The sequence below is a fragment of the Brevibacillus brevis genome, from assembly GCF_022026395.1.
In the GTDB taxonomy this organism is placed as follows: domain Bacteria; phylum Bacillota; class Bacilli; order Brevibacillales; family Brevibacillaceae; genus Brevibacillus.
In genome coordinates, this window is the sequence record NZ_CP041767.1 from 1,470,973 (window position 1) to 1,528,643 (window position 57,671).

Consider the following 57,671-nt stretch of genomic DNA (forward strand, 5'->3'; position numbering starts at 1 on the left):
ATACTGCCGCTGTTTTTGCTATTGGATTTTTAATGAGACCGATTGGGAGCTTGCTCCTGGGCCGATACGCTGACCGTCACGGACGCCGTGCTGCGTTGACGCTGTCTGTTACTATCATGGCAGGTGGTTCTCTGGTGATTGCCGTAACACCAAACCATGAAACCATCGGCGTGTTTGCGCCTATTATTCTCGTTCTTGCCCGCCTGCTCCAAGGTCTTTCGCTTGGCGGGGAATACGGAACATCTGCCACGTACTTGTCCGAGATGGCTTCGAGTGGTCGCCGAGGGTTCTATTCTAGCTTCCAGTACGTCACGCTGATCAGTGGACAATTGCTGGCACTAGGTGTGCAAATTATCTTGCAGCAAATACTCCCGGAAGAAGCGATGATGGCATGGGGCTGGCGAATTCCGTTCATCATCGGAGCGTTTGGCGCAGTAGCCGTGTTGTGGTTGCGCCGCAGTATGGACGAATCAGAGCAGTATACCAAAATGGAGTCGAAAAACAAGGAAAAGGCGGGTACGCTTCGAGAGCTGATGAAGCATCCGAAGGCGGTATTGGCAGTCGTTGGTCTTACGCTCGGGGGAACCATTGCCTTTAACACCTACACGACCTATTTGCAAAAATTCATGGTGATTACGGTAGGACTGCCGAAAGATATCGTTAGCTGGATTAACTTTACCGCATTGCTCGTATTTGTCGTCTTGCAGCCGCTTGCTGGTATGCTGTCCGACCGAATTGGACGGCGCCCGCTGTTGATTGGTTTCGGTATTCTTGGAACATTGTGGACCGTACCGATGTTTATGCTCCTGGAACAAACGACTAGCCCATATGCCGCTTTCTTGCTGATGCTGTCTGGACTTATCATTGTTACCGGTTATACGTCCATCAATGCGATCGTGAAAGCCGAGATGTTTCCAACCGCTATTCGCGCTCTGGGTGTAGGCTTTCCATACGGGGTGACCGTTGCGATCTTTGGGGGAACAGCGGAGTTCATCGCGCTATGGTTCAAAAGCATCGGGAACGAATCTCTCTTCTATTACTATGTAGCGGCTTGTATTGCCATAAGCCTCCTCGTTTACTGGCGTATGGACGAGTCTTCGAAAAACTCCAAGATCGAAGCAGAGTTGAACGCTGCAAAGGACTAGATGGAAGAATAGAGGAGCATGGAAGAATAGAGGAGCAACGAAAAACGGCAGAGATGCCGTTTTTTGCATTACCGAACTGTAAAAGATTGCATTTCAAAACTCCAGGACATTGCGGATATGTCTGGCATCAGCATCGGGCTTTTGTATCGGCAATTCACAGCGACATGACGACAGGCAAAGAGTTTGCGAATTTGCTGATATTGATGGCTCAATCGTTTCTAGCGGGGGGAGGAACAAGCGAAAAACAAACCGAGGTAGCTCGCCTTAGCGACAAGTTGTTTCACGCCAGAGCCCAGCTTGTCAAAAAAGGTCAGGCGCTCGGCGAATTCCGATCAGGGGACCCAGATGAAATGGTCGTATTTTTCTATTCGACACTACACGGGTTAGCTATGATGAAAATGATGCGAAAAAACCACTTCACGATGCCTTCATCCTCTATCCTCACTTCTTTTCTATACAAGGAAGGAGAATAACCGTACATGTTTACAGTGATCGGGGCGGATCAAGTAGAATTCGATGCAAGAGAGCAAATGTCTCAGATTTTTGCGGAGGGATTCACGCAGTGGCAATGATGATTCTCCGTCATATGATGGAAAATACCCCGTATGAACAATTTCTCATCGAAGAAGTAGCAGATACGAATATTCCCGCTATGAAGCTATACCAGAAATTAAGGTTCCAAGTATACAGCCGGAAGCCCGTCCCTTTAAAGAGAGCTCAAAAAATTGGAATCAATCATTTTATATCGTTGAAATACGAAAAATCGCTCAAGGGATAGATGATCCTCTGAGCGATTTTTCGTATTTCCGCGCCGATCTCGTACGAACGCAAAAAAGAAAGCCACTCTTACGCGGACAGAAGGTTTTCCCTTCTCTTTTAGAGCCTCCTAAACGGCCTGCAGGGGCTTTCCAGTCACGGGAATCACTGCGCTTGTTACGGGATGACCCGAAACAGATGGGAATGCTGGATCCCATGAGAAGTTCAAGGACAACGGGAAGTTAGGGGAGGAATATACAATGCAGGCACTTCAAAACGTTTTTAACTATCAAGATAAACAGATTCGAGTAGTGGTAAAGGATGGCGAGGGGTGGAAAAACATCTGACAGAACCGGATGGAAGCATAACATCGACGTATTAAAAGCACCCAACAACAGGAAGCCTGATCAATGGAGTAAAGTACCTGATCGGATATTGACGGTAACGAGATAGATTGAAAAGGGTGCAAATAGAACAACAGCCAGCTCTGCAATTGATTGAACGATATAAAAATCCAAGCGTTTTGATTTATGCGGATCCACCGTATTTGTATCAACAAGGAGCAAACGTATGTACAGGAATGAGATGACGGATGCGGACCATATTGAATTGCTCGACGCATTAGACGAAAATCAGGGACCCGTGATACTAAGTGGTTACGATAATGATTTATACAACATTCGCCTAAAGCATTGGCGTAGGGAAGAAAAGAAAGTTTTGGCGGAAATGGGGCAAATCAGAACAGAAGTTATCTGGATCAATCCAGTGGCAGTGATCAAGTGGGGCTGCAGACCATCTTCTCGCTGCCCGGCATATAGCGGATGGATACTAAATGCTCATTATATAAAAAAGCCCATCCTATCTAAGGATGGACAAGGTTGAAGGAAAATTATTCAAACACCGGACGCAAGAAACTTCGCTCGTAACTGATGATGCACTTTGTTTGCTCTGCGAGTGAGAAGGCAAGTTGGCAATCTTCATCGACCAGTATTCTCTTTCGATAATCCTCATATTCTGCCAAACTAGGAAAACTAAATAAGGCATAAGCAATATTATTAGCACCTTCATGAGGAAGGAAATAGCCATGATGATGTCCGCCAAACTTGTTGACAAGAGGTATCCACATCTTTGCATATTCTTCAAAAACACTTACCTGATATGGATCAATAACATATTTCAAGTAACAAGTGACCATTTTTCCACTCCCTAATGGTTTTTCCTAAATCTTACTGTACATCAGTATTAGAAACAAGAAGGGATATGGTTTTACAAGCTGTGTATTTAAAAAGGACTTTTAATAAAAGTCTCGTGGATTTGAATCACATTCTATTTTTAAAGGCTTAAACCAATTTTTCAGGAATGTTCGTATATCTGAGACTGTGATAGCAACATCGCCTTTTTGAATATCGATGTATAGGCTATAGCCTCCATCAGATTTAGACTCAATTGGAATCAAGTCAATGAATTCGTTATAATCTTTTACTGCTTCGGTGGCTCTATCCATTTGTGGTTTTGTTACATCACTTACAATCATCAAAAACTGTCTCTTCAACAATACACCCCATTGTTTTTATTTTCATTATATCACAGTAATGAAAACCGGGTGGGAAACGACAAGTTGGCAACTTAGTGGGCTGCTGGTTGGCGACCTACCCGAAAGGAAATCAAAGACATTTTGTTAGCTGTAGAAAGTACGATGATGGCTAATGAAAGGGAGATCAAATTGCCGAAGTAATACGCAGTTCAAAACAAGGAGACTAAGTCGTTTCTGAAACATAACGGGAACTACAATCCGTGCGCCTATCCGTATGATGATGTGGAGAGTATCGAGGAAGCTACTCATTGGAGCGACTTCAGGCACGTTTCGTATGTATCTAGGTGTTACGCCGACAGCTTTTACAAGTGGCAGATTGTAGATGTGGACACAAGGGAAGTGTTGGAGCCGATGCGTGACAAGTGGTGGAGAAGATCAAAGAACAAACGCACTTCTTTGTCCTTAGTTACGCCGAGGACAATGAAAAGCACCTTGACAAGTAGACTTTGATGATGTGTCTGTCCAGAAGATCGGCACTGCGATGACGGTACAAGAAGCGATCTGTAACGCAGCACTGAAAGTGGTCACTTTAACAAAACGGTAATTGTAGAAAGTAGGAAATTCCCCAACCTGGTGAGAAAAATACCCCGGGATTAACCCGGGGGCCGTTGATGGTGGATTAGTTGATTTTCAACTGTTCCCAGGTAAACGAAACCGGATAAGAACCGTTTTCAAAGACTCCTACCTTTTGCCACATGTAGAACACCACTGTTTTATTTTGGTTATCGATCCCAATGTCGATTGTATACCTATAACCAGGAACTTCCCAGCGTTTGACTTCCTGATTGTTGGAATCAAATGCGACGACAACCAAAACAAGGTCATTCGATGAAGGGGTATACGACCAATACGTATACTCACCATACTTAACGATGACGTTTGCTTGGCTAATTGCAAGTCCAGCTGGTTGCAAAATTTGAGCAGGTCTGGCAATCAATTCATAGCTATTCCCGACTTATTCCCTACTAAATGTGAGGGTCTTCGTTCGAGCCTACACCGTGCAGGCGACTTTCATCGCACACGGCGTTCCATCAACGGATAAGAAAGAATGTTTTACAACGGGCAAATATAACGCTACGTCAATCAATCTAAATTGTCCGCTAACTAAAGTTATAACTTTCTGTGATTGTGTTATTAAAGAGCTGAGGTTAACAAAACACACGATTTGATAAATAGAGGGGCAGTTGCAGCGGGGGGGCGAGTCTTCAGTCTCGACGAAAAAATATCCCCCGGGTCCATCCCGAGGGCTGTTGATGGATAATTAATTGTTAGAAATATCCAATACCATTTCTTGCGTGTGTTTTGAATCAACAGAAATGAAAAATTTATACGTTCCTGCAGAAGGCATTGTGTAAGATCCTAAGTCAAAAATGATTAACTGTCCTTTATCAAGAGTAACATTAGGAATCGTAATTACGGAGCCATTAATTTTATCAGCACCAATTTCATTGCGACTAGAAGCAATGTAATACAAATCGGTTGCATCTGGAGTGAAAACATCATTCAAATCAAAAGTTAGAGTAGCGTTTCTTAATGGCTGGGTGGCGATAAATTTTGGCATAAGGTATTGGGAGGAGCCTGCAACGAAATGGTAGGGATATTGACCATTTAGATTGTCTTGCAAAATGAATATTGGATCAGTATAGCTATTCTCGACTTATTCCCTTCTCTTCGTGAGGGTTTTCGTTCGAGCCTACACCGTGCGGGCGACTTTCATCGCACACGGCGTTCCATCAACCGATAAGAAGGATTTTTACAACGGGCAAAATAAGCGTACTACAAATATGTCAATATTTACAGATTTTGATTTCAACATGATGGATCCAGGTGATGAGGGATTAACAAAATAATTGGTTTGTAAAGGAGAGGTTCGTGCATGACAGAAATCGTTTTAGAACTCGATGAAAACCAGCGCTTTTTGATTGAAGACCCTGACAGTGTCTCGGTGATTATGGTCGATCAGGTGACGATCCTTCCAGTAGCAAACCATATAATGTCGTACTGGACTTGCTAGAATTGTACTGGGATGATCCAGTTGCTCTCGTCGAGGTTATGTTGGGTATTGAACCAAGACGATTCCCGATCTTTTTATATTTGTAAAAAAGGAAGGATGGAGCTCTGCCCCATCCTTCCTTTTTTAACCTTGCCCCACAATCTTCTTCAAGCGTCCCACCAGCGGAATGACAATAACCGCTGCTACAACCACCTGCAAAACGTTCCCCGGAATGGAGCCAAACGGCTGGATCCAGTTCCCGTAAAGAATAACCTCAACAAAGTAGTAGCCCACGATTTTAATCACCAATGCAGCGGCAACTGCGAGTGCGTACACAAATACCCGGTTACCAGGCATCTTTTCGGCGATGAGGCCAGCTACATAGCCCATTGCACCCACGATTACGAAGGTAAACGGTGCCCATGCTGTCCATCCGGAGATAAGGTCAAAAAGGCCCATACCAAAAGCTCCAGCAATCGCTCCTGTTTTTCTGCCATACACAAAAGCTGCGATTAAAAGAGGCACGTTACCGAGATGAATGAGGCCACCGTTCCCCATGATCGGGAGTCGTAAATTGATAAACATGGTGGCTGCGAGAGTAAAAGCGATAAAAAGGGCGTTGATAACCAAGGTTTTCGTCTTTGATGCTTTTCTTGCTGAAAAAGTAGAATCCATATGATAGCCTCTTTCTTATTAATTTTACTATTATCATACTCACAATCAGCTACATAATAAATACACTTTGCACGATTTATTTGCCTAGGTAAATCATTCCAACGGGAGAGGTACGCTGGAGAAAGGCTAGGAAGCAGGTGCAGGACAGTAACAGATTTGGATATATTAGCTGATCCGCTGCTGGAAGGTGGTCCCACATATAGTCGAATCACGTTTTTGGAAAGTGTGCAAAAACATCTCATGGAATAGGAAAAACTCAAGCTGGAATTGGCTTGAGTTTTGTTTGTCGTGCTGGTTAGGCTTTTTTACCGTAAGCTTAGGCAAGTCTCTCCCCAAGCTGCTTCACTTTCTCCAGCCACTTCTTACGCTTTTCCTCCGCCGAGGCATTCACTCCACTAATCTCCGTAACCTTTACAGGCTTAATCCCGCAAAACTTCAAAATGTTGCGTTTCATCACGAGGTGTCCGGCTTGCCAGTAGATCAATCGGTTGTACCAAGATGGGGTATCCATGGTCACAATCAGATGCGCGGTTTTGCCCGTCAACAGCTTATCCCATAGTGGAGAGCCTTCCCGATATTTATAGGCGAATCCGGGTAATAAGACACGATCGAAAAATCCCTTCAAGATAGCGGGCATCGTGCCCCACCAGGTCGGATAGACAATGACCAGATGATCGGCCCAACGGATGAGCTCCTGCGCTTCTTTTAGGTCATCCTCCAGCTCCGTTCTTTTCCGATATCCGTACTTCAAGTTTGGGTCGAAAGCGATTTGGCTCAAGTCAATGGTGCGAATCTGTGCTGCTTTTCCTGTAGCTCCTTTCATATAGGCATGCGCCAACGCAGAGCAATAGCTCTCGGGATCTGGATGTCCGATGATAACGAGAATGTTCATTTTCATATCCCCCTGTAGAGTTGATTCCATAAGCGACAGATCGTGGTAAACTGAACTGTATTCAGCATATCGTGTGGAAGGAAACAGAGGAATGATCGAGAGCGCATAAATGTTGTGGATTTACGCAAAGGAGGTTCCGTACTTGGAAAATGCGCATGGGTTTGCGATTTCGATGGTTTATCCGATTATGAAGACAATTACTCACAAGAAGCTTGATTTTGAACGTTTTTGTGAGCATATTTCTTTCGATAGCAGCTTGCTAAAAGATGTAGAGGCGCGCATTGATGAAGCGGAGCTCGAGCGTTTGATGAAGGAAGCGGCCATTTACACGCAAGATGACCATCTCGGACTGCATCAAGGGCAGTTAACTGATATTGCCGATCTGGGCATTCTTGGCTATGTCATGATGCATTCGGAAAAAATCGTCGATGCATTGAAGGCTTATCAGCGGTATCACGTGATCCTTTGCAGCGGGTACGAGCTGGATTGGGAAGAGCGGGGGAACGATGTTTTCCTGCGGTTTCATAGACAAAGCCCTGGGAGCGTTTCTCGACATTGCATGGAGGACATGGTCAGCTCCTTGTACCATTTGATCGTCCGTATGAGCCATCGGTCTATTCCGTTACAGGCGATACAATTCACACATGACGCTACGACGGATATCGAACCTTATGTGAATGTGTTCGGGATGAAGCCTTACTTTGGTGAAGAAGAAAATGGGCTCTTGGTAGGCAAAGAAGTTTTGCAATACCCGATTCTGTATTCAGATGTCCGGCTGCGCAAAGCTTTTGAACCAATCGCGGAAGAAAGTAGAGAGAGGCTGATCAGGGGGCGGGAATTTTCGGACCGTGTGTTTCAATGGATGATGGGATGTATGCCTGCGGCTTTCCCGACCTTACAGCAGACTGCCGCTGCTTTTCATATGAGTACGAGATCCCTGCAAGTGAAACTAAAGGCAGAGGACACTTCCTATCATGAATTGTCCACGAATGTCCGCAAAGAAATGGCAATGGGGTATTTACAGCAAGCGGAGCATTCCATTGGAGAGATTGCCTACCTGCTGCATTTTTCAGATCCAAGCGCCTTTCAAAATGCTTTCAAGAAATGGACGGGGCTGACACCGGGACAATATCGGATCAGTCGCCAAGCACTTGCCATGTAACCTCATGTGGAACACGCTGTGTAAGCGTGTTTTTTTGTTGTGGACCCTCTTTGTTTGACAAATTGGAAAATGATGGTGTACACTTTTTTATTCCGACCGTACAGTATAAATAAACGAGGTAAGATCATGCCCAAATTAGGAATGGAACCAAAGCGCCGAGCAGATGTCATCAATGCGACCCTTACTTGTACTAGCAATCACGGGATTGATGGCATGACGCTGGATAAGGTGGCGGAGTATGCGGACTGCTCAAAAGGTGTCGTCACGTATTATTTTAAGAATAAGGATAATTTGACGAGTGAAGCCTTTCAGGCATTCTTGGCCTATTATGGCTTGAAAATCGAAGCTGACATTGAGAACACCATGACCGCCCAGGAAATGATGGATGTTACGCTTGCTCATATCTTGCCGCCATACGTGAACGACAAGGAAAAACGGATCAATGTTTCGCAGCTGGATGGCATCGCTGAGATGTACATCCCGCATGAAGATCAAGCAAGACTCTTTGTCCAATTCTTCTCCAGAGCCGCATTAGACCCCAAGCTGCAAGAAGTAGTTGCGAATAGTTATATGAGAGATTTGCAGGGCATCACCAAGATTTTTGAATACGGCAAGCAAACCGGGCTTATGTCTGTAGAGGATTCACAAAACGCTGCCTACGGACTCATGGCGATGGTTGTGGGCTTGAGCTTCTTTCGAGTGGCGAGGGTTTCGCCAGCAAACGGTGAAGACAACCGATATATTTGTGAGGACTTTGTAAGGCAGATGACCAATAGAAGGTGAGGAGGGTACACATGAATATTACAAAGATAGAAGCTGGCGGGAAAAATATTGCCATTGTGAGTAGTAGCGAGGTAATTATAGAGGATGTGCAGTCCGCATTGGATCTGATTGCAACAGTACACTATCAAGCAGACAGTGAGCGTATCATTCTCAACAAATCATTGCTCAACGAAAGCTTTTTCGATTTGAAAACACGCCTTGCTGGCGAAATCCTTCAGAAGTTCATCAATTATCGGGTGAAAGTGGCAATTGTAGGAGATTTTTCGGTGTACACAAGTAAAAGTCTAAAAGACTTCATCTATGAATCCAACAAGGGAAACGACATCTTTTTCTTGCCGACCGAAGAGCAGGCGATCGAGAAGTTAAGCCAGGTGAAATAGAGATGGAGCGACCGTCCACCATGGTGAGCATCCCAGCAGGGCATATCGAATTACGGGACGATCGGATCAAGGCGATATGGACAACCGGGGTGAACGCTTTTTTACTCGCACCGGTTCCTGTTACGAATGCGTTATACTTCTCGCTTGTACAAAAAGCAGCTGGACCGAGTGACCACCCAGAGGCTCCTGTCGTGAATGTCTCGTGGAACGATGCGATTTCGTTTTGCAATCTGCTTTCTCAGCAAGCAGGTCTCACGGAATGCTACTCGATAAGTGAAGATGGTGAGCGTGTTAGTTGGAACGAGGAAGCGGATGGCTATCGTCTGCCGACAGAGGCGGAATGGCAGTACGCTTGCAAAGCAGGGACGGGCGGTTATCGGTACGGCGAACTGGATGAGATCGCATGGTACCAAGGGAATGCTGAGGGTACAGTACATGCGGTAGGACAAAAGCTGCCGAATGCGTGGGGGCTCTACGACATGTTGGGGAATGTTTGGGAGTGGTGCTGGGACCTTTACGATGTAAACGTCTACGGCTCCTACCGAATTTTTCGCGGTGGCAGTTGGGCGGAAGAGGCCAGAGGATGTGGGGCGACGTGCCGCAGACGCAGTCACCCCACGTTTCGAATAGATGATCTCGGTTTTCGTCTTGCCAGGGGGGTTGCAAAATCCAAATAAATCCGTTACATTGAATTTAGTTAGATAATCTAATTATAGTCAAGGTGGATTATGAGCAGAAAAAACAAGTGTGAGCAAACATCCGATCAATTGCCAAAGCTTGGTATTCAGCCATATTTGCATCTGATGGAAAAAACAGCTCTGCAAAATACGGATCGCAAATTGGCTCATTTGGGGCTACTGATGCTATGGCTGGGGGATAACGCCATAGACGTCATTGATTTGAATTTGGAGAAATTCGGCATAACGGAGTGTAAATGGGACGTATTGCTGTTGCTTACGTTACATGAAGACAGAGAACTTATCACTCCCTCTTCGCTTGCAGACAGGCTGGGTATTCGGCGTGCTTCTGTTACAGCTTTGCTGGACTGGCTGGAAAAAAGGCACTGGATCATCAGGGAGCAAAGCACGCTGGATGGTCGCAAGATTCATGTCAAAATCACGCAAGAAGGCAGAGAATTAGTAACCAGCGTACTGCCAGTTTTTTGGTCTGCTTGCTCCTCCATCATGAGCGAATTAGAAGAGGAAGAACGGATGCTGTTGGAAAAAATCTTGATGAAGTTAAATAACAGCATGGAAGAGAAACTGGGGGTGGGAAGATAAGATCATATTTTTTTGTGAATATAATTAGATAATCTAACTATAATCTGTGTAAAAATTTGAAAAAGAGGTGTGCGATGTTACAGCGAAACTACTCACTCATGACGGCAATCCTCTGCTGGTCTGGAATCGTCGTCATGTCGAGCTTATACGTTACGATTCCCCTTATGACCATATTTGCCGATCTTTTCAGTATTACGTTGACACAGGCTGCAGCAGTAGGCAGCGCATTTTCGGTTGGGTTTGCCATAGGGTGCCTGATTTATGGACCGCTGTCCGAAAAGTATGGCCGCAAGAACGTTATTGTGATCGGGATGATTGCCCTGGCTCTCTTTTCTTTGTTGCTTGGTAGTGCAAATGATTTCGTATGGATCATTGTACTCAGGGGCTTGCAAGGTGCTGCCGCTGCTACGTTCTCGCCTGTTGCACTCGCCTATGCGGTGGAAATGTTCCCTGTGGCAAAGCGGGTAACGGCAATCGGATTTATCAGCACAGGATTTTTGGCGGCAGGAATCATTGGTCAAGTGATCAGTACCGTAATGAGTCAACAATTCAGTTGGCACGCCGTATTCTATATGCTTGCCGCTATCTATTTCGTGACGCTGCTCGTGGTGATGAGGTGGCTGCCAAAAGAAGAGAGTCCCCTTGCTACCGTTAATATGTGGGAGCCGATTAAGCGAATTCCCTCCCTGTTCAAACAAAAAAATATCGTCTTGGGCTACATAATCGCTCTTGTATTGCTTATGTCATTTGTTAATATGTATACGGTCTTGGGCAGTTATTTGGCGGGATCTGATTTTGGGCTTAGCAACAAGGAGATTCTGCTTGTTCGAACGATTGGTATAGTGGGCATGCTTATTTCTCCGCTGGCGGGCGGGCTGGCAAAACGGTTTGGCTTACGTACCGTGCTACGCTTCGGATTAGGTCTGGCAGTGATCAGTATGGCTTCCCTCGGTCTAATATCTAACTTGTCTCTTTTGATCGGTACGAGTGTGCTTTTCGTTGCCGGAATTGCGCTATCTGTTCCTTCCGTGATCACGCTTATTGGACAGCTAGGGGGCAAATCGCGGGGAATTGCGGTTTCGGTTTATACGTTTATCCTGTTTTCGGGAACAAGTCTTGGGCCGATATTGTCCATCCGTTTTATGAATGTTGGCAGCTATGAACTTACTTTTGTCTTGCTTGCAATCGTACTAGGAATTGGCTTGTTGGCTGCATGCCTGATTCGCAGTGATTCCGCGGTTGAAAGCAGTAGCACAAAACCTCCTTCGCCACTAGCTTAGTGGTTGAGGAGGTTTTGTTGTATAAACGATGGCTGCTATCGATTATTTTGTTGATTCAGCAAGCGTTCTCGCTGCTTATGCATGGCAATGAAAACGGCAAACACGAGAAGCAGACATCCTGTGAACAGAAACCCTTCCTCGATGGAGAAGGGCAGCCAACCTAACAGGCCTGAGCCGACGACCACACCGAGAGAGAAAAAGGCGTATAAGTAACCGTGTGCTTTCCCCCGCAATTCTTGCGGCGTCGATTGAATGAGCATCGTATTGACAGAAGGAAACAAGAGAGCAAAGCCTATCCCATATAGTCCTAACATGCAATACAGGGCCAATGTCGTGTTGGATTGACCAATAAGCAACTGACTCACACCCATGAACCCAATTCCGATGGACATCGTTTTGGAAGGGGCCACGCGATCAAAAATCTGGTTGGTCGGAAGGACAAAAAGCAAGACAGCAATCATCCCAAAAGTGCTCATTAATGTACCGCTTAATTTCGAATCGTATCCAAGCGATTGCACATGCAAGGGCAAAAGGTAAGCGATCACACCTTGTGAAAACATGAGCAAAAAGGCACCGCCGTAAGCTTTGATAATCCCAGCATTGAAGATCAAGGCTGAGGTCGGAATGTCCTTCTTAAGCTTCTCTTTCTTGCAGGCCTTAGTGGATCGCAGAAAAATGACGGACAGGATGGCTAGGAAAAAGCCCATAACAGCGACACATGTAAAGACAAAAGGCACGGAGGTTTTGCTTGCCATAATCCCGCTGAATGCAGGTCCGATAATCGCCGCGAGTCCCACAAAGGTACCGGTGAAAGCAACCTTTCGTCCTTGCTGCTCATGTGAAGTGTTATTCGCAGAGAAAGTGAAAGCAGCAGGAACGATCAAACCGGCGACAAATCCGTGAATGATTCGCACGATAACTAACAGAAACGGCTGATCGACAATGTGATACAGCAGCAAGGCACAGCTCGATAAAACCAATCCGATCAACAGTGGCTTGGATGGCCCAACCTTATCTGTCAGCATGCCTGAGATAATATTGCCAAAGGTATTGGCTAACGAATACAGACCGATGACAAAGCCTATCACAAATGAGCTGGCGCCTACGGAAGCAGCAAATGTACTCATGACCGGCAGTTGCGAGAACAAATCAAAGAACGAGAAAAAAACGATGCCGTATACGAGCACGGCATTGTTAAACGGCTTCAGAGGATACATATCCTGTGCCGTTTTCAGTCTGCGATCCAGAAAGAAGTTCCCAAACGGTACAAAAGCGGCGAGTAACGCAGCAAGAGGCCAGAGCAGGCTCCATCTCACGCGAATGGCCGCATAGAGTATCGCCAGAGCATACAAGCAAAAAATCCCGCCGTGAATACTTCCTGTGATGGTTACAGCTTTGTCTAAGCCCCACACGTATTTCAAGGGCATCGCGATGCCCATCAATACTAATAAGGAAAGGCCATCGAGTAGGCCTGTAAGACGTAAAAAGTAAATTGGATGTACCCGCACTTGTGACTCTCCTCATTTTTTATGAAGTGATGCCTCTATCCTAACATTTTTTTTGATGAAGAAAGTGAACAAATTCGGGTCATTCCTGTGTCGATATCATGAGGGTGGTGTATTTCTTTTGACGTGTTCTTAACTGTAATCTTCAATCAGGGAGACTTTTCCTTCTTTCATCATAAAAATCGATTTCCCTTTTAATTGGAGTGTATCTCCAGCCTTAAGTCCGTTTGGCAAATCAATCGCGAGTATTCCTTCATAATCAATTTGAACTTCTGCTCTGTCATCCATCACGAGGCAGGCGAGAATGGTCTGACGCCGACTCGAGAAAATTTTCGCAGACTTTTCAGCTAGCTCTCTAAACACTTCTATTCCTTTTGTTTCTGTGTCCAGTTGTCCCTTGGAATAATTCCTGAAAACAATATCCGTATGCAAGTGTCTCACTATACCTTCGACATCAAATGAATTGTAGGCCTGCACATAATTTTCAACGATTCCTTTTACCTCTTCATTCGTCATGGTCATGCTCCTCCTCAGGGAATCAACGACTTGGTCTTCCGTTTATGAGTGACATTTTATTGGCGATTGTTTACAATTTACATAAGTTTTTAAAGGGATTTCAAGTCATTTATTTTCATTTGTTACGCGATTTTTGGTATTCGTGAAAGTTCTTGCTAACAAACTTGATTGGCGAGGTGTCCCGATGAAGAAGCAAAATACCGAATCACCCAAAATTGTTGGTCAAACGGCAGCGACAGGCTTCCAGGTAGGTGTACGCAGGACGATGCCCATTACCCCGGAACAGGCATGGGCGTTTTTAACCTCGTCCGAAGGGGTGAAGTTATGGCTTGGACATGTACCGAGCCTTACCTTTAGCGAGGGGGAGGCCTTTACTTCCAGCGATGGAATATCGGGTCAATTTCGTGTTGTGAAGCCATTTCGGCAGTTTCGGTTGAAGTGGTCGATAAAGGAATGGGAAAAGCCGTCCACATTGCAAATCCGGCTGATATCCGACAAGCCTGACCGAACGACCATTAGTTTTCATCAAGAGAATTTGGATGACATGAACACAAGGGAGCAAATGAAGCTTCATTGGGAAGAAGTTCTGAATGAAATCAGGCAAAATGTCTCCATGATGGAAAGTGAATAAGCTTATAAACTGCACCTCTCGTTTCTATGTTTCACAATGGGGTGCAGTTTTTTTGTGATCCCTCATGATGAAAATACAAACATATTTTCCTGTTGCTGGTATAATCGAGAGAAATATATAAAACAGGGTGAGATGATGAAATGTTCTCTTTTCATAAAATCAGCAACAATGCTAGCAATCATGGGCTGTTTTTTTTCCAGCGTACCAACGATGAATGAAAAAACTGGTATCGTGACAACTGCATTTGCAGCGGAACCTGCTTCTTATCTTACAAAGGAACAGGCTATCTCACTCATGAAAAAGATACCTATCGATACAAAGGGTTACGTTGTGGAAGATATCTATCTTAACGATACAGTCGCTTTTGGTCAAAACGGAGCGGTTTGGACGAGCTATTGGGTCAAAGATAAAGACGGGAATGAAAGTCTATTCATAGATATAGACGCAACAACAGGCAAATTGGTCCGGTTTGCAAAATCTACAGTTGATAAGCCAAAAGAAACGGCTGTGAACATCATTTCAGAAAAAGAGGCTTTGAAAAAGGCAGAAGCATTCGTAAATACAGTTGCCTCTGAAGTGCAAGGGCATATTTCCAAGGCAAATGAATATCAGGTTGACGATTCCCTTCCTCCGCAGGTAATGGATCATGTTTTTCATTTTGTTCGCGTAGAAAATGACATTCCATTCTTGGAGAACTATCTTCAGGTAATCGTCGATTCTCAAGGTGAAATCGGTTCTTACAGTCGCCAATGGTACAATGGAGAGTTGCCATCTCCTGTTCCAGCCATATCAGCGGAGGAGGCAAATAGACGGTGGGACGAGGCGGTAAAGCCAGCCCTTCATTATGTGTATACAGGGGAGCAGATCGGAAAATATGGATTGCCCCATAGAAAAATGATTTTGGCATATGCTTACGATGAAAAAGCATCGGTCTTCATCGATGCGATGACGGATCAACCCATGACGATTTTGGGGGAGAGTAGTCAGCAGTCGCGAATCCCACTAGGAACATCAACCAAAACGTTGGGCAAGGAACGAAAAAGGCTGATGGATGATGAAAAGAGAGAGAAAGCCGACGAGATTGCACGTACGATGTTCCAAGCTATACCTGATCGTCAAACAAAGGTTGGGGGCAGTACTGCGATATCATGGAATGGATTTGGGGAGGTTAGCTCCAATAGTGCAAAGTCTTTTTATTATGCTCGTCCAGCCCAAGGAAAAGAAAAGGAAATGAAGTTCCAGTTAGGGATGGATGATTACGGAGAGGTTACGATTTTTTCGGTGGAGGAAGAACATTCTGAAATAGAGAGTCGAATCTATCCCAATCCCATTCCTTACGAAAAAGCACAAGTAGATGCAACCGATTTTATGAAGAAACTCTATCCTGATCGACAAGGAGAGCTGTATGCGATCCATCTTCCGCCAACAGAAGAGAGCAAGAAATGGCTGTTTCAGCGAAATGGCGGCTACTACATTACTTTTGGTTGGTTAAAGCAAGGAATACCTGTCCAAGGCCTCGAAACGGGGGTAATCGTAGATCCTGTAAATGGAGAGGTAAAGGGGATGCACACTTTTCCAGCCTATCAACCATTCGAGATGATTCAGGTACAAAAACCTAGAATCGATGAACAAAAAGCAAAGCAGGTAGAAAAGGAAAACAAGGAGCTTCGACTCACCTATTTCATGCCATATCCAGAATGGCGACAGGGAACCTATCTGGTTAGTCGTGAGCCAAAGCTGGTTTACAGAATGGTAGGAGACGATGGTGTGGTTGATGCGGATTCTGGAGAATGGGTGAGCTATACGGCTTACAAGCAGTCAAAAATTCCAGAGGATATTGCTGCGCACCCTCACTATTTGGCGCTTTTGTACGCTGTGAAAGACGGTTATTTTCCTGTAACAAACAGCAATCTTGATCCTGATCAGCCTGTTACCCGTGGAGAGTTTCTACGCATTGTGCTCAAAGCCCAGGAGTCCTACGACTTCTTTCCAGACTATTATGGAGTAGCGGGGGAGGAGCAATTTTTTACGGATATCGATAAAGGTCATCCCCTCTATGAAATCGTGAAAGATTCGATAGAAAGAGGTTTGATACAAGCTACCACCAACAATAAGCAATTCGATCCAGATCGCAATGTCACAAATGCGGAAGCAAAAGAGATGATTTCCAGGCTGCTACAAAGGAGTGGAGAAAAGAATGGAGCTCTTTCAATTGCCGGGCAGCCTACTAAGATTTTGACAAAGGCTGATGTAGCTCGTTTATTAATGGAATTGAAATTCTATTCGAGAAGCACAGAGTAAAAGAGTAGGGATGCAGTTTGCTTCCCACTTTTTACGCCAATGCTCCGAACACAAGCGTTTTTGCTTTTTGTTCATTTCCACTCACTCTGGAAATTGAAGTAAAATAGACGAGTAATCCTATGAGTTGCTCAAACCAACAGAAAAAAGAGGTGTGACGATGGTAGAGGAGTTGTCGAATTACCTAAAAGAATGTGACATAAAAGTGGTTGCTGCGGAGGATTTCACGGTACCGGCTATAAAGGAAGATAAGCACAGCATTTTGGTCCTGCCTAGCTATAATATACTAGAGATGATAGAGGAAGCGGTGGACGAAGAGGGATCACTCGCTGATTATGTACATAACCAGCTAGAGGAGGTTCATGGCTTATCTGTGGAGGATGTCTTTCGGCGAATTGTGAAGTCTCGTCTTTTGTATACAGACATTGAAGCCGAGTTGAAAAGTTTGGAAGGAAAGAACTTTGAAGGCATCTATCAGGCATATTCCCTGATATGGGAAGGTGACGAGCTGCTCAATGAACAACTGAGTGAAACAGAGACGGAGTCCTTCCGCATAAGTGAAAAATGGGTGCAGGATCGGTTGGAAGATGATGCCCTGATTGTCCTGGAATTGCCGATAGCATCCGGTTATGAAGCACCACTGTGGGTCCCAATGGGCGGCTATAATGAATGCCCACTGCCCGTTTACCAGTCTGTTATCGTAAAGCACTGGCAGGAGGCGTATGGGATCAAGATTCTCGCTGTGACAGAGGATACGTGGATTTTTCAAGCTGGTTCAAGACCGAAGACCCATCAGGAAGCACTCAAGCTGGCACGAGAGCATTTCATCTTTTGTCAGTATGTTCTGGATGAGTTTCCTTCATTAGGGCATTACGCCAATTATTTAATGAAACAGGATGTTTGGCATTTTTGGTGGGATTAACCCGCCATATTCCTGAAATATCTCCCGTGTTCTGGCAATAAACATAACAAGATACCAAAGAACACTGGGGGAAGGAATGAGCAAATCATGCCTCAAGGAATACATGATGTGGAGCTGAACCTGCCCATCGGGGCGGTATGGCAGTTTGTAAGCATAGTGGAGAATTGGGTTCCACTGGTACCTGGCTACATTAACCACGAGGTAATCAATGAACGTTGTGTCGCTTGGACGTTTACAGGCGATATCGGCATCATGAAGAAGACCATCAGCCTGCAGGTGGATATCACCGAATGGACGCCTCCGACCGAGGTCAAGTTTACCTTGACGGGGATCAGTGGGAATTTCACTGGGCATGGCTATTTCAAAGCGAAGGCATTGGGGGAGGCACGTACGAAAATGACGGGGTGTCTCGACATCACCGCCCATGGTGTGAAGGGCCCCATGATCAATTCTATTCTGAAGTCCAATCTTCCCAAGACAACGAAAGAGCTCGTGGAGGCTATTGGAAAACGTATAACGAAATAGCATCCTTGCCACCAAAATGTAAGCACGCCAGCTCGGCGTGTTTTTTTGTTTCATGCACGATTGGGAGATAATAAAGGAGGCGGGGCCAATACCGAGTAAATCAAAAAGTCGGCGGAGTTGACGCTTAGAGACATCGATCCTTATATTTTTTTATGATGATTCCAATTGTAACCACCAAGCTGCATATGCCCCCGCCACGGTTGAAGACCGTTACCCGTCCTCGTCTGATCGAGCCGCTTAATGAGCGAGAACTTGAAATTTTGCAGCTCATCGAAAAAGGATTATCGAATCGTGACATTGCCCGGTACTTGTTCCTCGCACTTAGCACGGTGAAAGGGCATAACCGGAATATCTTTGACAAGCTGCAGGTACAGCGGCGTACAGAAGCAGTCGCACGGGCTCGCCAGTTAGGCTTGCTGTAAATTCCAAAACAATACTTAAGTACCTGTATTCCAATACCGTACTCCCGCTATACTGATGGCAAAGCGGATAGGGGGATGTCAATGAGAGCCGTGGTTTGCACGAAATACGGATCGCCCGATGTTTTGGAGCTAAGAGAAGTAGAGAAGCCTATTCCTAAGGAGAATGAAATCCTGATAAAAGTTCATGCAACAACGGTTACATCTGGAGACTGTAGAATCCGCGCCTTCAAAAGTCCGTTCTTGCTCTGGATTCCCATGCGCCTCGTGCTCGGACTCACAAAACCGAGAAATCCGATTCTCGGCGTGGAGCTATCTGGGGAAGTCGAAGCGATCGGCAAACATGTCAAACGATTTAAAGAAGGCGACCAAGTCTATGCATTAAGCGGGATGCGATGCGGTGCGCATGCGGAGTACATCTGTCTGCGTGAAAACGCAATCGTGGGGGTAAAGCCGACAAATGTAACACATGAAGAAGCCGCCGCGATTCCTTTTGGGGGTACCACCGCCTTGCATTTTTTTCGAAAAGGAAAGCTGCAAAAGGGACAAAAAATGCTGATCTACGGAGCTTCTGGAGCGGTAGGGACCTCAGCGGTACAGCTTGCCAAGTATTTTGGCGCTGAGGTGACAGCGGTATGTAGCTCTGCCAATTTCGATTTGGTGAAATCGTTGGGGGCCGATACCGTCATCGATTACACGAAAGAGGATTTTACGAAAAAAGAAGAGCGGTATGACGTTATATTTGATGCCGTTGGGAAAGCAACGAAGTCCCATTGCGTAAAAGCACTGGCGCCTGACGGGATATTCCTGACAGTCGATGGGCTAGGGATTGCAAAAGTGCGAACGGAGGATTTGGATTTTCTTAAAGAGTTGATGGAAGCAGGGCAGATAAAAGCGGTTATTGATAGACGTTATTCGCTGGAACAAGTACCGGAGGCACATCGATATGTAGAGACAGGGCGGAAGAAGGGGAATGTAGTGATTAAGGTTGGAACATGATGAAATTGTGCCAAAATAAAGTCAAAGGGGGGCAGCTCTTTGCCGAAAAAATTGGCATGTGAGACTGCCCCATTTCACTCTTATTCATTCCGCCAAGCCAACGCCAGCGTCCCCATCCCGGCATGTGCCCCAATCGTGGAACTGATCGGTCCAACCAATACCTCGACATCGGAGTACTTGCTCTGAATTTTCTCTTTCAGTTCCAGCGCTTTGTCCAAAACGTTGCCATGCAAAATCTGCACGTGCTTCACGGTGTAATTCTGCTTGGCGTTCTCCAACTGCTCCATCATGCGCTTGATCGCTTTCCCTTCGGTACGAACCTTTTCATATACTTCAAACAGTCCATCCTTAATTTGAAAAATAGGCTTGATCTGAAGCAGATTGCCGATGAAATATTGCAAGCCGGTCATTCGGCCGCCCTTGTAAAACTGGTCGAGACTGCCGACCAGGATGTAGTTCTCGAACTTTTTGTATTCCTTGCGCAAGGAAGCCGCAATCTCTTGGTAGCCTTTACCCTCTTTGGCTTGCTCGATTCCGTTTAAGATAATCGAGGTAATCGGGTACGACATCAGCTTGGAATCTACCGACTCGACAGGAAAGTCTACCATCTTGGCTGCTGTGGCGCTTGTATTGTAGGTCCCACTCAGATCAGAGGAGAGGTGTACAGCAATCGCGCATTCATACTCTTCCTTTAATCGTTCGTAGAGGGTCACAAATTTTCCTAAGCATGGCTGCGACGTTTTGGGAGCATAATTGGCCTGTACAATTTTTTGATAAAGCTGTTCAGGCGCTAAATCAATGCCGTCTTCATAAGTGCCATCTTCAAAGATAATCTCCAGTGGAACGACGTAGATGTCATGCTCTTCCAAGATGTGATCAGGTATGAGTGCGGTACTGTCTGTAACCCAGGCAATTTTTTTCTTCAAGGAAACATGTCCTCCCCCAATGTAGTAGAAACCTTGCTATCTCTTTACTGGTGAAAGCTGTATAAGCAAACTCGCATATATGTATCATAATACGGAAACTGTCGTTTTTTGTCGTAAATAGAAGAAGTTTTCTTGAACAAATGAAAAATCCCATGTTTCTTCGAGAGGAAGAGACATGGGATTTGTATTGTCTACTCAACCAACGGCTTGATTTTGGGAAACACCTTCAATGCTGTCTTGTAAAACACATCCTCGTGATACTCCGTTGGGATTAGGTCCTGTACAAACTGGATATACGACTTCACTGGCGCCAACGGCCAGTCTGTTCCGAACAAAAACTTGTCGTAATGATCACAATAGGTGATTGCGTGTCGCAGATGGGAGAAGAAGAGAGGGGATTCCGAAAGTCGCTTGCAATTGGCTGCGTCACCGACCATTAAGCCGGAGAGATCTGCAAACATGTTTCGGTTTTTATAAACGACCTCTGCCCCATCGAGTACCCACGGATCACCAAAATGGGCCATCATGAAATTGACGTCTCGATGTTTCACCGCCACCTCGTCCAGTGTGAGAGGGTGGGAGTATTTTAAGAGCCCGCGCTCCGAGTACGTATCGCCGGTGTGAAAGACGACAGGCACCTGGTATTTGGCTGCGAGCGCATAGACGGGATCATAGACGCTATCATAGGCGTAGAAGGGATAGTAGCCTAGATAGATTTTCAACCCGACCACATTGGGTGTTTGCAGGTCAGCTTCCAAGCGTGCCACTGCGGCTTCATCCAGCTTGAACGGGTTGATTCCCAGGCAATAGACGAATTGTGGCGGCAACTCGTCTGTCAGGTCTAGTCCCATGGGAGTGACCGCTTCCACATCGGGAAAGCCGTCTGGCTGAGTCTCTGTCAAGCCCATGCCTATCCCAAGAATCACGCCATTCTCGGCATATTCTTGCAAGAGGCCGGCAACGGAGTAATCGACAAACGACTTTTCTGCCGCTGTCCGCTTGAATTCCTCGATATGGGATAAATGCATGTGCGCATCTATGATTTTCATTGTGAAGCCCTCCCTTATTTGGCAAAGCGTATCGCCCGTAAGTCAGATAAGGCATTGGATGGAAGCGTGTTGTCGGCAAACAGGAAAAAGACAGGTGGAGTAAAGGTAGTGCTGTTGTTTGGCAGATTCAGCTCGCGTATGACAGAAGCTACCGCTACTTCTTTGTTTGCGTATACTTGGAGGTCCGCAGTATCGAGGTCAGTAACGATATGCATTTGATCCTTGCTGTTAGCGCGCCCGAGGACATAATCAGAAACTTCAAGGACATCCAATTCACCTTGTGCGAGCATGTAGTTGAGCTCCTCTCCATTCGTACCGACGGTTTTCAGCCATACCGCCTCGTCTTCGGTTCCTGGCTGCAAAAAGATGTCCGTGGACAATTCCTTTCCAGCAAAGTAGGTTCCAGTATTCTGCTCGATTTCTATGGTATGGCAGAGGACAGGTACCCCTGGCAGCAGCAAGTAATACTGATGGCAAGTCAAACCGCGATTCTTCTCCTGCTTTTTCACATGGTAGCTCACCTTGATTCCCTGCCACGCGTTTTGCCTGTTGTCAATTAGCTCGACAAAGGATGCAGTACGCTCTTCCTTAACCAGAGAAAACGCGCTTAACTCCTCAATATAATTGCCGATTCCACCTGTCCACGGATTCCACCAAGATTTCGGTTTCCGCTCAGGGAAGGAGCTATCCAGCCACTCCTGTCCATTGCTTGTGAGCGAGTAGAGTGTCGGAGCAAAATCAGGAGCGGCTTTGATCCGCAATCGTCCATTGTCGGCAATATAGACCTGCTGTCCCTCTTCCACTGTTTCTTCCTGGATGACCTTGCCTTGACCGATTGGGAAAATCGCGCTTTGCAAATGTGACACATGCGTCGCAAAACGTCCCTCTACTTGCACGAGGTCATATGGTTTTTTCGGCGTCTTGAAGGAGAAGCCAGATTCAGTCGCTTCTTCATCTTCAGTAAAGCTCTGCGTTTGTCCGGAAGCAGACTCACTCAAAAGAGATGCCATCAGTTCTCCATCCAAGTACTGCTGCTTGTATTCTTTCACCTGTACATCCAGGTCCTTACTTGTGACAAATGGATTTTGCCTATTGGCACTCAACTCCAGGTGAGAGGTCAAGATCAAGTCTGCTGGCAGTGCTTCCTTACGGGCAAAGGCACGAAACTCTTTCCAGTCAGCATAGGCCCCATGCGAAAAGTAGATCGGGCCAAACGATTTTTTTTCATGTGGAGCAAGCATGCCGAGATTGGTTTCAAGTGTCACGTACCAGCCTTGAATGTCAAAACGGTATTCAGGAGGCCAGCACATTCCCCATGGGGCCGACTCATCCTGTGTAAACAGCCAGTTTTCACTGACTAACTCAGCATCCCAATAATCCATATCGCTGCCGTAAGAGGATGGTGTTTCAACATAACGGCCTTGGTACGGCACAATGGGGCGATGAAAACTGTGATGAAAGCCTTGGTTTAGCCACAGCTCAGCAGCCAATTTGTCAGCAGAATGATTTTCTATCTCCACCCCGTGTTCCACAGTGCCATCTCCGAACAGGAGTGTTTTGCTAACCAACGCTATTTGCGCGTATGCACTGGAGTGATACGTCGCACGGATTCCGATCGCTCCTTTTTCTGCGATAAATTCAACTTTCTCGGCACGTTTCTTCGAGAACTCGCTGGAAAAAGGCTTGCCGAGCTTGGGATAGAGGAGATTGGTTGGCTCGCCACCTGTCCCGCCAACAACAGTCATTTCATTATCTTCTTTGTTCAAGTAGAGCATATGGCGGCCATGGTGCACTTGCCAAGCTTGTTCCGTTTCTCCAGACACCATCGCACCAAGCCCCGTGAAGGCAGCCCCAATTTTTTTGGCAAAAGAAACTGATCTGCCATCTGCGAGCTTTGCCTCCACCTGTACGTTGGCTTCGTAAAAGCCGTGTTCATACAGATCAGCGTTAAGCGGAAGCGACATGCGCTCTTTGCCAGACAGTTTCAAAGTGTGGCGTTGCTCTTGTAAGCCAAAAAATGAGCAAGCGGGCAGCTCGAATGCAAATTCGGCTTCTTCCGCAAAATTGTTTTCCACGTCCAAATAAAACAGCTTTGTCTGCCCCGGATAAGAGAGGCCTGGTACATGCAAGGAAAGGGTAGCAGGAAACTTGGGAAGGATTCCGACCTCAAACAGCGCTGCCTTGCCGTTGATCAGCAGGTGGGTGCAGACACGCGGGTGCGTGCGCCAGATGCTTTGCTCTTCTGTGATTGGATCGACAAAAAAGGTTGCGGACAGCGTGGTTTCCCCTGTCACAGCCAGCTCGTGCTGATAATCAAAGCGGATCGTGTCGCTCGGTTGCCCGTTTAACGAAATCTGTAACGGCTTGCCTGATTTGTTGACGATCCGATAGTGAATCTGATACTCCCGTCCAAAGACCAGCTCCAGCTTTTCCACTTCGGCAGACACGAGATAATCTTCCGTCTCAATGAGGCGCATGCCTCTGCCGCGCCGCTCAAACTCCACGCGCAAGCTCTTGTCTCCTTTTGCCCAGGAGTAGGTGAAGTAATCAAAGCCGTTTCCCTTGCGTCCGTCTGGCTCTACGACGATCTGTCGCGTGGAGTCCTGATACCAGTCAAGCTCCTCAAAATAATGGGAGATCGCCTCGGTACGGAGCACAGAAGGAATCATGTTCATTAGGTGAGTGGCGTCGTCACGGTCTTCCCAGAAAAAGCCGAACTTCTTATACAACGGAACAGCCTTCGTGTTTCCTGCCCACGTATAGAGATCAAGTCGCGACCAGCCGAGCTCAATCGTTTTCTCCAGTGCGCATGAAAGCAGCATCCGGCCGACCTTTTTTCCGTGATAGTCGGGACGTACATTGAGCAACGGGATGTAGAGGGCGCCGGTATCTTCCCGATATTCTGCCAGACTGCAATAACCAACGACCGTTTCACCTTCCATTGCGAGATAGACAGTGATAGCGTCAGAGGCTGCTTCTTCTTGTCTGATTTGTTCGGCTGTCGTAATCGAATTTCCGCCTCCCCAGCTATCTCGGCTTGCATTCCACATATCTGCGACCGCTGCGGCCAGCTCAGGGCGGTAGGTGACAATTGAGATTGATGCTTCCATGCTTGTTAACACCTCGATTACATTGTTAAATTCTGTATCTTATATGAGTTGTACGTTTGATTGAAAGAATTGTTGCTAGTTTTCGGAAAAAGAATCTGAATATGAGATAATAAGGGGGAGCAGGAAGGGGGTAGCTATGAAACGGAAACTGATTATTGGTGATATCCATGGATATTTTCATGTACTTCAGCAGCTACTGGAAAAAATAAATTATAAGCCTATACAGGACCAGGTTATTTTTATTGGAGATTATATCAATAGAGGACCTGAATCTCTAAAAGTTGTTTCAGAGATTAAAAGAATGGTGGAGGAAGAAGAGGCAATTGCGTTAATGGGGAATCATGAATATTCTTTGATTGAATTTTTGGACTCTCGGAACCCTTCCTTTGATTTATTTTTTCTACATAAAATGGGTGGTATGAACGCAATAGATAGTTTTCTTCAAGGTGTTGATGATTCAGTTTTTAACGACATAGAGCTTGTTAAAAGAACACTTAAAGTAGAGCGCAAAGAAGAAATTGATTTTATTAATCATTTGCCTTATTACTTTGAAGATGAAGGACATATTTTTGTACATGCAGGAGTTCGTCCAAGGAATTGGCGAGAAACAACACCTTCTGATTTTGTCTGGATTGGTGGGGATTTTATAGAAAGTCCAACAGGCATTGACAAAGTTGTCATATTTGGACATACCCCAACTTCAAGAATAAAATCGAATACAGCACCCAATCAAATTTGGTATTCAACAGAAGGTGATAAAATAGGAATAGATGGCGGGTGTGGCTATTCTGGTGGGCAACTAAATGCGCTGGAAATCAATACGGAAGGATACAAGAACCACTTTGTAAAATGCTAAAATACGCAGCCCCTACCCTAATTAAAAGGTGGGGGCTGTTTGACACTTGCCAACTAACCGGCTATTTCCCTACTTTACAAGCCCCTTCAAGTAGTCCAGGAGCAGCGGATAGAAATGCGGCTTGAAGTGAACACCATTGTCCGCGTACTGGATTTTGTTGGCGGTGAAGAGGGGGGCCAAGTCCACGTAATCGACTTTGACTTCATCGGCCAGCAGTTCAAGCGCTTGGTTGAAGTCTGTAATGTTCGCATACTGCGGCGTGCCGTCAAGCTGGATTCGTCACCATATCAGCATCAAGCACCAATACGGCAAAATGATTGGAGCCGAGCGCGGTGTCGGGATGGGGAAGGCATTGCAGATGTTGAATATCCCACTCGAAGGTACGCATCATCGTGGAATGGATGATGCCAGAAACATCGCCAAAATATTCGTCGCGATATTTGATCAGTTGAAGTTCTCCTAATCGTCCACCATACCCAAGTCGCGTTAAATGTAATAGTAAGGTAACGATAAGGTGCGATTTAGAAGCCATTAAGCTTAGCCCGTTACAATCAGGCTTGAGGTGATAGTCATGGAGCTAAGGCAGAACCGCGTTCGCATCATCGATGGCTTGCGGGGATTTAGTTTAGTAGGGATTTTGCTGGCGAATATGCTGATTTTCCAGTTTGGGATTTGGGGAAGCCAAGAAATGGATTTATACGCCCTCCCCGATTATGAAATGACTGCTTATCAGCTTGTGAAAATATTTGTGGAAGGCAGCTTTATGCCGATTTTTACCTTCATGTTTGGTTTTGGCATGATCAAGATGCAGCAAAGCTTGGCCGCAAAAGGCTTGAGACAAAAACGCTACCTTACCCGCAGGTTTTTGATGCTGATCGGATTTGGTTTCCTTCATTCGTATTTCCTGTGGGAAGGGGATATCTTGGGGTTTTATGGCTTGATGGGCTTCTTTTTGTTGCTGTTCATGAACCGTAAACCGAAGACTTTGCTCATTTGGGGGATTGTCTTGCTCTGCCTCATCAGCTTAATGGGGCTTGTGCCAGATGATCCGAATGATCCTGCGAGTATTACCGATCCTGCCCGTATGGAGGCATATGTGGTCAAAACCATGACTGTCTATGGCACGGGAACATACGAGGAGATCGTGCATCACAGAAACAGTGAAGATCCGCTTGGTTTGCCAGAATACATGATGTTTGTTTTACTGTTGATCGCGCCGCTTATGAGCGCACCCATGTTCCTTTTTGGGATGTTTGCTGCGAAGCGCAGGTGGTTCGAGAAGCCAGAGGAAGAACGAACCTCGTATCTCCGAAACATGCTGATTTTCTTGCCAGCGGGACTTTTGTTAAAAGCATTACATGTATATTTGCCGGGAACTTGGTGGAGTGGCGTCGGTGATATAACGGGGGAAACCATTCTTGCCATTGGTTACATTTTTGCCTTTGCTTGGTTCTTTTCCAGAAGTACGGAATCAACTTGGCTGCCAAGGTTTGAAGCCGTGGGAAAACTCTCTTTAACGAATTACCTTTTGCAAACGGTCATTTGTACGACGATTTTCTATGGATATGGACTCGGATGGTTCGGAAAGATCGGAGTATTGGCTGGTTGCGGATTGGCGATCGTGATTTATTTGGGACAGCTTTTTTTAAGCCCGCTGTATCTAAAACAATTCCGTTATGGTCCAGTGGAACGACTATTGCGTATGTGGACGAATTTTTCGTTCTCCGGCAAGACCAAGCAACGCCCGGAAAAACCTATTTCTGGCCTCTAAAAATATGAATCCTCTTATCGGTCTCCATCATACAATGTAAATGATTGGAAAAAGATGATCAGATGGGTCATCGTAAAGAACGGAGGATGGGAATTGGGACGTTTTCACAGAGCCGTAACGAGTCTTGTTTTCTTTAGCCTCTTTTGCTTGATCTTCCAAGCATCCATATTCGTGCCTGTAAGCCAAGCAGCAAGTGCAGAGGAAACACCTGCCGCGGTAGAAACCACTGTAGATCTTCGTCACTTACAAGGAAAAGTCAATGAAATTAACGCCGAGAATTTGATCCAGGAAAAATATACGCCCGACAGCTGGAGCAAGCTGGTGTATGCATTGGATGCTGCAAAAGCGGTACTGACGAAGCCAAATGTCACCCAAGCAGAAATCGATGGTGCCTTGTCCGTGTTAGTCATAGCAAGAGAAGGGCTGAAGAAGCAGGAAAGTGCAGTCGACAAGAGTAAACTGCAAGCGAAAGTAGAGGAAATTGCAGTGGAAAAGCTGCAAGAAAAAGACTACACGAGGGCCAGTTGGAAAGAACTGCAGAATAGACTGGCGCAGGCTTACTTTGTGCTGGATGATCCGCATACGAGCCAGATTGTCGTAGATGTTGCCCTTGAGAAACTAATCAAAGCGAGACAAGATTTGAAGAAACAAGATGACGCGGTCTATAAAAGAGAATTGAGAGCCAAAGTGGAAGAGATCGAGGACAAAGACTTGGATGAAGACGACTACACCAGATCAAGCTGGCGTGATTTGGAAGATGCACTCGAACATGCATGGGATGTCATTGACGATCCACATGCTACGCAGTCGGAGGTAGACGATGCTCTGTACGATTTGAAGAAAGCATGGAGAGATCTGGAAGATGACAAGCATCGGGACAGAGACCGGGATCGGGACAAAGACCGTAAAAAAGGTTCCTATACCACGCCGACAAACAGCTTTTTCACTGGAGGCAGCTCTACAGATAAGAAAGAGGAGCGCCCTGCAACCAATAAGAAGAGCAAGAGCCAACGTGGCTATATCAATGGCTATCCTGACGGAACGTTTCAACCGGATCGCACGGTGACACGTGCGGAGATGGCTGCCATTTTACTGAACGCTGAAATGGTGAGCCAGTCTTCTGCGAATAAGGGAAGGTTCTTCGATGTAGCAGACAACTACTGGGCAGCAAATCCAATTCATCAAGCAAGTGCGGCGGGTATGATGAGCGGCTACCCGGACGGCACATTCCGTCCATCGGCCAACATTACCCGAGCGGAAATAGCCGCGGTCATCTATAAATACAAGGCCTTGCAAGGTGCGGGAGGAGGCACTGCCTTTTTTGATGTGAGGGGAGATCACTGGTCATCTCCAATCATTGCAGCGGTTGTTGCAAAAGGTTACATGACAGGTTACCCCGATGGTACCTTCCAGCCAGAGAAAGCGCTGACGCGTGCCGAAGCCGTAACGATTCTCAATCGCGTGTTGAATCGTGTGCCACAGAACCAAGCTGGCCCGCAAAGATGGCCGGATGTCGTACCTGGTCATTGGGCATATAAAGAAATTGAAGAAGCATCCATGAAGTAACGTTTTCGAAAAAGGACTCACCCTCCTGTAAAATAGAGGGTGAGTTTTTTTAATCCTGACACACATGATGTCAGGATTCGTGCATTATGATGATGACAGTTGCCGAATAGGTGAGTGCATGAGGAGTGTAAATGGATGAAGCTGGATCGATTACTGGCTATCACGATAGAGTTGATGACGAAAAAACGGGTGACAGCAACAGAGCTTGCAGCCAGATTTGAGGTCTCTGTTCGAACGATTTATCGTGATGTTGAGTTAATGAATCAAGCTGGAATTCCCGTCGTTTCATTTACGGGAGCAGATGGTGGATTCGAGCTGATGGAGGGTTTCTTCCTCACGAAGCAGCACTTCTCTGTGAAAGACTTTTCGGTCATATACAATCTCTTAAAAAGCACGGAAGGAGCTATCGGAGGAAAATATACGACGCTTGTTCAGAAGCTGGGCAGCCTGCAGCCTGCTCTACTGAATGGGGGAAATAACGAATCGATCATTTTTAACCTGACGACGGTAGAAGAGGAGAAGGTCGCCATTCACCCGCTTTCAGAGGCGATCCAGCAAAATCGAGTCACGAATTTTTGTTATAAGAGTGCATCAGGTACGGTATCAGAAAGACGAGTGGAGCCGCTCCGTCTATTTTGGGAGCGTGGAGCGTGGTATCTTCAGGCGTATTGCTTGTTGCGTCAGGCGAATCGAATCTTTCGCCTTTCCAGGATTACCGCGCTTGAGGTGACCGAATTCATGTTTCACCCAAGAAAAGACCAGACAAGCCAGGAGGAAGAAGGAACGCAAGACTATGAAGGGACACTTGCGCATCTCCGTTTTGATCCATCCGTAGGGCTTCGTGTGTTGGAGCAATTCCCGGGAGAATGTACGCATCACGGTACGCATATCGATTTGCACAAAGTTTTTTATAAACGAGACTACGCGATTTCAGTCGTATTAAGTTATGGATCAAAGGTAGAGATCATCTCCCCTGACGACTTAAAGGAAGACGTATTGAAAGAAATCAAAGAGATTCAACGACACTACCAATAATTTGAGGAGGATGTACAGCATGACGATTTTAGTAACGGGTGCAACAGGTACGGTAGGGAGACATGTGGTGGATCAGCTTTTGAAAAAGGGTGTAGAGGTACGTGCCATTTCGCGAAATCCGGAAAAAGCCGACCTGCCAGCGGGAGTAGAGGTTGTGGCAGGGGACCTTGCTATACCGGCGAGCCTGGAAGAGGCGTTGCAAGGCGTAACGGCTCTACACTTAATTGCTTCCAGCTACACCTTTCAAACCGATCCGAAGGTAGTCGAAATGGCGGAAAGAGCCGGAGTGAAGCGCGTGTCCGTATTGGTGAGTGACACGGAAGGTCCTGTAGAAGAAGCAGTGGCAAACAGTGCGATGGAATGGACTCTCCTGAAGCCCGTGGAATTCATGTCTAATGCGATTGTCGATTGGCAGGAATCGATTCGTTTGGAGGGAGTCGTGCGGGAACCTTTTGGCAATGCCTTAAGCGCCAAGGTACACGAAGCAGATATCGCGAGTGTTTCTGTGGTGGCATTGCTTGAATCGGGACACCATGGGCAAAGTTATGTTCTAACGGGACCAGAGGCGATTACACGCATTGAATCAGTTCAGATAATTTCGAAAATTTTAGAGAAAGAAATTCGATTTGAAGAGCTTACGGAGGAGCAGGCGCGACAAAATTGGAGAGATCAGGGCTACGAAGAGGGAGATATTGAATTTTTCGTAGCCATGGGCAAGAATCCACCTGAAGTGGGCTACACGGTCTTGTCCACGATAGAGCAAGTGACGGGAAAGCCTGCAAAAACGTTTGCCGAATGGGCAATCGAACATAAAAGCTATTTTGGATAAGGAGTGGCCGCCATGTCATATGCCATTGAAGTCAAGAAGCTCAGGAAATCGTTCGGGGATCATGAGGTGGTCAAAGGAATTGACCTGCGTGTCAAAAAAGGGGAGTTATTCGCTTTGCTCGGCCCGAACGGCTCTGGAAAAACCACAACCATCCATATGCTTTCCACGCTCCTTGCGCCAGACGGAGGAACAGCATTGATATCCGGTTGCGATATCGTGAAAAACGCGCAGGCTGTGCGCAAAAAAATAAGCCTGACGGGACAGTTCGCTGCCCTGGATGAAGCATTAACCGGATTGCAAAACTTGATCCTGATTGGCAGATTGTTTGGCTACTCTACGAGGGAAGCCCGTACAAAAGCAAGAGAGCTGCTTGATACATTTGGGCTTGCAGATGCCATGGATCGGATGGTAGAAAACTATTCTGGGGGGATGCGGAGACGATTAGATATCGCCGCCAGCGTCCTCACGCAGCCGGAGCTAATTTTTCTGGATGAGCCAACCACGGGTCTCGACCCGCAAAGTAGGCAGCAAGTATGGGAAGTCGTCCGTACGCTTTTAAAATCAGGCACCACTGTGCTATTAACGACCCAATATCTCGAAGAAGCCGATCAATTAGCTGACCGGATCGCGGTAATTGATAAAGGAACGATGATTGCAGAAGGGACACCGGAGCAGTTAAAAGCCTTGGTGGGGGGAAAGACATTGACGGTTCGTATGACCGAACCTCTGAACAAGGAACGGATAAGCCGTCTTTTGGAAGAACATCTTCGGTTGCCGATTTATTCCGATCAAGATGACCCACATTTTCTTAGCATCTCAGTAAAAGAAGCGAGTCTGGCAAACCAAGCAATTGGGATGCTTCTGGCTAATGAGGTTTCCATTGAGCATTTTTCCCTGAGTGACCCGAGTCTGGAAGAAGTGTTTTTAGCCCTGACTTATAGTGAAAAGAAGGAGACCATCTCATGAACGCGAGTCATACACTCAGTATCTTTGCGGCAATCCGTATCTTTATGTGGCGCACATGGCAAAACACACAAAATAACCTTTTCACATTTTGTATGGACGCTATCCTTTCCCCTGTGATGATGTTGCTTATTTTTACATATTTGTTCGGTGGAGCCATCGCTGGTTCTACGGCAGCGTATCTCCAGTTTTTTCTGCCAGGAGTTCTTGTGTTGACGATCATTCCAATGACGGTTTATAGCGGGACGACCATTTGCCAGGATATTGCGAAGGGCGTGTATAACCGTTTTCGTACCATGCCTTTTTGGCAGCCAGCGTCTGTCATAGGCCCATTATTAACAGACGGCCTACGTTATACGATTGCCATACTCGTCGCCATTGGGACAGGGATGCTGCTGGGGTTTCGCCCGGAAGGCGGTATAGTCGGTGCGACACTCGCTGTTTTGTATATCATTTTCTTTGCCTTTAGTGTGAGCTGGATTTTTTCCATGATCGGTATCTTGGCAAAGCGACCGGAAACAGTATCGGGTTCGAGCATGTTCTTTGTGTACCCGTTGCTTTTTGCTAGCACGATTTTCGTAGATTCTTCCACCATGCCTAAATGGATGGGAACAATCGTCAATCTAAACCCGATCAGTATCGCAGTAGGGACGGTACGAGGCTTGATGGGGGGAACAGCAAATCTGTCTGATGTGTTGATCGGAATCGGATTATGCCTACTGCTGGTTGTCATATTTGCTCCGTTAACAATACGTCTGTATTTGACCAAACCAAATCGATAACTTGCGGATTCACAGCGAAAGCGTCGACGATCAATGTCGATGCTTTTTATGTATAGTGAAAATGGTCGTATTTTCTATTCTTTTCTATCATTCGGTTATCTCTTCCAGAAAGTTGTGGTATAATCTACCACTAAGACAGAATGGCATAAAATCATTCAGCTTAGAATCGAGAGGGGAAAGTTTCATGAAATTAAACAAACGCTGGAGTAAACTGAGTCGATGGGCGGGTACAGGTGCACTCAGCTTGGCGCTTTTGCTAGGGTATGTGCTTCCAGTTCACGGGCAAACTTCCGTAGCTCCCGTAATCAGCCCTTGGTCGGTGACCACGTTGAACGAAGGGGAGAAATACGGAATTTTTCCACTGGCTTGGTATGAAGATGCTTCATTTCAGCAATCGATTCCTGCTGACAAGTTTCTTACCTTAATGGAAGGAACGGCGAAAAAGCTGGATCTTCTGGGATTGAAGAAAAAGAACGCTTCCTTGTCCACTCCGACGGATAAGGTGATTACGAGAGAAGTGGTCATTACTTCTTTGTACAAACTCCTGGCAAACTACGAACTGCCAGCAGCATTCGAAATGACCGGGGATAACCCGATTGACTACATGAAGAAAAAAGGCCTGGTCAAAGGGACGAGCACAGGTCTCGAGCTGAATCAGCCAAGCACGGTTGAACAAGCGACAGTGATGGCGAGCCGACTGGTCGAGTTCGCATACGATACGGTTGGCGGTGGTGCCGAAGGTCTTATGTGGAAAGTGACCAACGGCAAAAACACCATGTACTTGCTCGGCTCGATCCACATGGGGATCGCAGATATGTACCCGATGCAAAAAGACATCCGGGAAGCGTATGAAGTGTCGGATGAACTGTGGGTCGAAGCCGATATTATCAACGGTGACAATGACTATTTAACACAAAAGATGGTATACGCGGATGGCACCACATTGAAGGATCATGTATCCGCTGAGACGTACCAAAAGGTGCAAAACTTGCTTGCCAAGCTGCAACTGCCAGCCAATTCTTTTGATACCTACAAGCCATTTGCTATTTCGTTATCTGTGCCAACGCTTGGCTACGTAGACAGCGATACAGATGTTCAATTCGCGATGCTAACCGGCATCGACAGGTACTTCCTGACGAAGGCGATGCTGGATGAGAAGCCGATCAAAGAGCTGGAAGGCATAAAGCTGCAAGCGGACTTGCTGTCAGATGTACCAGCAGAGCAGCAGGAGAAAGAATTGAACATTATTTTAGATAGCGCTATGACCGAAAAAGGGCTGGAGGAAGGCACAAAGCTCTTAAAAGACATGCAGACGGAATGGGTAGAAGGAGATCTGAATGGCTTTACCCAGATCATGACGACGCATGGCGATTTCGGTGAAGGCGATGTGAACCAGCGTCTGCTCGGTGAGCGAGATAAAAACATGGCTATAAAACTGGCAGAAGTGTTGGAGAAAAAAGGGGAAACGACTTCTTTTGTCGTGGTCGGTGCTGCCCACTTCTCGATGAAAGGCATGGTTATCGATCATTTGAAAGCCAAGGGCTATCACGTGCAACAATTGCAATAAGAGCTGGGATAGGAGGTGTCGGCGGGCAGGCTGGCACTTCTTTTTTGTTTGCCGAAAAATTGATTACCCTGACAAGTATTGCTAACATTATCCAGAGAATAGTAAAATTATACTATCTTGTCTTACATAGGAGGTAGTTTGCGTGGGTTTGTTTGATATGTTTAAAACGGATAAAGGGGAAGAAATGACCCCTCATTTTGGGTTTGCATGTTCCTTGCTCTACATGATGAAATCGGATGGAGAAATGGACCACGAGGAAATCGGTCAATTGCTCGCTGTATTGGGTGGCGAAGAAAGCAACGGCGTGATTGGCGTAGGTGCCAATAACAGACAGTTGCTCGAAAACGCAATGAAATATACACGCAAAAACCCCATTGAGAAATTCTTGAGCGAAGTAACGCCAATGCTCACAGACGCTCAAAAAATGTGCATCCTGGTCAACCTGATCGATTCTTCCCTGGCTGATGGCCAACCTGAGCGTGAAGAGCAAGAGCTGTTTGGCAAATTCTTGACTGCGTTTGGTATTTCGGAGGATCGTTTCCGTCCTTTCTTTGAAGTAATTGTGTTGAAAAATGACCGTGGTGTGTTCTTGAATCAAAACCATCCAAAGAACCAACCGGGTTACAGAGTTACCCTTCCGGTTTAATCCATGATACGAATTCAAAACCTTCTCATTTGAGAAGGTTTTTTTCGTTTTTAGAAAAAGACATCCCCCCAAAATAGCAATTCAGAAGAAATGCTATCGTTTTATTTGTGTTACGATCTAGTTAGGAAAAAATGAAAGGTGGGATCCAAATGCGGAATCAAATTTCTAAAACACGTCTGTGGATTGCACGGATTATGAGCGGACTTGTCATTCTTTTTATGCTTTTTGACGGTGTATTCAAACTCATCCAGCCTGCTCCTGTCATAGAGGGAACCCTCGTACTCGGCTATGCGGAGCATCACATTGGCGTGATTGGAATTCTCGCCCTTGTATCAACGGTGTTGTATGCTATACCCCGGACAGCAGTTTTGGGTGCGCTTCTGTTGACTGGATTTTTCGGTGGGGTCATTGCTACCCAGATCCGTGTCGATGCGCCGCTCTTTTCCCATACGCTGTTTGCTGTCTACCTCGCGATTTTGATGTGGGGCGGATTGTGTTTGCGGGATGAGAGGGTGCGAAAGCTGCTTTTCGCTGCCAAAGAAGAAAAATAATAAACACAGGTCTTCTTCGTGAGCTTCGCGTCGGCATCCTGCTTCAGTATCACGTATGACCAGATTCTTTCCAAGCAGCCATGTGATCAATTCGTCGAGATGAGGCTTACCCGAGACATTGAGACGATTTTTGCAGGACCAGGGATACGAACAATCATATAAACTGCCAATCGTTGACAGATGAAAAAGCATGTGGTAGGATGATCACAACTTATCAGGGACGGAGGGTTACGTGTGGCAAATTAATTTTTCGATACTTTATTCGCACAACACAATCGATGAAATAGTGAGAAAAGGCTATGTTGTGTGCATACGAATCGGAAAATGGATTGCCGCTATGGTAACCCAATTGAATCATGAGCAAATAGGAGTGAGGAAGGCAAGCAAGCGTGATGCCCCCTCTATTTGCATGATCTGTGAAGAGAATGGAACCAATCCTGTACGATCAGATGCTGGAATCTGATGTACATGGGTTTCGTTTCTTCTTCCTTTTTCGATGACGTAAGCACAGGCAGCCTAGCCTGTGTTTTTTTATTTCAGTTCGTTGAGGAGGAAAACATACAATGGCAGAACAGATCTTAAAAAGAAACGGTGTAGAAATATGTGCGGAAAGCTTTGGGAAGCCCACAGATCCGGCGGTTTTGCTGATTATGGGAGCACAAATGTCCATGCTTTGGTGGGAGGAAGAATTTTGTCAGCGACTAGCCGACGCGGGACGCTTTGTTATTCGTTTTGATAATCGGGATGTCGGACGCTCCACGACCTACGAGGTTGGCCATCCAGGTTATACGTTTGAAGATATGGCGGATGATGCTGTTCACGTCCTTGATGCATTCGGCGTACAGCAGGCGCACTTCGTTGGTATGTCGATGGGCGGAATGTTGACACAAATGATTGCATTGCGACATCCCGAAAGAGTTCGTACCATCACATTGCACGCAACGTCCAATTTTGCTCCTGGCCTACCACCAATCGATGAGAAGCTGACGGAGTTGTTCAGCAAGATGGGCGAGATTAACTGGGAGGATGAGCAGGAGGCGTTAGAGGCGGCGGTTGCGAGTTGGAAAGTTCTCAGTGGTTCCAAACATCCTTTTGACGAGCAGCGCGTTCGTGAATTGGCCCAAATCGATATGGCCAGAAGCAACCATTATGCGAGTAGAAACAACCACGCCTTCGTGACAGCCAGTGAACCGTACTTGTTGCGGACAGCGGAAATCGCTGTACCAGCACTTGTGATTCACGGTACAGAAGACATGCTCATCCCTTTCGCGCATGCATTACATCTTGCGAACACCATTCCGGGAGCAGTCTTGCTTACGTTGGAAGGGACAGGGCATGAGCTTCCGCGTGGGGATTGGGATGTCGTCATCGAAGCAATTTTGAAGCATACACAAGAAAAGGAAGCGTAATGACACTTGCTCCTCTTCGCAGAGCGCAAGGCTAAAAAACGAAGAGGATAACGAGAAAAAACGGAGCGGAAAACAGGAATTACTCCTGCTTTCTCTCCGTTTTTTGTAGCGGCATGGCATATTTCCTTGTGTGGAAGGAAACAGCACGATATTTATGGAATCGTTTTCGCTTATGCTCTCGGGCTAACGAGGATTTTTACCTGGTTTTTCTCTTTCAGCAGTGCTTCAAAACCATTCTCCATGATGTCGTCGAGCTTGATGCGCTGGGTGACCAGCTTGTCTGCCGGGAAGAAGCCCTTTTCCATCAGGCTGATGACGGCAGGGAATACGTCACGGTAGCCAATGATACCTGTCATGTTGCGTTCTTTCATGACGATGTGATTTGGCTTGATTGGCGCTTCTCTTTCGAAGATGCTGACGATCATGATTTGTCCAGCGATTTTGGTAGATTCGATGGCTTGCGTGAGGACAGGAGGCACGCCTGTGACTTCAAAGGCGATATCTGCGCCACCGTTTGTCCGGTTGTGAATTTCTTGGACTACATCGTATTCTTTTGGATCGATAACGATGGCGCCCAGCTCAGTTGCCTTGTTTTTACGTTCGGGGGACAGCTCCACTGCATAAATCTCAGCCGCTCCTGCTGCTTTTAATGCTTCGATGACAAGCAAGCCAATGGGACCAGCACCGAATACGACAGCTTTGTCACCAGCTTTCAACTGACTTGAACGGACTGCATAAAGGGCCACGGCAGATGGCTCGACAAGAGCTCCTTGCTCATAGGAGAGGCTGTCTGGGATTTTGTGGACCATGTGCTCATCGCAAGCCACGTATTCCGAAAAGCCGCCACCGCCGCCTGCGAGACCGAGGAAGCCCATTTTTTCACAAAGATTGTATTTGCCTTGTCTGCACGCAGCGCATGTTCCGCAAGCGAAAACCGGCTCGACAACGACGCGATCGCCAACCTTGATAGTGGTTACGCCTTCTCCGATTTCCACCACTTGTCCGGAAAATTCATGCCCCATTACGATCGGGGCTTTTTCGCCTGTTAGTGGATGTTCAGTACCTTGTGGGATGAAGATCGGGCCAGCCACGTATTCATGCAAGTCGCTTCCGCAAATGCCGCACCACTCGACTCTGATTTTCACTTTACCTTTGGTCGCAACCGGTTCCGAAATGGTTTCCAAACGGAGGTCTTTTAATCCGTGCCAACGTAACGCTTTCATATCTGCCATCTCCTCATTCGATTTGGATTCTATATATGAAATTCAGCAAGTAAAATAGGAAACGTTTCCGAAAATTAATATGTCATAAGTTTAGGATCTTGTCAATTTGATTTCCTAGGCAAGAGTTGGGGTGATGTGCAATTGTCAGAGGAGAGGATGTTAACTCTAGCTATGTTGAATGGATGTATAGGTGTTGTGCAACAGGTGCGAAGTCGTCCGCCATGTTTTGCTCGAGCCTCGTTACCATTGGTTTTGTGTATGCTATAATAGCGGTAAGAAAACACCATTTAGCTCGGAAAGATTGAAAACGATTCCGATATGGAAAGGAAAGCAACGCGTTGGATACAAAAAATAAAGTGACAATAGAAGATGTGGCGAAGAAGGCTGGCGTAGGAATCGCAACGGTATCGAGGGCCATCAATGACAGCGGGGGAATCAGTCCGAAGACGAAAGCGTTGATTCTGGACGTCATCGATGAGCTGGGCTTTATTCCAAACACTTCCGCGCAAAGTCTAAAGGTGCGCCAAACCTATCAAATCGCATTGGCTGTCCCTGATATTCGCAATGCGATCATTCCGGATATCGCCTGGTCGGTTGAGCAAGCAGCCAAGCAGCATGGCTATCGCGTCGTACAAATTAATACAGCGGGAAATGCCCGAATGGAGCTTGAGACTGTGCGTGAGGTCAAAAAGCTGCATGTAGACGGGCTGATTATCATGCCGCTCGCCTATCCGAAGACGTTGGTCCAGATGATTAACAAAGCGAGTGTTCCCGTTTCGATTATTAACTATGGAAAAAAGCTCGAAGACAATGTGAAAGCAGATATTGTCAGTATGGCCCGTCAAGAAGGGCGACTGGTCATGGAGCATCTGATCAAAATTGGTCGTACGCGAATCGCTTACGCAGGTGCGCCGAAGGACAAGATCGAGGAACGGTATTTTGCCTATGAGGCGTCGCTTCAGCACGTCGATCCCTCGCTGGTGTATTTTGGTGAGGACTTCTCGTTTGAGACGGGCCTTCGTGCTGCTGATTACTTTTTTAGCTTGAAAAACATGCCGGACGCTATCTATGCGGTCAATGACATGGTGGCAATCGGGATTGTGAATCGGTTCAAGGAGCTCGGCGTCCGTGTGCCAGAGGATGTCGCTGTCGTGGGCATTGACAACAATGTGTGGACGACGATTACGACACCGCAGATCAGCTCTGTTTCGATCATGGGGGAAGAGGTAGCACGGCTCGCGACAGAGCTTTTGCTGAAACGGATTCGTGAGCAGGGGGCAGGGGCGTTTGAGCGCGTACAGTTCGAGCCGCGGCTGATTGTAAGGGAGTCCAGTGTGGCGGTTATTCGTAAATCGCCATTGGATACGTAGGGCATTTTCAGATGAAAAGCCGAGTGAGCGGCAGGTGATCGGTGATGATACCTGGCTTTTACTCGGCTTTAGCTTTAAGGCAATATGGCAAACGAGCGAACAGGAAACCCGGAGGCTTTTTCAGGCTTGGGTGTAATGTTTACTATGACAGCGCCTTTTGCCGGGAGCTTATCGAGATTTTTGAGCAGCTCCACTTGATAGGTGTCTTGATCGAGCACAAAATATTCGCCCAAGAGCGCTCCGTTTTTCCGGTAGTCGATTGTCGCATCCGTATCGAAGGTTTCGTGACCGACTGCTTTGATTTGTCTTTCCTCGAACAAAAATTTCAAAGCCTCCAATGACCAGCCGGGAGCGTGATTATTGCCATCTGCATCCTTGTTGTTGAAGGCATCGACGTCTGGCCAGCGCTTGCTCCAATCTGTGCGCAAGGCAACGAAGGAGCCGCCCTCGATTCGACCGTGCTCGGTTTCGAAATGCAAGATGTCTTCCACGGATAGCGAATAGTCGTTGTTGGCTTCGGCTTCTTTTGATTTGTCGATGACGACGAGCGGCAGTACGAGTTCCTTCAGCTCGATCTCGTCCAAGTAACGTTTGTTGCGCACAAAGTGAATCGGTGCATCCAAGTGTGTACCGTACTGTCCAGGAAAAGAGAAGCGCTGGGCAAAGAAGCCGTCGTCATGCGTGAACAGCGTTTGGAATTCGGCGGCGTCAAAGGCGTGGAAGTGCGGGGATTCCGGACCGAATGTGTGCGTGAGATCCACCCATTCTTTTTGTTTTAACAGGGTAATTGCTTGAATCAAATCGTTTGCCATGTGCCCACCTCGTTATTGTTTTTCGAATTTTCGCGCTTGTAAAACTGAGTTTATCCAATACTTTATCGGTTCTAATTCCGAGTGTCAATATCGGAAATAATTTAACAAAAAATAGCAATCGAGAAGAAGCGTTCAAGCATGATTCTGCTATGCTTTAAAGGAGAAGAATGAGTATCATCCAAACAAAAAGCGAAGGAGAAATTCCCATGACAAAAGAGCTTTGGATCAATTTGCCCGTCAAGGACCTCGAAAAGTCCAAATCATTTTTTGCCGCACTCGGATTCTCTTTTCATCCTCGCCATGAGAATAGCAAAGAGATGGCGGGCTTGGTAATCGGCGAAAAAAACATGCTCATTATGCTGTTTCCAGAGGTTACCTTCCAAACCTTTACGCAAAATGAACTGGCAGATACAAAGCGCGGAACGGAAGTGTTGTTTTCGATCGATGCCGAGAGCAGGGAAAAGGTGGATGAATTGGTGGGTAAGGTGATAGACGCTGGGGGCACTGTTTTCAGTGAGCCGCGGGAGCATGGTCCGGGGATGTATGGGGCAGGCTTCGCAGATTTGGATGGTCATCGGTGGAATGTGTTGTATATGGATAGGAGACAGATATCGAGAGAATAGAGGAGCGTGCCCCTGAGAAATCAGGGGTTTTTGCATGAACAAGCAAAAAATTCATGTTCTATTAAGGTTGTATAGAAATACGATTAAGATTGATTGCTTACTCTTCTAGAGAAGGAAATAAGGGTAAAGGAGAGGAGCAATCTTATGAAAATGTTTTCGAAGTTACAGACATTAATGGCGACTGTACTTGTAACTACTATGAGCGTCAGCCTTGTAAGCGGAGTTGTTTCTCCAACCAAAGTGTTCGCATCTTCTGTATCTGGGCCGGATGATCCGAGAGAGGTAGAGCAATTTGCAGATGAATTTTTTAACCAGTCAGAAATTAAGAACAACTTGGCAGGAGCTTCGTTTGTAGTTGTAAAAGGAGACAAGGTCCTTTTTAAAAAAGGGTATGGATATGCGGATGTAGAGAAGAAGATTCCGGTCGATCCTGATCGGACTGTATTCCGTGTAGCGTCAGTAACCAAGGTTATTACAGCTACAGCGGTTATGCAATTGGCGGAGCAAGGAAAAATAGATTTGAACAAAGATGTATCCGCATATATGGGGGGTGCCCGGATTCCGAATAAGACAGGCACTCCTCTTACAATGAAACATCTGTTAACGAACGCCACTGGATTTGACTTTGGAGACACTTCTGACGGTTCAACAACCGACTTGAAACGGGAGGTTTCTTTAAAGAAATTCGTTATGGACAATCTCCCAAATGTCATTCGCAAGCCAGGAGAGTTTTACAGATATGACAACCTCGGCTTCACCATTCAAGGTTATGTTGTAGAACAAGTAGCAGGAAAACCATTTGGTGAATACGTGCAGGAACGCATCTTTAAGCCACTTGGCATGGAAAATAGTGATTTTCGACTTACACCCTCAATAGTCAAAGAGTTGGCTGTACCTTATAATATTATCGGACAGCCGATCCCGACTTATGCAATGGTACCAACTGAGCTTCCTGATGGTGGAATGCTCTCAACTGGTTCTGATATGGCTAAATTCATGATTGCTCATCTCAATAAAGGAAAGCTTGGGAATGCGACGATTATGGAAGAAGAAACGGCGGCAGAAATGCAGAGACCTCATCTTTCCGTGCATCCAAAGCTGAATAACATGGCGCTTGGTTTCGAATATGCCAACCAGCAAAATTACAATGGACATTATGTTATTGAAAAAGCAGGGGATTTACAAGGATACCATACCGGGATGTGGTTGATCCCGGAAGAAAAAGTGGGAGTATTTGTTACAGTCAATAAGGACTTCGAAATTCGTATGCCTTTGATTGAAGCGTTTATGGATCATTACTACCCGAAAAATGAGCACAAAAAGGGACCGTTTGCGTTAGCGAAACAAGAACTCACGAAGTTTGAAGGGACATACAGCGATTTGCGAAACCGGATGTGGACGACTCGTATACGTGCTGAAGGCGGAAAACTCATTGTAAAAGACCCGCTGGGAGAACATTTCCTATATGAGGTGGAGCCACTCTTATTCCAGGATGAACAAGGTAGTAAAGCTGCTTTTAAGCTGAACGATCACGGAGATGTGCAGGCTTTCTATTACGATTTAAAATCAGATAGTTGGGCAGAAAAATTGCCTGAGCCGCAACGTTATCAGGATGTGGAGAATGACCATCCATATGCGTCCTATATTTATCACCTGCGCCAGATCGGTGTCTTTGCTGATATGGAAGGAGACAATCGCTTTTCGCCCGAACAACAGATAACAAAAGGAGAGTTTGTTGGCTGGTTCATCAAGTGGAGTGGCATTGCCCCATCAAAGCATAAACCGATTTACACGGATCTTTCAGGTAACAAGTATGCGCGGGAAATTCAAGCAGCTTACGAGTTAGGTTTACTAAAAGCATCTGCTGATGGCAAATTTTATCCAAACGAGCCATTGACGCGTCAAGAAGCAGCAACCATCGTATGGCGCATGGCATTTGGCTATCTTCATGGAGAGCCGAAAAAAGCCAAGTTGAGTGGTAGGACAGATGCTTGGGCTTTAGAGGGAGTCCATTTCGTAGTGGCAAAAGGATTATACGGACCAGAAGTGGTGAAAGGCAGAGATGGCAGTTTCGATTATAAATCAGAGCAGCTGATGGTAAGGAAAGAAGCGGCTGCGTTACTATCTCGGTTCGCAGACCAATTATTTTAGTGTACAACAAGCCGTGACTTCTTGTTTGTGCTTCGTTGCGACATGAGGCGATGGAGGGAAGTACAATCAAAACGATACTGATCATCGACGATGAAGCACAAATTCGTGAACTACTCAGTATTTATTTGAAAAATTACGGGTTTGCTACTTATGAAGCAGGTAATGGGGTTGATGCGCTGGCTGTATTCTCAAACGTGCAAATCGATCTGGTTATTGCTGATATTATGATGCCGATGATGGATGGATACGAGTTATTAAAAAAGATGCGAAATATTTCCGAAGTTCCGTTTTTGTTCCTGTCCGCGAAATCGGACGATATGGATAAAATTATTGGACTGCAGCTTGGCGCTGACGACTATGTGGGGAAGCCTTTTAACCCCATAGAAGTCGTCAGCAGAGTTCAAGCGTTATTCAGAAGAATGGATGTATTTTCTAAAGGTGAAAAGCAGAACCATGAAATCATACAAATTGGCGAAGTCATGCTCGATTTGGTGAGCTGTAAGCTGTACAAAAATGGACAGCAGAAAGAAGTGACATCGTACGAGTTCAAGATTTTGTCTTTACTGATGAAACATGCGGGGAGAGTTTTTACAAAAGCATCCATTTACGAGCATGTTTGGGGGCAGGAATACATAGGGGATGAAAACCTCATCATGGTCTATATCAGCAAACTCAGGGAGAAGATTGAGGATAACCCAAGAAGGCCAGTTTATCTTATTACGATCAGGGGGTTAGGCTACCGTTTTGAAAAAAAATGAGAGCATCCCCGACAAGCGGCCGTTAAAACAACTGTTTTTTCGGCATTATGTTGTGATAAGCGGTTTGTTCTTGTGTGTGATTATGGTTGCTCTTTTTGGGACAGACCTGTTGATGGACAACTATTTTAATAAAACGCCCGATTTGACCCAAGTGGATGGGAGTAAAATATACCAGTACCCTTTTGAAAAGATGGATGGCCGGTTGTTAGACGAGTACGGCGGCTGGTTCGAGATCGTGGATGAATCGGGGACAGTCATCTATGTAAAAGGCAACAAGGAAGACAATATCATGACATATAGCGATGGAATGCTGTACGCTAAAGTGGACATACTGCGAAATGATGATTCAATTTTTTACCATGCCTATCGAACGCAAGGGCCAGAGGGTGAGAACTATGTTCTGTTATGGAAAATTCCTGAGCGGTCGGAAATTATATCATTGGCGCTTGGAATCTTAATAGCGTTGTTTGTCGTTCTGTTGTTCATCGCCCTTTATTTCTATACCAGGTACTCCGTCTTGCAGATGAAGAAGCCTCTCCGGCAAATTGTAGAGGGTATTAAAGAAATGGAAGGCTTCAATTATCAGAAGAGGCTTACATTTTCGGCTGAAATGGAATTTGCAGAAATCCGGGAAGCGTTTAACGGAATGGCAGAACGACTACAGCAGACCTCGGCAGAGAAAGAAGCGGTAGCGGACAACAAAAGAAACATGCTGCTGCATTTGTCTCACGATCTGAAAACGCCGATTACCTCTGTATTCGGTTATTCTCAGTTGTTGCTGGATAGGCCGGAGCTAGAAGAAGAGCAAAGGCGTCAGTATGTTCAATATATTAACGACAAATCGTCTTATATGGCCCATTTGATTCAAAATTTGTTCGAGCTGGCAAAGCTGGAAGACCAGCACGTAAGACTTGATAAAGAAAAGGTGAATATCAGTAAGTGGTTTATGCAGCTTGTTGCGGAATTTTATCCGGAAATAGAAGATAGGGGATTTCAGCTGGATGTGAAAATTCCAGAGGAGCCGCTGTTTGTCATGTTCGACAAAATGCATATGAACCGCGTTATTACGAATTTGATCGGTAACTCACTAAAACATAATCCTCCGGGAACGCAGCTATTCGTTTCATGCGAGAAAATAGAAGCCGGCGTTGTTCTATGGTTGGGTGATAACGGTACAGGTGTTCAAGAGGATGTTAGGGAACACATTTTTGAAGAGTTCATAAAAGGGAGTAATCCTGTGAAAGATAGCACCGGACTCGGTCTAGCCATTTGTAAAAAAATTATAACGTTACATCAGGGGACCATTCATTTGGAAAGAAATCAACGGTATACGACTCTATTTAAAATAACGTTGCCTCTTGAATGAGCGGTACTGTCCGGGAATGTATAGGGTGGGCTTCGCTGAAATCTGCTTGTATATGGATATGAGCAAAATGCAGATGGAGTAAAAGGTGCATTTGCTAAAAGGAGCCTTCCAAATGTGAGGGCTCCTTTTCCAAAACGAGAGTTTGGGCGAGGGTTATTTACTCGTATACGTTGAGAGAGACCCATCCGCTAATAATACGTTGTAAGTACGGTGCAGCATGACTACTGCCTCCGCTCGTGTGAGTGGATCGTGTATTTCCAATTGGTTATCCCACGTACTCATGATGTCGTTGCCCACTAGCCATGCGAGTGCATAAGCTTTTAATGCGTCAATGTCACCATTGGCGAAAGTTATTTCTCCAGAGTCGAGGTGACTGTAGCTAATTGTGTATTCGGCGTTAGGAATAGCAGTGGAACCAGGATAAGGTGATCGATAGTTAGGTGAATCGACCGACTGTACGGTAATATCGTCAATTCTAGAGAGGACTTGCAAAACTTGATCGGCGGGCATTTGATACATCTCTTGGTAAAAAAACGTTTGGAAGAAGTACATAGCTTCCCACCGCGTTACCTTTTTTTCGGGATAGATGTAGACTTTGTCCCAGTCCCAATCTACAACACCAAATGAGTTTGCATCGTACATTTCCATTAATGGTTGATAGGCCCAATGTTTTTTGGGGACATCTTCAAACTTCTGTATTTTCTGCTCGGAGGATTCTTTGTTTAGATTCGGACGGAGTTTATTAAACAGCTTATGAAACATAACAGTGAGCTCGGCTCTGTCAATCGTCTCATTCGGTCTGAAGGCCCCATTGGAATAGCCGCTTAATACACCTTTTTTTACCATGAAATCAACGGATTCCCGAGCCCAATGTCCATTCGGGATATCGCTGAACTGACTGGCTTGAACAGGCATGGAAGTTGAGAAAAGAATCGAAACGATAAGAGCTAAGCATAAAGACATATTTTTCATCATGTTCCTCCTTTACCATCCCTTTCCTTTTCCCTTCTCTATTTCTGCTTAAACATTTTGGCTATACTCAGGCTGATGTCAGGAAGAGATGCAAATGGTATGCTGGAGGGGTAAGGCAGGATTGGAGAAGGGGATGGTGTTATGAAAAGGACACGCAAAATCACCTCCTAAAATCATAATGTTTTCGATTTTAGGAGGGATATCCAATGAAATTTCAGCGAATCGATCTAAACAATTGGAGCAGAAAGTCTTATTTCGAGCATTATCTGAACCGAGTGAATTGTACCTTCAGTATGACAGCCAACATTGATATATCGGGATTGCTCCCCGCTCTACGGCAAAAAGGGATGAAGTTGTACCCGGCTTTTCTGTATATGGTGACAAACGTTGTCAATGAGCATCGTGAATTTCGGACATCGTTTCATGCGGATGGCCAGTTGGGCTACTGGGAGAGCATGATACCCAGTTATACTTTTTTTCACAAGGACGATCAAACATTTTCTACGATGTGGACGGAATTCGCTGACGAGTTCCCTGTTTTTTATCAAAATTACGTAGCGGATATGAAACAGTATGGGGACAACAAAGGTTTTGTAGCGAAAGAACCGGAACCGCCTTATACCTTCCCTGTCTCGTGTATTCCCTGGGTTAGCTTCAGTGGGTTTAATCTGAATATTTCGGGAGATGGGCGATATTTGCTGCCGATCATTACGAGCGGAAAGTATTTCGAGCAAGGAGGCAAAACGTTATTGCCTGTTTCTTTGCAAGTCCATCATGCGGTTTGTGATGGCTATCACGCCAGCTTGTTCATCAACGATTTGCAAAAATGGGCAACAAATTATATGGAATGGTTAGGTGTCGAGTAAATTGGCTCGTTTGGTATGCTTCTTCTTCCTAATCTCTCCCAATCATTTATAATAACGGTAGGAGAACTGGGAGGAGAAGGAATGAACAAAGAATTGGTAGGAAAAATCTTCGGCTGTATTGTTTTGGGTGCGATCATCACTGTGATCGGAGTCGTGGCGATGGTGATGACTGCCTTGAACGCACAGGGAAGAGTTTATTGCCTACTTGTCGCTGTCACGACGGTCGTTTTTATCATCTACATCATTGGCCAAATGTTCGTCCCGCAAAAGAGTCGGTTATGGAACCGGGCCCTCTTTGTCTATTTTCTCTTTTGTACGCTGCCAGTTGCAGGATATGAGATCAGCAGCTATTACCATAACAGCATTCCTGTGGTCAGTGAGGCAGAGGTCGATCTGGAACAGTATAAACCGTTCGCCACAGACTCCAAGGTCCATAAACTGGATCAACCAGCGACATTGTCATTACAGTCTGATTTGCCCAAAATAGATGGGGCGACGGCCTTGTATCCTCTTTACGCTTCCTTTGTGCAGGCTGTTTATCCCGAGAAAAATTACGATCTTTACGACAGTGAAGTCATGGTAAACAAGACGCCAAATGCGTACGAAAACTTACTGGATGGCAAAGTCGATATCATTTTTGCGGCAGCGCCTTCCGAGGAACAGCTCCTGTCAGCAAAAGAAAAAGGCGTAGAGCTTAAGCTGACCCCGATTGGAAAGGAAGCTTTTGTCTTTTTCGTCCATGCAGAGAATTCTGTTCACGGACTCACTACCCAGCAGATTCAGGACATTTATGCGGGAGACATCAATTCCTGGGATCAAGTCGGGGGCGGGTATGAGTATATTCGATCCTTTCAGCGTCCTGAAAATAGCGGAAGTCAGACGATGCTCAAGAAAATCATGGGAGGCAAAGAGCTCATGAAAGCACCACAAGAAGACGTGGTAACAGGAATGGGTGAAATCATCGAGCAAACAGCCAACTACAAAAATTATTCGAATGCCATCGGTTACTCGTTCTTGTTTTATGCCACGGAGATGGTGCGAAACGGAAACATTCGTCTGCTCGCGATTGATGGGGTAATGCCTAATAAGGAAACGATAAAAAGCAGAGCGTATCCGTTTGCGGCCGATTTTTACGCAGTGACAGCCGGGACGGACAATCCGAATGCAGAGAAACTGATCGAATGGATTTTGTCTCCACAAGGACAAGAATTAGTAGAAAAAACGGGCTATATTCCGGTGAAATAAAATTAGGCGAAGCAAAGGAGACCCTTGGGAGATTGACCCGAGGGTTTCTTCTTCGCTCTCCCTTTGTCTCGATTTGGGGTCGTGATTGTCGCGATGATCCGGGAGTCAGGCTTGCAGGCTGGCAGGCTGGCGGTTTTATTTCTAGTTGGATCATATTGACAGAAAAAACTAAGACTGTTATAAAAATAGTGAATAGCACTCGCGAGGTGAGAGTGCTAACATCGAAAAAGGAATACATAAGAAGTCCGGAAGGGTGGGTATTTCATGGAAAAAAAGCAGTTTCAAGCAGAATCTACACGTCTGTTGGAAATGATGATCCATTCTATTTACACACAAAAGGAAATCTTTTTGCGCGAGTTGATCTCCAATGCGAGTGACGCGATTGACAAAATTTACTACAAGTCGCTCACCGATGATCAATTGGTGTTCGATAAAGAGAACTATTACATCAAAGTAGAGGTTAACAAAGATACCAGAACATTGACGCTGACAGATACCGGGATCGGCATGACGCAGGATGAGTTGGAAAATAATCTGGGTGTCATTGCGAAGAGTGGGTCTTTGGCGTTCAAAAAAGAAAACGACGCGAAGGATGGCTACAACATCATCGGTCAATTCGGCGTTGGTTTCTACTCGGCTTTCATGGTTGCCGACAAGGTTACGGTTATCAGTAAAGCACTGGGCAGCGACACTGGGTACAAATGGGAGTCCAGCGGTGCGGATGGCTACACGATTGAGCCTTATCAAAAAGATTCCGTCGGAACCGAAATCATTCTCGAAATCAAGGAGAATACGGAGGAAGAGAATTACGACGAGTTTTTGGAAGAGTACCGATTAAAAGCGATTATCAAAAAGTACTCCGATTTCATTCGGTACCCGATCAAAATGGACGTTACGCAGCATAAGCCAAAAGAGGGCAGCGAAAACGAGTACGAACAGGTGAAGGAAGAGCAAATCGTGAACAGCATGGTTCCGATTTGGCGTAAAAATAAAAGCGAGCTGACCACGGAGAATTACGAGCAGTTTTATGCGAGCAAGCATTACGGCTTCGACAAGCCGCTGACGCACATCCATATCAATGCTGATGGAGCCGTTGTTTATCAGGCGATTTTGTACATCCCGGAGAGCATGCCGTTTGATTACTACTCGAAGGAGTACGAAAAAGGTCTGGAGCTGTATGCGAACGGCGTACTCATCATGAACAAATGTGCAGACCTGCTTCCCGACTACTTCAGCTTTGTAAAAGGGATGGTTGACTCCGAGAGCCTGTCGCTCAACATTTCCCGTGAGATGCTCCAGCATGACCGTCAATTGAAGCTGATTGCAAAAAACATCACGAGCAAAATCAAAAGCCAGCTGCAAAGCATGCTGAAAACAGAGCGGGAGAAATACGAGCTGTTCTACAAGTCGTTTGGCAGACAGCTGAAATACGGTATGTACAGCGACTACGGAAGGCATAAAGAAACGCTGCAAGACCTGTTGATGTTCTACTCTTCCAAAGAGAAAAAGCTGGTGACGCTAGAAGAGTACGTAGAGAGAATGCCAGAAGACCAAAAGTACATCTACTACGCATCTGGCGAGTCGATCGAGCGAATCGAGAAGCTGCCGCAAACAGAGCTCGTATCCGAGAAAGGCTACGAAATCCTGTACTTCACAGATGACGTCGATGAGTTCGCGATCAAAATGATGATGAACTACAAGGAAAAGGAATTCAAATCCGTATCGAGCGGGGATTTGGGAATCGAACCGGGTGAAGAAGAAAAAGCAGCCGAAGCAGAAAACGAGAACAACAAAGAGCTGTTCGACTATATGGCATCGCTGCTCGAAGGAAAAGTCAAAGCTGTCAAAGCCTCCAAGCGCTTGAAGTCACACCCTGTCTGCTTGTCGACTGAGGGTGAAATGACGATTGAAATGGAAAAAATCTTGAATGCGATGCCGAACAATCCGAACGTCAAGGCCGACAAGGTGCTGGAGATCAATGTGAACCATGCGGTGTTCCAGTCGTTGAAGGGTGCATTTGACACAGACAAGGAAAAGGTCAATTTGTATACGGCGCTTCTGTACAATCAGGCTCTCTTGATCGAAGGCTTGCCGATTCAAGACCCAGTAGAGTTTACGAACGATATTTGCAAAGTAATGGTTTAATCATCAAAAAGGGGATGAGACTTACTCATCCTCTTTTTGATGTGGAAAATGTCTCGGAATGATAAAAAACTAGTTGCTTGGCCTCGATACATACGTGAAGATTGGATCTCTTAGCTCGAACTCATATGTTGCTCCATTCACGATTCCAACGACCTTCTCACTGTCATATAAATCGAGCAAGAAACCGGCCATTTGTTTAGCTGTATGGAACTTAGGAACTGCACCAGCATATTCAAAATGATCCATATCAAAGGAACGCTTCGCAAATTCGGTCTCTGTTGCAGCAGGTGCCAAGACTTTTGCTCGCATTTCTGCTCCGTTCTCCCTCAATTCTTGTGCTAGACCTTCCGTAAAGGCACTTACATAGAACTTCGTTGCACAATAGGTCACGGCGTTAGCAATGATTCTGTAACCTCCGCCTGAAGAAATATTGATGATTTGCGTTCCTTTCACATGTGCATAGTCATGAGCATAACGAGAAGAAAGAATCGTTAGTGCTTCAATATTCAAGTGAAGCATGGACTCAATTTTATTCAAGTTTTGTTCCCCAACAGAAGCAAAGTTTCCAAACCCCGCATTATTAATCCAGGTCTCAATCTCATAATCCTTTAGACTGTCGTAAAAGTCATGAACATTTGCACGTACACTTAAGTCAACTGTTCGAATGACTACATCCAATTTTGCGTTGATTTCAGCCACTTTTGATTGTAACTTTTCTAATTCATTCGTTCGACGTGCTGCTAAAATTAAGTTTTTTCCACGAGCAGCAAATGCCAGAGCGGTTTCAAAACCAATTCCTGAACTTGCCCCCGTAATGACCGTATAATTCATGTATACCCCTCCTGAATTTATTCAATAGCTTCCATTGAGATTGAATGTTTCATTGAGTATACAGATTAGAGTAAACTCTAAGTCAAGGGTATAAAATCCATTCGGAGGTTTCTCATGCACACGATTGGTGAAGTGGCACATCTATTAGGGATCAGCACACATACGCTGCGATATTATGAAAAGGAAAAAATAATTATTCCGGATCGCGATGAAAGTGGTGACAGGCGATATAACGATTCGCATATTCAATGGCTGCGATTTGTTATCAAGTTAAAAGAAACGCAAATGCCTATCTCGAAAATCAAGAAGTACGCTTCACTATTTTTAGAAGGAGAACATACTGCTTCAGCTCGATTGAGTCTTTTAGAAGATCATAAACACTATATTGAGCAACAAATAAAAATTTTAATCGATGTGGACGGTATGCTAGAACGTAAAATTGTTGCTTACAAAGATTTCATCCGTAACAGAGATTGATTTTCCATTCATAAGGGCCAGGGGGGTGATTGTGATTTAAGGGATTCAAATTTGCATTTCATCCAAAATCTATCTATATAAAGTTAAGAGGTTGTATCATGTTTATGATAGAACTTTAAAATAAAGGTAATGGAACGAGGGTACATCATTTATGTATAGAGTGGCTATTTGCGATGATGAGGAGAAACACAGAGAGTTTGTTAAAAGTATTCTACTTACATTGTCGATAAAGACAAATATTGAATTTGTAATCGAATCATTCGACGCGGGAGAGCAGTTGGTATCTTATTATGAGCGCCAAGAAATTCCGTTCCATATTTTAATTTTGGACATTGAAATGGGTGGAATGAACGGAATTCAAACAGCCCGAACCATAAGAGGGTTAAAGAACCTGGATGAACAAATTATTTTTCTGACAAGTTACCCCCAGTATATGGTGGAAAGTTTTGACGTCATGACATTCCAGTACTTGATAAAACCCATTGCACCTTCGATCTTGGAGGAGAAAATCATCAAGCTACACCAATACTTTCAAGCACTTGATAAAAAGTATATGGTCATCAAGTCAGGCTATGAAGAAGTCGTATTAAAACATGATGAACTTATTTGTATTGAAGCTGCCAAAAGCTTAACCATAAAAAGCAAGCTGCATTTTACGACCACAAATCAAACCTATGAAAGCAAAGGCATCATTTCTGATTATGCTCTGGCCTTAAAGGACTGTAACTTCATACAAATCCATCGTTCCATTATTATTAATCTGCTTCATGTGAAGAAATTTGCAAGTGGAGTGGTTCTCATGTCCAATGGGAGGGAATTGCCTATAGGCCGTTCTAAAATGAAAGAGGTTAAAGACACTTACACCAAATTTATGATTATGAAGGTCGATTGATATGATTCAAAATAATTTTCCGATTGTCTTTTGCATGATACTTCTGATGGGTGTGCAAGTTAATTTTTTCTTCAATTCGGTATTTGATAAATCAGCTAAAAAACAAAACCGATTTATATACTTCATTATCTTTGGATTGCTCGATTACCTATATTTAGTTATACCAGCCTCTCTTATTTTATCTTCGATGCTATCTTTTCTTGTGATATTTAGTTTTGCGCAATCTTATACAGTAGAATTTAAAACGAAGTTTACTTTTTCTATACTTTACAGTGTTTTAGCATCTCTCTCTTATTTTATATCGCTATATTTATTTTATTCCCTAGATTCCGTTGACTTTAGCTTTCACTCTATAAATGAACAAGATCAAATAGCCAATACGAAAGCTATTTTACTCAGTTCCATGATCATGTTTGCGATCATTCAGATCATACGACTACTTGCAAAACGTAGAAGTTTCTCTTTGGATAATCGTTACTACGCATTATTCTTGGTTATTCCTGTCGTAAGTATATACCAGCTGAGTATTCTAACTTATATGGACGTTTATTCTTTCATTTCCGTCATTGGAATGCTTCTCTTAAACGTTATTATTTTCTATATTTTTGACAATATCGTAGATAAATTTCAATTTATGCATGAGAATTCGCAATTGCAAAATCAAATGGACTATCAAGATGCGAATTACGAAAAAACAGTTCACAGCTTCAAATCGATTAAACGAATCATTCATGATACGAACCAACAGCTTTTGTATATCGAAGAATGTATTAAGCGAAATGAGTTAGAAGCGGCAATGGAACATATCAAGACTACTTTAAATAAAGTCGAAGGAGCCTATCATCGCGTTAATACGGGGAATCTGGTTATAGATGCCCTTGTCACAAATACGCTTAATATTGGACAAGCCAATGGTATAAGAATTGATACGAAGATTAACCTATATTCACAGGAAGTAAATATTGACCGTTATGACTTATGTGTAGCTCTAGGAAATATGCTAGATAACGCAATGGAAGCTTCTAAACGAGTAAAAATCGCAGAAGATAGGTACATTCTAATCAAAATATATTCTACCGAGTCTACCCTTCTCATTCACATTTTGAATCATATGGAGAATGAAGTTGCCTATTTGCACAGCCAAAAATCAAACGCGGAATTTCATGGTATCGGATTAACAAACATAGCTAGAATTTGTGACAAGTACGGTGGTCATATGACCATTGAAACGAAACATAAAGAATTTAATAATATGGTCGTACTTCCATATTAAAGCAACAATCCTTAGACAACATGTTGTTTAGGGATTGTTTTTTTCGTTTCAGGGTCATTTTTATTCTAGTAGACTTTTTCCTTGTATGATCATTTCAGCGAAGTACAATACAGCAAGAATTACGAGGAGGAATTAACAATGAAGAAGGTGGTTTCTGTATTCATGACCGCTATTCTTATTGCAATACTGGTCACCCCTGCTTTTGCTCTAACGAATCCTGATACTGTAGAAGAAAAGGCACGGGAGCAGGCTTCGAAGATCGTATCCGAATATGGTGCTAGTGGATTGCAGTATGCAATTAGGGATCATGGATCCATTGTCTTATCAGGCAGTGCTGGTGTATACGATAAAGAGACCAAGAGTCCGATCACCGATGACACGATGTTTGGAATCGGCTCGGTAAGTAAAATGTACGTGACTGCTGCAACGATGATGCTGGCTGATTCTAAAAGAATTGATATTGATAAGCCGCTAACCACGTATATCAAGGACTTTAAAATGGCAGATAAGCGATATAAACAGATTACGCCACGTATGTTGATGAATCATTCTTCAGGAATTTACGGTAGTCAATATGGGAATAGTTTTTTATTTGATGATAATGATACGAAAAATCATGATGAATTATTGGTAAGATTACAATCCGAAAGCTTAAAGTCAACTCCCGGCGAGTTTTCAGTATATTGCAATGATGGTTTTCAGCTGCTTGAAATATTGATTGAACGAGTGAGCGGTTTACGTTATAGCGAATTTCTTGAAACCTATATTTCTGATCCTCTCCAATTGACCTCTACCAAAACACCACTTGATTCTTTTGATAGAGACAGGCTCATAAAAACTTATTATCCTGGGTTGGATCAAGCTTTACCCGTTGAGAATGCCAATCTCATAGGGACAGGAGGCCTTTACTCCACGGCTGAAGAAGTAACTGAATTCGCTGAAGTATTAATCGGGAATCGAACGGATATTTTATCTGAGAAGTCAGTAAAGGCTATGCAAAGTCATGAGTATAGAAAAGGCGTGTGGGTTCCTGAAGAGACAAACTCGATTAACTATGGTCTTGGTTGGGATGCTGTCCGTTTAGCACCGTTTAGTGATTACGGAATAACAGCATTATTTAAAGGTGGAGATACGATTATGTATCACGCTGCTTTGGTGACCTTACCCGAACATGATATTACGATTGCTGTGCTTTCATCGGGAGGCAGTGGTATCTATAATAGTTTAGCTGCATCAAATATTTTATTGGAATATCTAAGAGCCAAAGGCACCATTAAAGAAATTCTACCTGAAAAAACATTTGAACCTCCAGTGAAAGTGGACATGCCATCCGATATGCTTGCATACTCTGGGTTATACGGTAGTGTAGGTAAAACGGTAAAACTGGAGATAAAGAACGGGGAGATTCATTTACCTGATCTAGCATTTGGAGGGGTACCGCCGCAAAAATATGTATATACCGGCAATGGACAGTTCAAAAACAACGATGGGAATGCAACGATAAGCTTTGACCGAGCGAAGAATGGAAAAACCTATTTAAAACTTAACGCTTATATAAATAATCCAGGATTAGGTCAAGCGTTTTCGGTAACCTATGAATTTCAAAAGTTAGCTTCCAATCCACTAAAACAGTCAATGAAAACGGTATGGGAACATAGGGATGGAAAAAAATACTACGCTGTAGATGAAAAGATCACTTCAGTGATGTATCTAAACAATGCGCTTGTGACCAAAACTATATCGGTTGATATCAGCCATGGATACGCTTCAGGCACTAAAATTGTTGACAAGAATAATGCAGTAAATGTAATTCAGATTCCTGTTGCAAACGGAAGAGACGCTTTTGATTTGAATTTCTATCATAAGAATCAAAAAGAGTATGTAAAGATCAATGGATTATCCTATATCAGTGAAGATGCTATTCCAACCTTTAATGATGGGAAAGATTCATTATGCATCATACCATCGGATGGTCAGGCTAGATGGTATAAAATCGATGCAAAATCAGCCAACCGAGTTATGAACGTTGAGACTCCGGAAAGCGGAGGATTCGCCGTTTATGACAAGAATGGAATGACTGTGAACTTTTCAAAGGCAAGTAACAAGCATTCGGTAGTACTGCCTGAGGGTGGGATGATCGTTTTTGGTGGGAATGCGGGTGATGTATTTAAAATTAATTTTGAAGAATAGATAGATGTAAGCATAAAAGTCCGCATTACTAGTAATATCCCCTTTGAGTAGACAGTGTTAAAAGCCCGCCAAACTAACAGTGGGTGGTACACTCTCCTTGGAGGGGATTTTACTATGGCTAAAAAAAGGTCAAACATTCAAAACCAGTGTGCCCCGGTCGAATACCGAAACACACTGGCTGCTTAGAATTTTCTAGTTGTGTTTACTTGACAGGGGTAAGACCATCTCAAGTTTTTTTTCACCCAAACGAGCTTTGCAGGAAGCCGAACCAAGCCACGTATGTGGATTGCCAGCCCAGCACCAGCCTAGCTTTGGCTTGTTTTCGGTGATCCACATGGCCGTTACTCGTCGATCGCCACAACGAGAGCCGAGTAGAGAAAAGCCGTTGTTTTTCTTTACCAGATCCGGGAAGTGGGTGATCAGGGCAATTCCTTCCTCCAGCGTGAGCGGAGAACGCTGCTGCTCCAAGAGGATGGGCATCGCGTCATTCGGAGTGATGTTCAGCGTTTCTTTTCCCGTATCAATTCCGGTCATCAGGTAAGCCATTCCTGTAGGAATCTCGATGTCTTCGATGGGTGTAAATCGCCGGATTTCTTCTGCATCCATGACACTGAAGCCAGCTTTCTTTTTCCGCTCGATGGCTTGCATCGCTTTTTCTCCGTCGAACCATTCGCCTTTTACCACGAGAACAAAGGGGACGACGCCCGCTTGCAGGTCGTCTTCTTGAATGGTGAGAGCTTCTGCCAGTGGTTGCAGCGGGGTCAGATTTTCCCGAAATTCATCTGCTGTCATGCCCGCCATTTCAGGATAGCCCTTATGAATGAGTGTTGTCAGTTGCCGTTCGAATTCAGCTTTGTGCATAAGTTAATGCGCCTCCTTCCACTTGTCACATTCATCTTACAACATTCGCGCTAATTGAAAGGTTTCTCCAAAAGAAAAGGAATGAAGCTGATTTGGGTTGAAGTAACTTTACAAATAAGCTTTAATCTTTGTGGAAGAAAATCGGAAGGAGGCTGGCTGCCGTGCGCCCCATTGATATTGCACGTAAGCTGAAACTGAGTACGAGCGCCTTGCGCAATTATGAAGCACATGGGCTGGTTCCACCTGTAGAACGGTCAGTGAGCGGCTACCGGAAGTATACGGAGGAACACGTCGCTTATTTTACCTGTATCCAAGCCATGTCCCCAGGCTTTGGAATGGATGTGACGGCGCAGGTCATGCGATTGATTCAGGATAGACAGTTGCAGGCTGCTCTATGGCTTGTGAATGAGGTACAGGCTAACTTGCAGAGGGACAAACAGTTAGCGGAACGAAACGTGGCGATGCTTGAAGACGGTCCAGCTGGAAAGGGTGAGGAAGCTGGAAACGGCGAATGGATGACGATTGGGGAGGTAGCAACCATGACTTCTCTGCCGAGCTCAACCATCCGCCACTGGGAAAAGGTTGGACTTATTACGACTTCCCGCGATGAGAAAAATGGCTACCGTCTCTTCAATCGCTCGCAAATCCGCAAAATCATGCTGCTACGCACGCTGCGACCTGCTGTCTATTCCTTATCGGTTGTGGAGCTGAAGGAAGCTATCGCGAACATGAATGAAGAGGATGTAAAAGAGGCGCGAAACATCGCTTTGGAAACGCTGCGCTATCTGGATCAGATGAATC

57 protein-coding genes and 2 pseudogenes (2 of these 59 only partly in view) are annotated in these 57,671 nt (G+C 45.2%); 43 read left to right on the forward strand and 16 right to left on the reverse strand.

Features of this window, described 5'->3' with window-relative positions; translation table 11 throughout:
- From FO446_RS07425 to FO446_RS07435, 4 genes are all read left to right on the forward strand, one after another.
- Nucleotides 1-1,145: the 3' portion of an MFS transporter gene (locus FO446_RS07425; protein WP_237900258.1), read on the forward strand. It extends 169 nt beyond the left edge of the window; the window shows 1,145 of its 1,314 coding nt (coding positions 170-1,314); its start codon lies beyond the left edge, outside the window; it ends in the stop codon at nucleotides 1,143-1,145.
- Between the two features lie 164 nt (nucleotides 1,146-1,309).
- A complete protein-coding gene (locus FO446_RS07430) occupies nucleotides 1,310-1,618 on the forward strand; it encodes a hypothetical protein (RefSeq protein ID WP_237900260.1) in 309 nt (102 codons plus the stop codon).
- A 746-nt stretch (nucleotides 1,619-2,364) separates the two neighbouring features.
- A complete protein-coding gene (locus tag FO446_RS29005) occupies nucleotides 2,365-2,490 on the forward strand; it encodes a hypothetical protein (protein WP_330873245.1) in 126 nt (41 codons plus the stop codon).
- Nucleotides 2,472-2,783: a hypothetical protein gene (locus FO446_RS07435; RefSeq protein ID WP_237900262.1), complete on the forward strand. Its 312-nt coding sequence runs from the start codon at nucleotides 2,472-2,474 to the stop codon at nucleotides 2,781-2,783. The genes FO446_RS29005 and FO446_RS07435 overlap by 19 nt, the downstream gene beginning before the upstream one ends.
- Before the next feature lie 7 nt (nucleotides 2,784-2,790).
- Here the strand turns inward: FO446_RS07435 and FO446_RS07440 are convergent, their stop codons facing one another.
- The 4 genes from FO446_RS07440 to FO446_RS07455 all read right to left on the reverse strand — a co-directional run bounded on the left by FO446_RS07440 (nucleotide 2,791) and on the right by FO446_RS07455 (nucleotide 5,119).
- The gene (locus FO446_RS07440; RefSeq protein WP_173608843.1) at nucleotides 2,791-3,096 is read right to left on the reverse strand and encodes an NIPSNAP family protein; all 306 of its coding nucleotides are present in this window, start codon (nucleotides 3,094-3,096) and stop codon (nucleotides 2,791-2,793) included.
- Nucleotides 3,097-3,195: 99 nt separating this feature from the next.
- Nucleotides 3,196-3,435, reverse strand: coding sequence for a hypothetical protein (locus tag FO446_RS07445; protein WP_173608842.1), 240 nt, complete (start codon nucleotides 3,433-3,435; stop codon nucleotides 3,196-3,198).
- A gap of 679 nt (nucleotides 3,436-4,114) precedes the next feature.
- Nucleotides 4,115-4,432 (reverse strand): hypothetical protein, encoded by a 318-nt coding sequence (locus tag FO446_RS07450; RefSeq protein ID WP_007717182.1) that lies wholly within the window; start codon nucleotides 4,430-4,432, stop codon nucleotides 4,115-4,117.
- A gap of 324 nt (nucleotides 4,433-4,756) precedes the next feature.
- Nucleotides 4,757-5,119, reverse strand: a complete 363-nt coding sequence (locus FO446_RS07455; RefSeq protein WP_217366948.1) for a hypothetical protein — start codon at nucleotides 5,117-5,119, stop codon at nucleotides 4,757-4,759.
- 252 nt (nucleotides 5,120-5,371) lie between these two features.
- Here FO446_RS07455 and FO446_RS07460 point away from each other — a divergent pair, with 252 nt between their 5' ends.
- Nucleotides 5,372-5,509, forward strand: a complete 138-nt coding sequence (locus tag FO446_RS07460) for a hypothetical protein (RefSeq protein WP_173608840.1) — start codon at nucleotides 5,372-5,374, stop codon at nucleotides 5,507-5,509.
- A gap of 123 nt (nucleotides 5,510-5,632) precedes the next feature.
- Here FO446_RS07460 and FO446_RS07465 read toward each other — a convergent pair whose 3' ends face one another.
- Nucleotides 5,633-6,163 (reverse strand): ECF transporter S component, encoded by a 531-nt coding sequence (locus FO446_RS07465; protein ID WP_173608839.1) that lies wholly within the window; start codon nucleotides 6,161-6,163, stop codon nucleotides 5,633-5,635.
- Between the two features lie 316 nt (nucleotides 6,164-6,479).
- Nucleotides 6,480-7,055 carry an NAD(P)H-dependent oxidoreductase gene (locus tag FO446_RS07470; protein ID WP_173608838.1) on the reverse strand — a complete coding sequence of 192 codons (576 nt, stop codon included), beginning with the start codon at nucleotides 7,053-7,055 and terminating at the stop codon, nucleotides 6,480-6,482.
- A gap of 142 nt (nucleotides 7,056-7,197) precedes the next feature.
- Here FO446_RS07470 and FO446_RS07475 point away from each other — a divergent pair, with 142 nt between their 5' ends.
- The 6 genes from FO446_RS07475 to FO446_RS07500 all read left to right on the forward strand — a co-directional run bounded on the left by FO446_RS07475 (nucleotide 7,198) and on the right by FO446_RS07500 (nucleotide 11,940).
- Complete coding sequence (locus FO446_RS07475) at nucleotides 7,198-8,217, forward strand: AraC family transcriptional regulator (protein ID WP_173608837.1); 1,020 nt, start codon at nucleotides 7,198-7,200, stop codon at nucleotides 8,215-8,217.
- Nucleotides 8,218-8,343: 126 nt separating this feature from the next.
- The gene (locus FO446_RS07480; protein ID WP_237900264.1) at nucleotides 8,344-9,000 is read left to right on the forward strand and encodes a TetR/AcrR family transcriptional regulator; all 657 of its coding nucleotides are present in this window, start codon (nucleotides 8,344-8,346) and stop codon (nucleotides 8,998-9,000) included.
- A gap of 11 nt (nucleotides 9,001-9,011) precedes the next feature.
- The gene (locus FO446_RS07485; RefSeq protein WP_221867576.1) at nucleotides 9,012-9,380 is read left to right on the forward strand and encodes a DUF4180 domain-containing protein; all 369 of its coding nucleotides are present in this window, start codon (nucleotides 9,012-9,014) and stop codon (nucleotides 9,378-9,380) included.
- Between the two features lie 2 nt (nucleotides 9,381-9,382).
- Nucleotides 9,383-10,057, forward strand: coding sequence for a formylglycine-generating enzyme family protein (locus FO446_RS07490; protein ID WP_237900267.1), 675 nt, complete (start codon nucleotides 9,383-9,385; stop codon nucleotides 10,055-10,057).
- Nucleotides 10,058-10,108: 51 nt separating this feature from the next.
- Nucleotides 10,109-10,660 carry a MarR family winged helix-turn-helix transcriptional regulator gene (locus tag FO446_RS07495; protein ID WP_237900269.1) on the forward strand — a complete coding sequence of 184 codons (552 nt, stop codon included), beginning with the start codon at nucleotides 10,109-10,111 and terminating at the stop codon, nucleotides 10,658-10,660.
- Between the two features lie 74 nt (nucleotides 10,661-10,734).
- Entirely contained in the window at nucleotides 10,735-11,940 is a 1,206-nt protein-coding gene (locus FO446_RS07500; RefSeq protein ID WP_237900272.1) for an MFS transporter, read from the forward strand.
- Between the two features lie 35 nt (nucleotides 11,941-11,975).
- On the opposite strand, the gene FO446_RS07505 is transcribed toward FO446_RS07500, so the two are convergent.
- Both FO446_RS07505 and FO446_RS07510 read right to left on the reverse strand, forming a co-directional pair.
- Entirely contained in the window at nucleotides 11,976-13,448 is a 1,473-nt protein-coding gene (locus FO446_RS07505) for an MFS transporter (RefSeq protein ID WP_173608831.1), read from the reverse strand.
- Between the two features lie 129 nt (nucleotides 13,449-13,577).
- Entirely contained in the window at nucleotides 13,578-13,961 is a 384-nt protein-coding gene (locus FO446_RS07510; RefSeq protein ID WP_237900274.1) for a nuclear transport factor 2 family protein, read from the reverse strand.
- A 184-nt stretch (nucleotides 13,962-14,145) separates the two neighbouring features.
- On the opposite strand from FO446_RS07510, the gene FO446_RS07515 reads away from it, so the two are divergent.
- From FO446_RS07515 to FO446_RS07540, 6 genes and pseudogenes are all read left to right on the forward strand, one after another.
- Complete coding sequence (locus tag FO446_RS07515; protein WP_221867580.1) at nucleotides 14,146-14,592, forward strand: SRPBCC family protein; 447 nt, start codon at nucleotides 14,146-14,148, stop codon at nucleotides 14,590-14,592.
- A 210-nt stretch (nucleotides 14,593-14,802) separates the two neighbouring features.
- Complete coding sequence (locus FO446_RS07520; RefSeq protein ID WP_237900275.1) at nucleotides 14,803-16,893, forward strand: S-layer homology domain-containing protein; 2,091 nt, start codon at nucleotides 14,803-14,805, stop codon at nucleotides 16,891-16,893.
- Between the two features lie 157 nt (nucleotides 16,894-17,050).
- Nucleotides 17,051-17,812 (forward strand): DUF4253 domain-containing protein, encoded by a 762-nt coding sequence (locus FO446_RS07525; RefSeq protein ID WP_237900278.1) that lies wholly within the window; start codon nucleotides 17,051-17,053, stop codon nucleotides 17,810-17,812.
- Between the two features lie 87 nt (nucleotides 17,813-17,899).
- A complete protein-coding gene (locus FO446_RS07530; RefSeq protein ID WP_221867583.1) occupies nucleotides 17,900-18,337 on the forward strand; it encodes an SRPBCC family protein in 438 nt (145 codons plus the stop codon).
- A gap of 224 nt (nucleotides 18,338-18,561) precedes the next feature.
- Nucleotides 18,562-18,759, forward strand: a pseudogene (locus FO446_RS07535) (response regulator transcription factor); the annotation flags it as partial.
- Between the two features lie 81 nt (nucleotides 18,760-18,840).
- Complete coding sequence (locus tag FO446_RS07540) at nucleotides 18,841-19,755, forward strand: NAD(P)-dependent alcohol dehydrogenase (protein ID WP_173608825.1); 915 nt, start codon at nucleotides 18,841-18,843, stop codon at nucleotides 19,753-19,755.
- A gap of 80 nt (nucleotides 19,756-19,835) precedes the next feature.
- Here FO446_RS07540 and FO446_RS07545 read toward each other — a convergent pair whose 3' ends face one another.
- The 3 genes from FO446_RS07545 to FO446_RS07555 form a co-directional block, all read right to left on the reverse strand.
- Nucleotides 19,836-20,681 carry a DegV family protein gene (locus tag FO446_RS07545; protein WP_237900280.1) on the reverse strand — a complete coding sequence of 282 codons (846 nt, stop codon included), beginning with the start codon at nucleotides 20,679-20,681 and terminating at the stop codon, nucleotides 19,836-19,838.
- Nucleotides 20,682-20,872: 191 nt separating this feature from the next.
- Nucleotides 20,873-21,730, reverse strand: a complete 858-nt coding sequence (locus FO446_RS07550; protein ID WP_173608823.1) for an amidohydrolase family protein — start codon at nucleotides 21,728-21,730, stop codon at nucleotides 20,873-20,875.
- Between the two features lie 14 nt (nucleotides 21,731-21,744).
- The gene (locus FO446_RS07555; RefSeq protein WP_237900282.1) at nucleotides 21,745-24,840 is read right to left on the reverse strand and encodes a GNAT family N-acetyltransferase; all 3,096 of its coding nucleotides are present in this window, start codon (nucleotides 24,838-24,840) and stop codon (nucleotides 21,745-21,747) included.
- A 136-nt stretch (nucleotides 24,841-24,976) separates the two neighbouring features.
- Here FO446_RS07555 and FO446_RS07560 point away from each other — a divergent pair, with 136 nt between their 5' ends.
- The 13 genes and pseudogenes from FO446_RS07560 (at nucleotide 24,977) to FO446_RS07620 (ending at nucleotide 36,815) form a co-directional block, all read left to right on the forward strand.
- Entirely contained in the window at nucleotides 24,977-25,696 is a 720-nt protein-coding gene (locus FO446_RS07560; RefSeq protein WP_237900284.1) for a metallophosphoesterase family protein, read from the forward strand.
- A gap of 259 nt (nucleotides 25,697-25,955) precedes the next feature.
- Nucleotides 25,956-26,159 (forward strand): annotated as a pseudogene (locus tag FO446_RS07565) (3'-5' exonuclease); the annotation flags it as partial.
- 108 nt (nucleotides 26,160-26,267) lie between these two features.
- Nucleotides 26,268-27,467 (forward strand): DUF418 domain-containing protein, encoded by a 1,200-nt coding sequence (locus FO446_RS07570; RefSeq protein ID WP_237900286.1) that lies wholly within the window; start codon nucleotides 26,268-26,270, stop codon nucleotides 27,465-27,467.
- Nucleotides 27,468-27,521: 54 nt separating this feature from the next.
- Nucleotides 27,522-29,033, forward strand: a complete 1,512-nt coding sequence (locus tag FO446_RS07575; protein WP_237900288.1) for an S-layer homology domain-containing protein — start codon at nucleotides 27,522-27,524, stop codon at nucleotides 29,031-29,033.
- Nucleotides 29,034-29,168: 135 nt separating this feature from the next.
- Nucleotides 29,169-30,068, forward strand: coding sequence for a helix-turn-helix transcriptional regulator (locus tag FO446_RS07580; RefSeq protein WP_237900290.1), 900 nt, complete (start codon nucleotides 29,169-29,171; stop codon nucleotides 30,066-30,068).
- A gap of 19 nt (nucleotides 30,069-30,087) precedes the next feature.
- On the forward strand, nucleotides 30,088-30,897 hold the full coding sequence (locus tag FO446_RS07585) for an NAD(P)H-binding protein (RefSeq protein WP_237900291.1): 810 nt from the start codon (nucleotides 30,088-30,090) through the stop codon (nucleotides 30,895-30,897).
- A gap of 12 nt (nucleotides 30,898-30,909) precedes the next feature.
- On the forward strand, nucleotides 30,910-31,863 hold the full coding sequence (locus tag FO446_RS07590; RefSeq protein ID WP_232773437.1) for an ATP-binding cassette domain-containing protein: 954 nt from the start codon (nucleotides 30,910-30,912) through the stop codon (nucleotides 31,861-31,863).
- A complete protein-coding gene (locus FO446_RS07595; protein WP_232773436.1) occupies nucleotides 31,860-32,642 on the forward strand; it encodes an ABC transporter permease in 783 nt (260 codons plus the stop codon). The genes FO446_RS07590 and FO446_RS07595 overlap by 4 nt, the downstream gene beginning before the upstream one ends.
- A 184-nt stretch (nucleotides 32,643-32,826) precedes the next feature.
- Nucleotides 32,827-34,209 carry a TraB/GumN family protein gene (locus FO446_RS07600; RefSeq protein ID WP_237900293.1) on the forward strand — a complete coding sequence of 461 codons (1,383 nt, stop codon included), beginning with the start codon at nucleotides 32,827-32,829 and terminating at the stop codon, nucleotides 34,207-34,209.
- Nucleotides 34,210-34,351: 142 nt separating this feature from the next.
- Complete coding sequence (locus tag FO446_RS07605; RefSeq protein ID WP_173608813.1) at nucleotides 34,352-34,855, forward strand: tellurite resistance TerB family protein; 504 nt, start codon at nucleotides 34,352-34,354, stop codon at nucleotides 34,853-34,855.
- A gap of 149 nt (nucleotides 34,856-35,004) precedes the next feature.
- Complete coding sequence (locus tag FO446_RS07610) at nucleotides 35,005-35,406, forward strand: DoxX family protein (protein ID WP_173608812.1); 402 nt, start codon at nucleotides 35,005-35,007, stop codon at nucleotides 35,404-35,406.
- A gap of 232 nt (nucleotides 35,407-35,638) precedes the next feature.
- On the forward strand, nucleotides 35,639-35,869 hold the full coding sequence (locus tag FO446_RS07615) for a hypothetical protein (protein WP_221867593.1): 231 nt from the start codon (nucleotides 35,639-35,641) through the stop codon (nucleotides 35,867-35,869).
- 100 nt (nucleotides 35,870-35,969) lie between these two features.
- Nucleotides 35,970-36,815 (forward strand): BRB family alpha/beta fold macrolide esterase, encoded by an 846-nt coding sequence (locus tag FO446_RS07620; protein WP_237900295.1) that lies wholly within the window; start codon nucleotides 35,970-35,972, stop codon nucleotides 36,813-36,815.
- A 170-nt stretch (nucleotides 36,816-36,985) separates the two neighbouring features.
- Here FO446_RS07620 and FO446_RS07625 read toward each other — a convergent pair whose 3' ends face one another.
- Entirely contained in the window at nucleotides 36,986-38,038 is a 1,053-nt protein-coding gene (locus FO446_RS07625; protein ID WP_173608810.1) for a 2,3-butanediol dehydrogenase, read from the reverse strand.
- Nucleotides 38,039-38,376: 338 nt separating this feature from the next.
- Here FO446_RS07625 and FO446_RS07630 point away from each other — a divergent pair, with 338 nt between their 5' ends.
- Nucleotides 38,377-39,408, forward strand: a complete 1,032-nt coding sequence (locus FO446_RS07630) for a LacI family DNA-binding transcriptional regulator (protein ID WP_173608809.1) — start codon at nucleotides 38,377-38,379, stop codon at nucleotides 39,406-39,408.
- 74 nt (nucleotides 39,409-39,482) lie between these two features.
- Here FO446_RS07630 and FO446_RS07635 read toward each other — a convergent pair whose 3' ends face one another.
- Nucleotides 39,483-40,220 (reverse strand): cyclase family protein, encoded by a 738-nt coding sequence (locus FO446_RS07635; RefSeq protein WP_237900297.1) that lies wholly within the window; start codon nucleotides 40,218-40,220, stop codon nucleotides 39,483-39,485.
- A 206-nt stretch (nucleotides 40,221-40,426) separates the two neighbouring features.
- Here FO446_RS07635 and FO446_RS07640 point away from each other — a divergent pair, with 206 nt between their 5' ends.
- The 4 genes from FO446_RS07640 (at nucleotide 40,427) to FO446_RS07655 (ending at nucleotide 45,118) form a co-directional block, all read left to right on the forward strand.
- On the forward strand, nucleotides 40,427-40,843 hold the full coding sequence (locus FO446_RS07640) for a VOC family protein (RefSeq protein WP_221867594.1): 417 nt from the start codon (nucleotides 40,427-40,429) through the stop codon (nucleotides 40,841-40,843).
- Nucleotides 40,844-40,987: 144 nt separating this feature from the next.
- Nucleotides 40,988-42,994 (forward strand): serine hydrolase domain-containing protein, encoded by a 2,007-nt coding sequence (locus tag FO446_RS07645; protein WP_237900299.1) that lies wholly within the window; start codon nucleotides 40,988-40,990, stop codon nucleotides 42,992-42,994.
- A 50-nt stretch (nucleotides 42,995-43,044) separates the two neighbouring features.
- Entirely contained in the window at nucleotides 43,045-43,752 is a 708-nt protein-coding gene (locus FO446_RS07650) for a response regulator transcription factor (RefSeq protein ID WP_237900301.1), read from the forward strand.
- Nucleotides 43,739-45,118: a HAMP domain-containing sensor histidine kinase gene (locus FO446_RS07655; RefSeq protein ID WP_237900302.1), complete on the forward strand. Its 1,380-nt coding sequence runs from the start codon at nucleotides 43,739-43,741 to the stop codon at nucleotides 45,116-45,118. The genes FO446_RS07650 and FO446_RS07655 overlap by 14 nt, the downstream gene beginning before the upstream one ends.
- Nucleotides 45,119-45,271: 153 nt before the next feature.
- Here FO446_RS07655 and FO446_RS07660 read toward each other — a convergent pair whose 3' ends face one another.
- Nucleotides 45,272-46,093, reverse strand: a complete 822-nt coding sequence (locus tag FO446_RS07660) for an S-layer homology domain-containing protein (protein WP_229087982.1) — start codon at nucleotides 46,091-46,093, stop codon at nucleotides 45,272-45,274.
- 203 nt (nucleotides 46,094-46,296) lie between these two features.
- Between FO446_RS07660 and catA the strand changes: the two genes are divergently transcribed.
- The 3 genes from catA to htpG all read left to right on the forward strand — a co-directional run bounded on the left by catA (nucleotide 46,297) and on the right by htpG (nucleotide 50,346).
- Nucleotides 46,297-46,956, forward strand: coding sequence for a type A chloramphenicol O-acetyltransferase (catA, locus tag FO446_RS07665; RefSeq protein WP_237900304.1), 660 nt, complete (start codon nucleotides 46,297-46,299; stop codon nucleotides 46,954-46,956).
- A gap of 81 nt (nucleotides 46,957-47,037) precedes the next feature.
- Nucleotides 47,038-48,201, forward strand: a complete 1,164-nt coding sequence (locus tag FO446_RS07670; RefSeq protein ID WP_237900306.1) for a PstS family phosphate ABC transporter substrate-binding protein — start codon at nucleotides 47,038-47,040, stop codon at nucleotides 48,199-48,201.
- Between the two features lie 264 nt (nucleotides 48,202-48,465).
- Nucleotides 48,466-50,346, forward strand: a complete 1,881-nt coding sequence (gene htpG / locus FO446_RS07675) for a molecular chaperone HtpG (protein ID WP_221867598.1) — start codon at nucleotides 48,466-48,468, stop codon at nucleotides 50,344-50,346.
- 69 nt (nucleotides 50,347-50,415) lie between these two features.
- On the opposite strand, the gene FO446_RS07680 is transcribed toward htpG, so the two are convergent.
- Nucleotides 50,416-51,177 carry an SDR family NAD(P)-dependent oxidoreductase gene (locus tag FO446_RS07680; protein WP_237900308.1) on the reverse strand — a complete coding sequence of 254 codons (762 nt, stop codon included), beginning with the start codon at nucleotides 51,175-51,177 and terminating at the stop codon, nucleotides 50,416-50,418.
- A gap of 114 nt (nucleotides 51,178-51,291) precedes the next feature.
- Between FO446_RS07680 and FO446_RS07685 the strand changes: the two genes are divergently transcribed.
- The 4 genes from FO446_RS07685 to FO446_RS07700 all read left to right on the forward strand — a co-directional run bounded on the left by FO446_RS07685 (nucleotide 51,292) and on the right by FO446_RS07700 (nucleotide 56,009).
- Nucleotides 51,292-51,654, forward strand: coding sequence for a MerR family transcriptional regulator (locus FO446_RS07685; RefSeq protein WP_173608799.1), 363 nt, complete (start codon nucleotides 51,292-51,294; stop codon nucleotides 51,652-51,654).
- 151 nt (nucleotides 51,655-51,805) lie between these two features.
- Nucleotides 51,806-52,546 carry a LytR/AlgR family response regulator transcription factor gene (locus tag FO446_RS07690; RefSeq protein ID WP_173608798.1) on the forward strand — a complete coding sequence of 247 codons (741 nt, stop codon included), beginning with the start codon at nucleotides 51,806-51,808 and terminating at the stop codon, nucleotides 52,544-52,546.
- 1 nt (nucleotide 52,547) lies between these two features.
- Nucleotides 52,548-53,819: a sensor histidine kinase gene (locus tag FO446_RS07695; RefSeq protein ID WP_237900310.1), complete on the forward strand. Its 1,272-nt coding sequence runs from the start codon at nucleotides 52,548-52,550 to the stop codon at nucleotides 53,817-53,819.
- A 138-nt stretch (nucleotides 53,820-53,957) separates the two neighbouring features.
- The gene (locus tag FO446_RS07700; RefSeq protein WP_237900312.1) at nucleotides 53,958-56,009 is read left to right on the forward strand and encodes a serine hydrolase domain-containing protein; all 2,052 of its coding nucleotides are present in this window, start codon (nucleotides 53,958-53,960) and stop codon (nucleotides 56,007-56,009) included.
- A gap of 192 nt (nucleotides 56,010-56,201) precedes the next feature.
- On the opposite strand, the gene FO446_RS07705 is transcribed toward FO446_RS07700, so the two are convergent.
- Complete coding sequence (locus FO446_RS07705; protein ID WP_237900314.1) at nucleotides 56,202-56,870, reverse strand: DUF5701 family protein; 669 nt, start codon at nucleotides 56,868-56,870, stop codon at nucleotides 56,202-56,204.
- Nucleotides 56,871-57,031: 161 nt separating this feature from the next.
- Here FO446_RS07705 and FO446_RS07710 point away from each other — a divergent pair, with 161 nt between their 5' ends.
- Nucleotides 57,032-57,671 carry the 5' portion of a MerR family DNA-binding transcriptional regulator gene (locus FO446_RS07710; protein ID WP_173608794.1) on the forward strand. Its footprint extends 68 nt past the window's final position, so the window shows 640 of its 708 coding nt (coding positions 1-640); its start codon is at nucleotides 57,032-57,034; the stop codon falls past the right edge of the window.

Coding starts and splice junctions, on each gene's coding strand:
- FO446_RS07670 (WP_237900306.1), top strand. CDS start 47,038: ATGAACAAAGAATTGGTAGGAAAAATCTTCGGCTGTATTGTTTTGGGT.
- FO446_RS07625 (WP_173608810.1), bottom strand. CDS start 38,038: ATGAAAGCGTTACGTTGGCACGGATTAAAAGACCTCCGTTTGGAAACC.
- FO446_RS07540 (WP_173608825.1), top strand. CDS start 18,841: ATGAGAGCCGTGGTTTGCACGAAATACGGATCGCCCGATGTTTTGGAG.
- FO446_RS07490 (WP_237900267.1), top strand. CDS start 9,383: ATGGAGCGACCGTCCACCATGGTGAGCATCCCAGCAGGGCATATCGAA.
- FO446_RS07650 (WP_237900301.1), top strand. CDS start 43,045: ATGGAGGGAAGTACAATCAAAACGATACTGATCATCGACGATGAAGCA.
- FO446_RS07440 (WP_173608843.1), bottom strand. CDS start 3,096: ATGGTCACTTGTTACTTGAAATATGTTATTGATCCATATCAGGTAAGT.
- htpG (WP_221867598.1), top strand. CDS start 48,466: ATGGAAAAAAAGCAGTTTCAAGCAGAATCTACACGTCTGTTGGAAATG.
- FO446_RS07515 (WP_221867580.1), top strand. CDS start 14,146: ATGAAGAAGCAAAATACCGAATCACCCAAAATTGTTGGTCAAACGGCA.
- FO446_RS07520 (WP_237900275.1), top strand. CDS start 14,803: ATGAATGAAAAAACTGGTATCGTGACAACTGCATTTGCAGCGGAACCT.
- FO446_RS07460 (WP_173608840.1), top strand. CDS start 5,372: ATGACAGAAATCGTTTTAGAACTCGATGAAAACCAGCGCTTTTTGATT.
- FO446_RS07695 (WP_237900310.1), top strand. CDS start 52,548: ATGATTCAAAATAATTTTCCGATTGTCTTTTGCATGATACTTCTGATG.
- FO446_RS07685 (WP_173608799.1), top strand. CDS start 51,292: ATGCACACGATTGGTGAAGTGGCACATCTATTAGGGATCAGCACACAT.
- FO446_RS07500 (WP_237900272.1), top strand. CDS start 10,735: ATGTTACAGCGAAACTACTCACTCATGACGGCAATCCTCTGCTGGTCT.
- FO446_RS07595 (WP_232773436.1), top strand. CDS start 31,860: ATGAACGCGAGTCATACACTCAGTATCTTTGCGGCAATCCGTATCTTT.
- FO446_RS07640 (WP_221867594.1), top strand. CDS start 40,427: ATGACAAAAGAGCTTTGGATCAATTTGCCCGTCAAGGACCTCGAAAAG.
- FO446_RS07550 (WP_173608823.1), bottom strand. CDS start 21,730: ATGAAAATCATAGATGCGCACATGCATTTATCCCATATCGAGGAATTC.
- FO446_RS07570 (WP_237900286.1), top strand. CDS start 26,268: ATGGAGCTAAGGCAGAACCGCGTTCGCATCATCGATGGCTTGCGGGGA.
- FO446_RS07445 (WP_173608842.1), bottom strand. CDS start 3,435: ATGATTGTAAGTGATGTAACAAAACCACAAATGGATAGAGCCACCGAA.
- FO446_RS07485 (WP_221867576.1), top strand. CDS start 9,012: ATGAATATTACAAAGATAGAAGCTGGCGGGAAAAATATTGCCATTGTG.
- FO446_RS07530 (WP_221867583.1), top strand. CDS start 17,900: ATGCCTCAAGGAATACATGATGTGGAGCTGAACCTGCCCATCGGGGCG.
- FO446_RS07635 (WP_237900297.1), bottom strand. CDS start 40,220: ATGGCAAACGATTTGATTCAAGCAATTACCCTGTTAAAACAAAAAGAA.
- FO446_RS07555 (WP_237900282.1), bottom strand. CDS start 24,840: ATGGAAGCATCAATCTCAATTGTCACCTACCGCCCTGAGCTGGCCGCA.
- FO446_RS07470 (WP_173608838.1), bottom strand. CDS start 7,055: ATGAACATTCTCGTTATCATCGGACATCCAGATCCCGAGAGCTATTGC.
- FO446_RS07600 (WP_237900293.1), top strand. CDS start 32,827: ATGAAATTAAACAAACGCTGGAGTAAACTGAGTCGATGGGCGGGTACA.
- FO446_RS07645 (WP_237900299.1), top strand. CDS start 40,988: ATGAAAATGTTTTCGAAGTTACAGACATTAATGGCGACTGTACTTGTA.
- FO446_RS07465 (WP_173608839.1), bottom strand. CDS start 6,163: ATGGATTCTACTTTTTCAGCAAGAAAAGCATCAAAGACGAAAACCTTG.
- FO446_RS07525 (WP_237900278.1), top strand. CDS start 17,051: ATGGTAGAGGAGTTGTCGAATTACCTAAAAGAATGTGACATAAAAGTG.
- FO446_RS07580 (WP_237900290.1), top strand. CDS start 29,169: ATGAAGCTGGATCGATTACTGGCTATCACGATAGAGTTGATGACGAAA.
- FO446_RS07435 (WP_237900262.1), top strand. CDS start 2,472: ATGTACAGGAATGAGATGACGGATGCGGACCATATTGAATTGCTCGAC.
- FO446_RS07680 (WP_237900308.1), bottom strand. CDS start 51,177: ATGAATTATACGGTCATTACGGGGGCAAGTTCAGGAATTGGTTTTGAA.
- FO446_RS07705 (WP_237900314.1), bottom strand. CDS start 56,870: ATGCACAAAGCTGAATTCGAACGGCAACTGACAACACTCATTCATAAG.
- FO446_RS07510 (WP_237900274.1), bottom strand. CDS start 13,961: ATGACGAATGAAGAGGTAAAAGGAATCGTTGAAAATTATGTGCAGGCC.
- FO446_RS07430 (WP_237900260.1), top strand. CDS start 1,310: ATGACGACAGGCAAAGAGTTTGCGAATTTGCTGATATTGATGGCTCAA.
- FO446_RS07700 (WP_237900312.1), top strand. CDS start 53,958: ATGAAGAAGGTGGTTTCTGTATTCATGACCGCTATTCTTATTGCAATA.
- FO446_RS07610 (WP_173608812.1), top strand. CDS start 35,005: ATGCGGAATCAAATTTCTAAAACACGTCTGTGGATTGCACGGATTATG.
- FO446_RS07585 (WP_237900291.1), top strand. CDS start 30,088: ATGACGATTTTAGTAACGGGTGCAACAGGTACGGTAGGGAGACATGTG.
- FO446_RS07480 (WP_237900264.1), top strand. CDS start 8,344: ATGCCCAAATTAGGAATGGAACCAAAGCGCCGAGCAGATGTCATCAAT.
- FO446_RS07575 (WP_237900288.1), top strand. CDS start 27,522: ATGATCAGATGGGTCATCGTAAAGAACGGAGGATGGGAATTGGGACGT.
- FO446_RS07560 (WP_237900284.1), top strand. CDS start 24,977: ATGAAACGGAAACTGATTATTGGTGATATCCATGGATATTTTCATGTA.
- FO446_RS07495 (WP_237900269.1), top strand. CDS start 10,109: ATGAGCAGAAAAAACAAGTGTGAGCAAACATCCGATCAATTGCCAAAG.
- FO446_RS07620 (WP_237900295.1), top strand. CDS start 35,970: ATGGCAGAACAGATCTTAAAAAGAAACGGTGTAGAAATATGTGCGGAA.
- FO446_RS07690 (WP_173608798.1), top strand. CDS start 51,806: ATGTATAGAGTGGCTATTTGCGATGATGAGGAGAAACACAGAGAGTTT.
- catA (WP_237900304.1), top strand. CDS start 46,297: ATGAAATTTCAGCGAATCGATCTAAACAATTGGAGCAGAAAGTCTTAT.
- FO446_RS07590 (WP_232773437.1), top strand. CDS start 30,910: ATGTCATATGCCATTGAAGTCAAGAAGCTCAGGAAATCGTTCGGGGAT.
- FO446_RS07660 (WP_229087982.1), bottom strand. CDS start 46,093: ATGATGAAAAATATGTCTTTATGCTTAGCTCTTATCGTTTCGATTCTT.